The 40706-nt window shown below is 51.1% G+C and carries 58 protein-coding genes, 1 tRNA gene and 1 rRNA gene (1 of these 60 cut by a window edge); 17 read left to right on the top strand and 43 right to left on the bottom strand.

The window, feature by feature from the left end; genetic code table 11:
* Positions 1 to 736, bottom strand: a 16S ribosomal RNA gene (locus AC1HCZ_RS03655); the annotation flags it as partial.
* 430 nt (positions 737 to 1166) lie between these two features.
* Between AC1HCZ_RS03655 and AC1HCZ_RS03650 the strand changes: the two genes are divergently transcribed.
* The 3 genes from AC1HCZ_RS03650 (at position 1167) to AC1HCZ_RS03640 (ending at position 2929) form a co-directional block, all read left to right on the top strand.
* Entirely contained in the window at positions 1167 to 1922 is a 756-nt protein-coding gene (locus AC1HCZ_RS03650) for an FAD-dependent oxidoreductase (protein WP_479462187.1), read from the top strand.
* 38 nt (positions 1923 to 1960) lie between these two features.
* The gene (locus AC1HCZ_RS03645; RefSeq protein ID WP_479462186.1) at positions 1961 to 2227 is read left to right on the top strand and encodes a MoaD/ThiS family protein; all 267 of its coding nucleotides are present in this window, start codon (positions 1961 to 1963) and stop codon (positions 2225 to 2227) included.
* Between the two features lie 243 nt (positions 2228 to 2470).
* A complete protein-coding gene (locus AC1HCZ_RS03640) occupies positions 2471 to 2929 on the top strand; it encodes a hypothetical protein (protein WP_479462185.1) in 459 nt (152 codons plus the stop codon).
* A gap of 66 nt (positions 2930 to 2995) precedes the next feature.
* On the opposite strand, the gene AC1HCZ_RS03635 is transcribed toward AC1HCZ_RS03640, so the two are convergent.
* Genes AC1HCZ_RS03635 through AC1HCZ_RS03625 form a run of 3 tightly spaced genes read right to left on the bottom strand, consistent with a single transcriptional unit; the run spans position 2996 to position 5521 of the window.
* Complete coding sequence (locus AC1HCZ_RS03635; protein WP_479462184.1) at positions 2996 to 3988, bottom strand: methyltransferase; 993 nt, start codon at positions 3986 to 3988, stop codon at positions 2996 to 2998.
* The gene (locus AC1HCZ_RS03630) at positions 3966 to 4850 is read right to left on the bottom strand and encodes a tRNA guanosine transglycosylase family protein (protein ID WP_479462183.1); all 885 of its coding nucleotides are present in this window, start codon (positions 4848 to 4850) and stop codon (positions 3966 to 3968) included. Before AC1HCZ_RS03630 ends, AC1HCZ_RS03635 begins: the two co-directional genes overlap by 23 nt.
* Positions 4851 to 4879: 29 nt before the next feature.
* Positions 4880 to 5521, bottom strand: coding sequence for a hypothetical protein (locus AC1HCZ_RS03625; RefSeq protein ID WP_479462182.1), 642 nt, complete (start codon positions 5519 to 5521; stop codon positions 4880 to 4882).
* Positions 5522 to 5579: 58 nt separating this feature from the next.
* On the opposite strand from AC1HCZ_RS03625, the gene AC1HCZ_RS03620 reads away from it, so the two are divergent.
* A complete protein-coding gene (locus tag AC1HCZ_RS03620; RefSeq protein WP_479462181.1) occupies positions 5580 to 6812 on the top strand; it encodes a glycosyltransferase family 2 protein in 1233 nt (410 codons plus the stop codon).
* A gap of 19 nt (positions 6813 to 6831) precedes the next feature.
* Here the strand turns inward: AC1HCZ_RS03620 and AC1HCZ_RS03615 are convergent, their stop codons facing one another.
* From AC1HCZ_RS03615 to AC1HCZ_RS03605, 3 genes are read right to left on the bottom strand one after another with little or no spacing between them, the layout of a single operon-like run.
* Entirely contained in the window at positions 6832 to 7803 is a 972-nt protein-coding gene (locus AC1HCZ_RS03615; protein ID WP_479462180.1) for a DHH family phosphoesterase, read from the bottom strand.
* On the bottom strand, positions 7736 to 8026 hold the full coding sequence (locus AC1HCZ_RS03610; RefSeq protein WP_479462179.1) for a hypothetical protein: 291 nt from the start codon (positions 8024 to 8026) through the stop codon (positions 7736 to 7738). Before AC1HCZ_RS03610 ends, AC1HCZ_RS03615 begins: the two co-directional genes overlap by 68 nt.
* Positions 8001 to 8360, bottom strand: a complete 360-nt coding sequence (locus tag AC1HCZ_RS03605) for a prefoldin subunit beta (RefSeq protein WP_479462178.1) — start codon at positions 8358 to 8360, stop codon at positions 8001 to 8003. The genes AC1HCZ_RS03610 and AC1HCZ_RS03605 overlap by 26 nt, the downstream gene beginning before the upstream one ends.
* Before the next feature lie 162 nt (positions 8361 to 8522).
* Between AC1HCZ_RS03605 and AC1HCZ_RS03600 the strand changes: the two genes are divergently transcribed.
* Positions 8523 to 8759 (top strand): 4Fe-4S dicluster domain-containing protein, encoded by a 237-nt coding sequence (locus AC1HCZ_RS03600; protein ID WP_479462177.1) that lies wholly within the window; start codon positions 8523 to 8525, stop codon positions 8757 to 8759.
* Here the strand turns inward: AC1HCZ_RS03600 and AC1HCZ_RS03595 are convergent.
* Positions 8746 to 9315, bottom strand: a complete 570-nt coding sequence (locus AC1HCZ_RS03595; protein ID WP_479462176.1) for an imidazoleglycerol-phosphate dehydratase — start codon at positions 9313 to 9315, stop codon at positions 8746 to 8748. The two genes, AC1HCZ_RS03600 and AC1HCZ_RS03595, sit on opposite strands and share 14 nt — an antisense overlap.
* A 68-nt stretch (positions 9316 to 9383) precedes the next feature.
* Here AC1HCZ_RS03595 and fni point away from each other — a divergent pair, with 68 nt between their 5' ends.
* The 4 genes from fni (at position 9384) to AC1HCZ_RS03575 (ending at position 14637) form a co-directional block, all read left to right on the top strand.
* Positions 9384 to 10469, top strand: coding sequence for a type 2 isopentenyl-diphosphate Delta-isomerase (gene fni, locus AC1HCZ_RS03590; protein ID WP_479462193.1), 1086 nt, complete (start codon positions 9384 to 9386; stop codon positions 10467 to 10469).
* A gap of 62 nt (positions 10470 to 10531) precedes the next feature.
* On the top strand, positions 10532 to 11470 hold the full coding sequence (nrfD, locus tag AC1HCZ_RS03585; RefSeq protein WP_479462175.1) for an NrfD/PsrC family molybdoenzyme membrane anchor subunit: 939 nt from the start codon (positions 10532 to 10534) through the stop codon (positions 11468 to 11470).
* A 6-nt stretch (positions 11471 to 11476) separates the two neighbouring features.
* The gene (locus AC1HCZ_RS03580; protein WP_479462174.1) at positions 11477 to 13981 is read left to right on the top strand and encodes a molybdopterin-containing oxidoreductase family protein; all 2505 of its coding nucleotides are present in this window, start codon (positions 11477 to 11479) and stop codon (positions 13979 to 13981) included.
* A 5-nt stretch (positions 13982 to 13986) separates the two neighbouring features.
* A complete protein-coding gene (locus AC1HCZ_RS03575) occupies positions 13987 to 14637 on the top strand; it encodes a 4Fe-4S dicluster domain-containing protein (protein WP_479462173.1) in 651 nt (216 codons plus the stop codon).
* Here AC1HCZ_RS03575 and AC1HCZ_RS03570 read toward each other — a convergent pair.
* Positions 14621 to 15637 carry an MFS transporter gene (locus AC1HCZ_RS03570; protein ID WP_479462172.1) on the bottom strand — a complete coding sequence of 339 codons (1017 nt, stop codon included), beginning with the start codon at positions 15635 to 15637 and terminating at the stop codon, positions 14621 to 14623. The genes AC1HCZ_RS03575 and AC1HCZ_RS03570 overlap by 17 nt on opposite strands.
* Before the next feature lie 79 nt (positions 15638 to 15716).
* On the opposite strand from AC1HCZ_RS03570, the gene AC1HCZ_RS03565 reads away from it, so the two are divergent.
* Positions 15717 to 16757, top strand: coding sequence for a zinc metalloprotease HtpX (locus AC1HCZ_RS03565; protein ID WP_479462171.1), 1041 nt, complete (start codon positions 15717 to 15719; stop codon positions 16755 to 16757).
* A 20-nt stretch (positions 16758 to 16777) separates the two neighbouring features.
* Here AC1HCZ_RS03565 and AC1HCZ_RS03560 read toward each other — a convergent pair whose 3' ends face one another.
* The 9 genes from AC1HCZ_RS03560 to AC1HCZ_RS03520 all read right to left on the bottom strand — a co-directional run bounded on the left by AC1HCZ_RS03560 (position 16778) and on the right by AC1HCZ_RS03520 (position 21415).
* Positions 16778 to 16957 carry a hypothetical protein gene (locus AC1HCZ_RS03560; protein WP_479462170.1) on the bottom strand — a complete coding sequence of 60 codons (180 nt, stop codon included), beginning with the start codon at positions 16955 to 16957 and terminating at the stop codon, positions 16778 to 16780.
* Positions 16958 to 17057: 100 nt separating this feature from the next.
* Positions 17058 to 18158: a hypothetical protein gene (locus AC1HCZ_RS03555; protein WP_479462169.1), complete on the bottom strand. Its 1101-nt coding sequence runs from the start codon at positions 18156 to 18158 to the stop codon at positions 17058 to 17060.
* A 101-nt stretch (positions 18159 to 18259) separates the two neighbouring features.
* Positions 18260 to 19024 (bottom strand): ATP/GTP-binding protein, encoded by a 765-nt coding sequence (locus AC1HCZ_RS03550; protein ID WP_479462168.1) that lies wholly within the window; start codon positions 19022 to 19024, stop codon positions 18260 to 18262.
* A gap of 21 nt (positions 19025 to 19045) precedes the next feature.
* Positions 19046 to 19285, bottom strand: a complete 240-nt coding sequence (locus AC1HCZ_RS03545) for a KEOPS complex subunit Pcc1 (protein ID WP_479462167.1) — start codon at positions 19283 to 19285, stop codon at positions 19046 to 19048.
* Positions 19266 to 19808 carry a Brix domain-containing protein gene (locus AC1HCZ_RS03540; RefSeq protein ID WP_479462166.1) on the bottom strand — a complete coding sequence of 181 codons (543 nt, stop codon included), beginning with the start codon at positions 19806 to 19808 and terminating at the stop codon, positions 19266 to 19268. The genes AC1HCZ_RS03545 and AC1HCZ_RS03540 overlap by 20 nt, the downstream gene beginning before the upstream one ends.
* A gap of 6 nt (positions 19809 to 19814) precedes the next feature.
* On the bottom strand, positions 19815 to 20078 hold the full coding sequence (locus tag AC1HCZ_RS03535) for a 50S ribosomal protein L37ae (protein ID WP_479462165.1): 264 nt from the start codon (positions 20076 to 20078) through the stop codon (positions 19815 to 19817).
* Positions 20079 to 20193: 115 nt separating this feature from the next.
* Positions 20194 to 20271: transfer RNA gene (locus tag AC1HCZ_RS03530), tRNA-Glu, on the bottom strand.
* A 35-nt stretch (positions 20272 to 20306) separates the two neighbouring features.
* Positions 20307 to 20756, bottom strand: coding sequence for a hypothetical protein (locus AC1HCZ_RS03525; protein ID WP_479462164.1), 450 nt, complete (start codon positions 20754 to 20756; stop codon positions 20307 to 20309).
* Positions 20753 to 21415: a 16S rRNA methyltransferase gene (locus tag AC1HCZ_RS03520; RefSeq protein ID WP_479462163.1), complete on the bottom strand. Its 663-nt coding sequence runs from the start codon at positions 21413 to 21415 to the stop codon at positions 20753 to 20755. Before AC1HCZ_RS03520 ends, AC1HCZ_RS03525 begins: the two co-directional genes overlap by 4 nt.
* Before the next feature lie 72 nt (positions 21416 to 21487).
* Between AC1HCZ_RS03520 and AC1HCZ_RS03515 the strand changes: the two genes are divergently transcribed.
* Positions 21488 to 21811, top strand: a complete 324-nt coding sequence (locus AC1HCZ_RS03515; RefSeq protein ID WP_479462162.1) for a hypothetical protein — start codon at positions 21488 to 21490, stop codon at positions 21809 to 21811.
* Here AC1HCZ_RS03515 and AC1HCZ_RS03510 read toward each other — a convergent pair.
* Genes AC1HCZ_RS03510 through AC1HCZ_RS03490 form a run of 5 tightly spaced genes read right to left on the bottom strand, consistent with a single transcriptional unit; the run spans position 21778 to position 25265 of the window.
* Complete coding sequence (locus AC1HCZ_RS03510; protein ID WP_479462161.1) at positions 21778 to 22635, bottom strand: SPL family radical SAM protein; 858 nt, start codon at positions 22633 to 22635, stop codon at positions 21778 to 21780. The genes AC1HCZ_RS03515 and AC1HCZ_RS03510 overlap by 34 nt on opposite strands.
* Complete coding sequence (hxlB, locus tag AC1HCZ_RS03505; RefSeq protein WP_479462160.1) at positions 22632 to 23237, bottom strand: 6-phospho-3-hexuloisomerase; 606 nt, start codon at positions 23235 to 23237, stop codon at positions 22632 to 22634. The genes AC1HCZ_RS03510 and hxlB overlap by 4 nt, the downstream gene beginning before the upstream one ends.
* A 32-nt stretch (positions 23238 to 23269) precedes the next feature.
* Complete coding sequence (locus AC1HCZ_RS03500; protein WP_479462159.1) at positions 23270 to 23929, bottom strand: Dph6-related ATP pyrophosphatase; 660 nt, start codon at positions 23927 to 23929, stop codon at positions 23270 to 23272.
* A complete protein-coding gene (locus AC1HCZ_RS03495; protein ID WP_479462158.1) occupies positions 23926 to 24708 on the bottom strand; it encodes a hypothetical protein in 783 nt (260 codons plus the stop codon). The genes AC1HCZ_RS03500 and AC1HCZ_RS03495 overlap by 4 nt, the downstream gene beginning before the upstream one ends.
* Positions 24709 to 24743: 35 nt before the next feature.
* On the bottom strand, positions 24744 to 25265 hold the full coding sequence (locus AC1HCZ_RS03490) for a hypothetical protein (RefSeq protein ID WP_479462157.1): 522 nt from the start codon (positions 25263 to 25265) through the stop codon (positions 24744 to 24746).
* Positions 25266 to 25288: 23 nt separating this feature from the next.
* Here AC1HCZ_RS03490 and AC1HCZ_RS03485 point away from each other — a divergent pair, with 23 nt between their 5' ends.
* Positions 25289 to 25897, top strand: a complete 609-nt coding sequence (locus AC1HCZ_RS03485; RefSeq protein ID WP_479462156.1) for a hypothetical protein — start codon at positions 25289 to 25291, stop codon at positions 25895 to 25897.
* On the opposite strand, the gene AC1HCZ_RS03480 is transcribed toward AC1HCZ_RS03485, so the two are convergent.
* Positions 25848 to 26732 carry a hypothetical protein gene (locus AC1HCZ_RS03480; protein ID WP_479462155.1) on the bottom strand — a complete coding sequence of 295 codons (885 nt, stop codon included), beginning with the start codon at positions 26730 to 26732 and terminating at the stop codon, positions 25848 to 25850. The genes AC1HCZ_RS03485 and AC1HCZ_RS03480 overlap by 50 nt on opposite strands.
* A 42-nt stretch (positions 26733 to 26774) precedes the next feature.
* On the opposite strand from AC1HCZ_RS03480, the gene AC1HCZ_RS03475 reads away from it, so the two are divergent.
* On the top strand, positions 26775 to 27347 hold the full coding sequence (locus AC1HCZ_RS03475; RefSeq protein WP_479462154.1) for a KH domain-containing protein: 573 nt from the start codon (positions 26775 to 26777) through the stop codon (positions 27345 to 27347).
* Here AC1HCZ_RS03475 and AC1HCZ_RS03470 read toward each other — a convergent pair.
* The 4 genes from AC1HCZ_RS03470 to AC1HCZ_RS03455 are packed head-to-tail and all read right to left on the bottom strand — an operon-like array spanning position 27318 to position 29002.
* On the bottom strand, positions 27318 to 27887 hold the full coding sequence (locus AC1HCZ_RS03470; RefSeq protein ID WP_479462153.1) for a hypothetical protein: 570 nt from the start codon (positions 27885 to 27887) through the stop codon (positions 27318 to 27320). The genes AC1HCZ_RS03475 and AC1HCZ_RS03470 overlap by 30 nt on opposite strands.
* Complete coding sequence (locus AC1HCZ_RS03465) at positions 27854 to 28171, bottom strand: hypothetical protein (RefSeq protein ID WP_479462152.1); 318 nt, start codon at positions 28169 to 28171, stop codon at positions 27854 to 27856. Before AC1HCZ_RS03465 ends, AC1HCZ_RS03470 begins: the two co-directional genes overlap by 34 nt.
* Positions 28172 to 28212: 41 nt before the next feature.
* Positions 28213 to 28665 carry a 6-carboxytetrahydropterin synthase gene (locus AC1HCZ_RS03460; RefSeq protein ID WP_479462151.1) on the bottom strand — a complete coding sequence of 151 codons (453 nt, stop codon included), beginning with the start codon at positions 28663 to 28665 and terminating at the stop codon, positions 28213 to 28215.
* Positions 28666 to 28702: 37 nt separating this feature from the next.
* On the bottom strand, positions 28703 to 29002 hold the full coding sequence (locus tag AC1HCZ_RS03455; protein ID WP_479462150.1) for a 50S ribosomal protein L21e: 300 nt from the start codon (positions 29000 to 29002) through the stop codon (positions 28703 to 28705).
* A gap of 64 nt (positions 29003 to 29066) precedes the next feature.
* Here AC1HCZ_RS03455 and AC1HCZ_RS03450 point away from each other — a divergent pair, with 64 nt between their 5' ends.
* A complete protein-coding gene (locus tag AC1HCZ_RS03450) occupies positions 29067 to 30146 on the top strand; it encodes a hypothetical protein (protein WP_479462149.1) in 1080 nt (359 codons plus the stop codon).
* Here the strand turns inward: AC1HCZ_RS03450 and AC1HCZ_RS03445 are convergent.
* From AC1HCZ_RS03445 to AC1HCZ_RS03400, 10 genes are all read right to left on the bottom strand, one after another.
* Positions 30094 to 30510, bottom strand: a complete 417-nt coding sequence (locus tag AC1HCZ_RS03445) for a hypothetical protein (protein WP_479462148.1) — start codon at positions 30508 to 30510, stop codon at positions 30094 to 30096. The genes AC1HCZ_RS03450 and AC1HCZ_RS03445 overlap by 53 nt on opposite strands.
* A 12-nt stretch (positions 30511 to 30522) precedes the next feature.
* The gene (locus AC1HCZ_RS03440) at positions 30523 to 31530 is read right to left on the bottom strand and encodes an MraY family glycosyltransferase (RefSeq protein ID WP_479462147.1); all 1008 of its coding nucleotides are present in this window, start codon (positions 31528 to 31530) and stop codon (positions 30523 to 30525) included.
* A gap of 148 nt (positions 31531 to 31678) precedes the next feature.
* The gene (locus AC1HCZ_RS03435) at positions 31679 to 31852 is read right to left on the bottom strand and encodes a hypothetical protein (protein ID WP_479462146.1); all 174 of its coding nucleotides are present in this window, start codon (positions 31850 to 31852) and stop codon (positions 31679 to 31681) included.
* Between the two features lie 18 nt (positions 31853 to 31870).
* Complete coding sequence (hisF, locus tag AC1HCZ_RS03430; protein ID WP_479462145.1) at positions 31871 to 32638, bottom strand: imidazole glycerol phosphate synthase subunit HisF; 768 nt, start codon at positions 32636 to 32638, stop codon at positions 31871 to 31873.
* A 53-nt stretch (positions 32639 to 32691) separates the two neighbouring features.
* Positions 32692 to 33396, bottom strand: coding sequence for a hypothetical protein (locus AC1HCZ_RS03425; RefSeq protein WP_479462144.1), 705 nt, complete (start codon positions 33394 to 33396; stop codon positions 32692 to 32694).
* Between the two features lie 58 nt (positions 33397 to 33454).
* The gene (locus AC1HCZ_RS03420; protein ID WP_479462143.1) at positions 33455 to 33739 is read right to left on the bottom strand and encodes a hypothetical protein; all 285 of its coding nucleotides are present in this window, start codon (positions 33737 to 33739) and stop codon (positions 33455 to 33457) included.
* Positions 33736 to 34806, bottom strand: coding sequence for a TFIIB-type zinc ribbon-containing protein (locus tag AC1HCZ_RS03415; RefSeq protein ID WP_479462142.1), 1071 nt, complete (start codon positions 34804 to 34806; stop codon positions 33736 to 33738). The genes AC1HCZ_RS03420 and AC1HCZ_RS03415 overlap by 4 nt, the downstream gene beginning before the upstream one ends.
* 6 nt (positions 34807 to 34812) lie before the next feature.
* Positions 34813 to 35016: an H/ACA ribonucleoprotein complex subunit GAR1/NAF1 gene (locus AC1HCZ_RS03410; RefSeq protein WP_479462141.1), complete on the bottom strand. Its 204-nt coding sequence runs from the start codon at positions 35014 to 35016 to the stop codon at positions 34813 to 34815.
* A 64-nt stretch (positions 35017 to 35080) separates the two neighbouring features.
* On the bottom strand, positions 35081 to 35380 hold the full coding sequence (locus AC1HCZ_RS03405; protein ID WP_479462140.1) for a signal recognition particle subunit SRP19/SEC65 family protein: 300 nt from the start codon (positions 35378 to 35380) through the stop codon (positions 35081 to 35083).
* 8 nt (positions 35381 to 35388) lie between these two features.
* Positions 35389 to 35781 (bottom strand): 30S ribosomal protein S8e, encoded by a 393-nt coding sequence (locus AC1HCZ_RS03400; protein ID WP_479462139.1) that lies wholly within the window; start codon positions 35779 to 35781, stop codon positions 35389 to 35391.
* 74 nt (positions 35782 to 35855) lie between these two features.
* On the opposite strand from AC1HCZ_RS03400, the gene AC1HCZ_RS03395 reads away from it, so the two are divergent.
* From AC1HCZ_RS03395 to AC1HCZ_RS03385, 3 genes are read left to right on the top strand one after another with little or no spacing between them, the layout of a single operon-like run.
* Positions 35856 to 36425 (top strand): nucleoside monophosphate kinase, encoded by a 570-nt coding sequence (locus AC1HCZ_RS03395; RefSeq protein ID WP_479462192.1) that lies wholly within the window; start codon positions 35856 to 35858, stop codon positions 36423 to 36425.
* Positions 36426 to 36470: 45 nt separating this feature from the next.
* Positions 36471 to 37268, top strand: a complete 798-nt coding sequence (locus tag AC1HCZ_RS03390; RefSeq protein ID WP_479462138.1) for a translation initiation factor IF-2 subunit alpha — start codon at positions 36471 to 36473, stop codon at positions 37266 to 37268.
* Positions 37265 to 37459 (top strand): RNA-protein complex protein Nop10, encoded by a 195-nt coding sequence (locus AC1HCZ_RS03385; RefSeq protein ID WP_479462137.1) that lies wholly within the window; start codon positions 37265 to 37267, stop codon positions 37457 to 37459. Before AC1HCZ_RS03390 ends, AC1HCZ_RS03385 begins: the two co-directional genes overlap by 4 nt.
* Here AC1HCZ_RS03385 and AC1HCZ_RS03380 read toward each other — a convergent pair.
* The 5 genes from AC1HCZ_RS03380 to AC1HCZ_RS03360 all read right to left on the bottom strand — a co-directional run.
* Positions 37413 to 37898, bottom strand: a complete 486-nt coding sequence (locus tag AC1HCZ_RS03380; protein ID WP_479462136.1) for a CDP-2,3-bis-(O-geranylgeranyl)-sn-glycerol synthase — start codon at positions 37896 to 37898, stop codon at positions 37413 to 37415. The genes AC1HCZ_RS03385 and AC1HCZ_RS03380 overlap by 47 nt on opposite strands.
* Positions 37899 to 37915: 17 nt before the next feature.
* A complete protein-coding gene (locus tag AC1HCZ_RS03375; RefSeq protein ID WP_479462135.1) occupies positions 37916 to 38329 on the bottom strand; it encodes a hypothetical protein in 414 nt (137 codons plus the stop codon).
* Positions 38330 to 38384: 55 nt separating this feature from the next.
* Positions 38385 to 39794, bottom strand: coding sequence for a ribonuclease FAU-1 family protein (locus tag AC1HCZ_RS03370; protein WP_479462134.1), 1410 nt, complete (start codon positions 39792 to 39794; stop codon positions 38385 to 38387).
* An 11-nt stretch (positions 39795 to 39805) separates the two neighbouring features.
* Complete coding sequence (locus AC1HCZ_RS03365; RefSeq protein ID WP_479462133.1) at positions 39806 to 40078, bottom strand: UPF0147 family protein; 273 nt, start codon at positions 40076 to 40078, stop codon at positions 39806 to 39808.
* Between the two features lie 101 nt (positions 40079 to 40179).
* Positions 40180 to 40706, bottom strand: the 3' portion of a protein-coding gene (locus AC1HCZ_RS03360; protein WP_479462191.1) for a Reeler domain-containing protein. 28 nt of this gene lie beyond the right edge of the window; the window shows 527 of its 555 coding nt (coding positions 29-555); its start codon lies beyond the right edge, outside the window; it ends in the stop codon at positions 40180 to 40182.

Here is a 40706-nt window from a genome sequence, read left to right as displayed (position 1 = left end):
GCTCCCCCGGCTTTCGCCCCTCACCGTCGGGCGCGTTCCAGCCGAGCGCCTTCGCCACTGGCGGTCCTCCCGGGATTATCGGATTTCGCCCCTACCCCGGGAGTACCCTCGGCCTCTCCCGCCCCCTAGCCTGGCGCTACCCCCTCCAGTCCCCGGGTTGAGCCCGGGGCTTTAGGAGGGGGGCCACCAGGCCGGCTACGGGCGCTTTAGGCCCAATAATCGTCCCGACCACTCGCGGGGCTGGTATTACCGCGGCTGCTGACACCAGACTTGCCCCCCGCTTATTACCCCCGCCTGTTTACAGCGGGGAAAAGCCCCCGGAGAGGGGGCACTCGGGGTAACCCCGTCACGGTTGCCCGCATTGCGGAGTTCTCGCGCCTGGTGCGCCCCGTAGGGCCTGGGCCCTTGTCTCAGTGCCCATCTGGGGGCTCCCGCTCCCACGGCCCCTACCCGTCTTCGGCTTGGCGGGCCATTACCCCGCCAACTACCTGATGGGGCGCGGCCCCATCCTCGGGCGGACTCGGGGCGTTCCCCCCGAGCCCCTTTCGGGGCGGAACCCTTCCAGGCCTCCGCCCCTATGGGGGATTAGCACCAGTTTCCCGGTGTTATCCCCCTCCCGAGGGTAGGTTAGCCACGTGTTACTCAGCCGTCCGCCACGCCCGCAGCGGCGGGCGTTCGACTCCCATGGCTTAGCCTTACCCCGATAGCGGTCGGGTCCGGCAGGATCAACCGGAGTCGCGGCCGCAAGGGCCGGCGGGGGCGGGAGGCCGGGGACCCGGGTTTTGGCGGGCGGGTCGCCCGGCTCCGAGTGGGCCCCTGTCGGTCCGGGCCTCTGCCTGGACCCCACTCTTCCCGTGATCGCCCCGTAGCTCCCGGGTCTTCCCCGGGAGCCCGGGGTTTTTGAGCTTTCTCCCGGGCCGTCCCCGGTTCTCCCCGTCCCGGGGCGGCCCTCCGTGTTCCCCTAGCGCGGGGTAGGGGTAATAAAGTTTTCTGTGGAGACGTTGTCTGGGGATGAACGGGAGCCACCCAACCGAGAGGTGAGGAACACGCCCTTCGTGGAGACCCGGATGAAGAGCGAATCCCGGACTGATTTCCAATGAAGAACTCTTCCGCTTCCCTGACGGGCTTATTAACTTTACATAGAGAACGATGCGTGGGCACAAGGCTTGCTGAAGTACGGGAGCTGCGCTAGACTTTTGAGGGACGCTAAGTGCAAAGCTAAGATAGTCCTAGACGAAAGTTTCTGTAAAGAAGGGACCATATGCCTTCCTGTAGAGAGCTTCTCGATAGAGCCTTTCGGAAACTTAGTGGGCGCGACGACCGTCGCTATAGACTTGGTAGAGGAGGGCTTCAGAGTGTGCGTGTGCGACAAGGGCGGCTGTGGAAGGAGCGCCACTGTGGCGGCTAGCGCCTTGGCTTATTTTCATTCTGACCTCAACTACGGCCAATTGAAGAAACTCCTTCGGAATAAGTATGGCTTGATGCGCGAGTGTCCAGAGACCCGTCCTCAAATCGAGACCGTAAAGGTCTTGTGGGGGACGTTCCACTACTTCGGTGACAAGGCGTTTAAACTTCTCGCGAGGATGACTTTTTCGTACGATACGTTTCTAGTTCACGTAGGGAGGGTTAAGGGCCTATTCGTACCCGTTAGGGCGCTCAGCAGGAGGCTCCCGTATGGCCGAGAGGCTGCTTTGAAACTTAATTACGAAGCTTTGATGGAAATAGAGGCGCCCAAGACCAGAGACCTCGTAGAGGCCTACCTCGAGGTCGAAGAAAAGGATGGCAAAATAGTTAAGCTCGGGGAGCTCAATGAGGGTGACGTAGAGCCTTCCGCCTTGGCTTTTGCATCGTTCGAGGGCGCTATATCTAAGACCTTAGATCCCCGCGAGGCGCTAGTACTCCTCACCAAAGCGCTAACGTGATAACTTCGTACTCTTGTTAACGCGGGGCCAGACGTCCCATGAAGGTAAAAGTCCAGTTTTTCGCGTTCCTCCGCGAGGAAGTGGGCAAGAAAGAAGACTACTTCGAGTGCACTTGTTCTTCCCCTAAAGAATTGATTGAAGTACTGTTCAGAAGGTACCCAAAATTGAAGGATGAAAATGAACAATCCAAGAAATTTGGCTTGGAGCTGAAGGTTCTCGTGAACGGGAGGGAGTGGAAATACTTAAATTCTCTAGAAGGAGATGAAATCGAGGTAGCAATATTCCCACCAGCCGCAGGGGGTTAAGAAGGATACAGAAAAGAAATAAGGGTCACGAAGGAGTATCCGTTCGGAGAGCTGGGTGCGATGAGGCGGACCGAGCGGGTACATTACCTCGCCCGCTTCGTTTTTAAAAAAGGGCTTGTGGACCCTCGGCTCCCATCTTTACTCGGGGAGCGGGCGTACTACCGAGAGCTTAAAACTTGCGCCCTAGGAGGGGCGGCCGTCTCCGTAGGGGAGTTTCTAGATAGCCCCGAAGGTGCGAACGGTATGGTACAGTTCTCGAAAACTAAGGGGAAGGTCCGAGCCTCGGTTTACATAAAGATGAGCGATGGTTTCGCAAAGGAAAATATGAAATACATAGACGACATAATATTTGAACTGTTCCCCGGAACTAAGAGGGTCTACATAGTTAGGTCTCCAAACTACGAGGGCGTGGCGGTGGCCGAAAGGATTTGGAGGTGGCTGACGGCGGGCCACTCGACCAAGGGCGCCCTCTATTACTTGGAAATAACCGCACCCGGAAGGCTCGGCAAGAAGCTGCTCCAGAGGGCGCTGGAGAGCGGCGCGTTCAGCTACAACGGCTGTAGCGACCGGTTAGAAACTAATATAGTCAAGAAGAGGAAGGAGTTGGAGAAGTTCGCAAGAGAGACGAAAGTGTGGGAAGACAACTTATTCCTCTGCAAATTCCACGGGAAGTGTCAAGAGTTGGGGGAGGTGCTCGCCTAGGAAAAGGGGTATGACGACCCAACGCCTAGCTGAGAGGTGAGGAGCTTCCCTGCGGGCGAGGACCCCTCACGCCTTGAACACTAGGAGTTTCACCCACAAGTCGCCGTGATACACGTCCCTTTCCTCCACCAGCTCGAGGCCGCTCTCCTCGGCTATCTCTCGCGCCTCTCCTAGCGGCGTAACCATAACCAGCTTTCCGCGAAGCACCCTCGCCGCGGACTCTAGGAACCCCTTATACAACTCGATTACCTTCTTCGGGCTCCCCATCCGAACGCCGTAGGGAGGGTTGGTGACTATCAAGTCCGCCCAGTCCAAAACCTCGTGAATCTTAGTAGCGTCGTGGACTCCGAACGCTATGAATTTCCTTACCCTAGCTACTTCGGAATTTATTATGGCCTTCTTCACATATTTCGGATTCATGTCAAAACACATTATCTCTGGGACGGCGAAGTTCAAAGCGCCCTCGATGGGTATAGTTCCGGAGCCGCACATGGGGTCCACGAGCCTCTCAGAGCCCTTCGCCCCTCCCAAGAACAGCATAGCGTAGGCTATGGTGGGCTTGAGGGAGGCCATGTGTTCCTCGACTCTATAGTACCTCCTGTGCAAACTCTCCTCCCCCGATACCTCGACGCCCACCCGAACCCGACCGAAGTACCACTCAGCCCTCACCACCACGCCCGGATAGTCCAAGTTGACCTCCGGCCTCTTCCCGAACACCCTCTCTACCCTCTCTATGACGCGTTTGCCCACCTCAGCGGCTAACTCCGGGGAGCTCGGTCCTTCACCCACCCTTTCGGCCCTTACTGCGAATGGGGTCCACGGAGTGACGAAGGCTTCTATCCCTTCCAGCTCTAGCTCCTCCAGCCTCCCCTCGAACAACAGCACGTAGCCCTTGTGCACGCTCTTTGAGCGCTCAAGCCTCCAGACGAGCTCCCCCAAGTCTTGGAAGGTGGCTTCCACTCGACCCTTCGATGTACCCAAGACCTCGAGTCCCCAAGACCTCAGCTCGGCCGCCGCTACGTCCTCTAACCCGGGGTTAGTGGTGAAGACCGCCCGCACCCGCGCTCACCAAGTGGAGCACATAGGCATTGAAAATTGCCCTCTTCGTAAAGTCTTTTCTCAGTTCCTCCCAAGTGAAGCCCAAGGTGCGAGCTATACTGAGGGCCTCCGCAAGTTCCTCGTCCTCTATCTTTTTCCTTCCGAAGTTGACCTTTCTATCAGTTATGTGTCTCTCGCCCCTTCCGGGCAACATTATCTTGCCGTAAGCCGCCTTGTGCCTCCAAGTCTGGGTGTCCGCGCTCTGGTAGCCCAAGGAGCTGAGCTTGGGTATTAATAAGGCCGAGCCCAAGCCCAAAGCGTGAAGCCACCTGTCCTCCACCAACCTCATTACCTTCAAGAATTCCCATCCTTCCTTGCGCGAGGCGTTCTTAACTGTGAGTATCCTAGGTATCAAACCTCCCACCGCTACCCTCTCGCCCACCTCCGAGTACCCCTCAGCGTACCTCTCCAACAGCTCCGGAGGCACGGGGTGATAGACCGGGAGGAGCGAACATCCCACCCGCTCCGCCATGTACTTCGCTACGTCAACGTTACGCTCTACCTTCTTTCGGGCGTTTTTATCGTTAGGAGCTACGGGCGAGTCGAGTGCGATGCAGTAATCAGGTTTTATAGTATTGTACCACTTGACGACGTTGTCGGGATTCAAGACCACGCCCTTCCGGAGAGCTTGATAACCCCCCGAGTCTACCCATATCTCTATTTCGTCCGGTATCCCCATCACTTCCCTTAAAGTTTTCCCAGATTCTAACACGTTCATCACTTTCTTTGACTTGCTTAGCTGAAAGGCATTCAACATTATTGCCTTCACGTCGAACTTCTCCCACAGCTTTAACAACTGCGTGCTCGGATGGCCGTATACCAACAACATCTCGGAAATACTACTAGGAGGGATCACTTTAAACTTTCGACATACTCTTTCAAGAGGTTTTGGAACATCGCGAGGGTCCCGTTCATCTGCTCTAACTCTGCCTCGAGTCCGTTAATCTGATTAATTAACTCAACCCTAGCCTTGGCGAGGCCCTCGCACACGTAACAGCTCACCGCGCGGTTCACATCGGTGCCGTTGAAGGCCCGAAGCGCTTGTAGGACTTCCGATACGCTCTTCGCGCCGGCGAGCCTTGCAATCAAAACGGTTTCGTTCCCGGAGCATTTACAATTCGCTGGCATAGAACTTACCACCTTTTCTAACTCCCTCGTCCACGCGACTACACAATCGTAGTAGGAGTAAAGCTTTCCTAGCGTCTCGAGGGCTTCGAAGGGAGAGACTAGCATCGAGTGTATCTCGGAATCCAGCTTCCTCGAAAGGTTAGAAAACTCGTTCAGACACTTCTCCAGTTTGACCTCTGCGACTTCCAGTACTCCCTTAACGTAGCTCACGTTCGAGTGGGCCACGGCGGCTGCGCTCAACAGAGGCAACGGGCGGGCTGCGAGGTAGCTCAACGCGTTAGTTAGGTTAGCGAGCGACGTCACCGGAGAAGCCAGCGTTAATGACAACGACGTCAAGAGCAAGGCTATGATCTTCACGGACCTCAAACCCCCACCGCCGAAAGAGTATAATCAAAAATAAGGTCTTCTGAGAAGGATGGGGCCTTTGCTGGCGGACGCGCTGCTGGTCGTTGCGAGCGTCTACCACTTCCTCGGAGCCATCTATTACAGAGCTTCCTTGAAGCCTCCGAAGGAGAAAGTATTCGAGTTCCCGTCGTTGGCCATTCACGTGCCCGCATACAAGGAAGACCCTCAAATGCTCCGCAATTCGATAGAGAGAATCATTGAGAGGTTGAGGCCGGATCAAGTAATTGTTATCACCGACCCCGATAGTTATGATGAAGTGAGGAAGGAACTGCCCCTCGAGGTAGAAGTTATCACCGGGGCGGAAAAGGGAAAGGCACGTGCGCTAAACGAGGCCTTGAAGATCACACGGACTGCCTACATCATGGTCTTTGACGCAGACTCCTTCCCTGAAGACGGTTTTTCCCTCCTCAAGTCGCCCTACGCAGCCAGTCTCTGGAAAGGTTACTCTGCCGGAACCAGGTGGGGCGACGCGTTAGCTAACGTGACTACGCTGGCCTCGGTGGCCCTTATATATGGGAGGGCGAGACTGGGCTTTCCCGTCGTTCCCCCGGGTTCAGGCGTCTTAATAGAAAAAGAGCTTTTAGAGGAGCTCGGCGGGTGGGACGAGAACTCCCTAACCGAGGACATAGATCTAGCCCTAAGAGCTTTAGAAGTTAACGTCAGAGCTAACGTCATACCCTCGTTCGTCTTGGTGGAGGCCCCGAAGGATTACGCCTCCCTAAAAAGGCAACAGTCGAGGTGGGCGTACGGAGCCGTCCAAGCAATAATGGGGCACGCTAAAGCGGTGGCTAGACACCCGGAGACGTTCTTCTACCTAACTCGCCACGCCTCAACGTGGCTACCGCTGCTGGCCCTCTTGGCCTCCCCCGCCGGGCTCTCGCCGTCGTCTTTGCTCCTCTACTACTTTGCCGTCTCCACCGAGGCACTTTACGCCTTCAAGGCTGCAAAGAAATGGCGAATTAGCGTTAGCCTCGCCGACGCGGGCCGGACGACTGCCGCGGGCCTTTCTATGTCAATAACCTTGTTGAAGTCACAAATAAAAGCTTTGTTTAGGATGAAGGAACTTTGGAAAGTAACCCCCAAAGGGAGAAAGAAAGGTTTGGGAAAGGGTATAGCCAGCGAGGTAGTGTTACTGGGTGCACCACTAATAGCTTTGCTAAACCCGGTTTCTCTGCCTCTGACGCTTCAGTACTTCATAGCCTCCCTATATGTAATCTTAAGGGTCCTCAGCGAAGAGCGACGTCGTCACTGATCGGCCCCGGATTCTGACATCATCGGAGCGCCTTCACTATCCTCCTGCTCAAGCGACCAAATATCTTGTTTACGAGTGTTTCATAGTTGACCGAGGCCGGCAAGATAGTCCCCGCTGCCCCCGGATGGCCTCCGCCCTTTCCTCCGAACTCCTCGGCTAGTTCCGACAAGAACTCGGCCAAGTCTATGCCAAGCTTCGTTAGCCTAGGGGACGCGCGGGCGTAGACGCGCAACTCTTCCTTCCCTTCCCTCACAACGAAAGCCGCGTCCGCGCCCACGCACTGGGTTAAGGTTCTCAACACTGCTCCCTCGTTAGCCCCTACCCTAGTTATAACAATTATGTAGTCCTTTACCTTTCTATAGGTGAGCCTCTCGCAAGCCTTTATCTTAGCCATCCGGGTTCCTAAATCTTCATCCTTTTCAGAAGGGAGTATCTTAAGGGCGTTACCCAACTTCGCAAACTCGCTCAAATACTCCATCGCCGTGAACGTCTGGGGCCTCGAAAACTTGAACCCTTTACTGTCTATGTATATTCCCAACATCAATGCTTCAGCAGTCCTCTCGTCCAGTTCCGCTCCCACCTCCCGAGCGAGGAGGCTCACTATCTCGGAGGTGGAGCTGGCCCCCGGGTCCACTAGGCACGGCTTTAAGTCTCCTCTAGTGTGATGATCTACTCTGCAGTACTCCTTGGTTAAGTCGATACCAGGCAACTGGGCGCTCGAAGCGGTATCCACTATTATCATCCATTCCTCCTCCACGGGACCTCCGCGGAACTCCATACCGACGAGCTCCGCGACCCTTTTACCCAAAGAAGAGAGGCCCCCGGGGGCGTAAGGGGTCGCGCCCGCGCGCCAGAAGAAGGCCGCGGAAGCAACTGCATCCGGGTCAGCGTGTCTGTGGACGACGACCGCCGCCCTTTCGGCTTCAAGCCTCTTTAAGATCTCTCTGCCCTTCGCTAGTAAGTCTCCTCCCAAGCTCTTGCAGTCCCGCATCGAGAGCCTCCTCCACCACCTCCTCGTAGGAGTACTTCGACCTCAAGCCCTTGACTTCCAAGCTGGCATCCACCTTCTTTTCCTCATCTACGTATACGACTATCTCTAAGTCTAGGTCTTGGGCCCTCTCGCCTAACTTCTTCTTTACCTCCTCTTCGACGCGTTCCGAAGCCTTAAGGAGGGCTTCTACTACCCTTTCAACCTCCTCCTGCCAGCCCTCCACCGCTCAACACCTTCTGAAGCTGTTGACGAAGCTTTTCCAACTCGCTCTTGACTAACTCTTCTTGCTTTTTCAAACCGGTGAGCTTTACTTCTATTAGATCTATTTTGTCCTTTATCTCCTTAACCAAGTCATCCTTCTTTGCTTTGTAGAGGACGTGGCCTACGTTCTTGTAAAGTTCCGCGTCGGCCGGTAGCTTCTCGAGTTCCTCCAAAACTTTCTTAAGTTCCTTCAACTCGGTCTCCAGCAACACTCTCTGTTGAACCAAGCTCTGGTAGACCTCTTGCTGTTGTTGATACTGGGCCAAGAGTTTCTGTGCCTGAGCGTTCAGGCTCATCCCGACTCTCCCTCGCGCGCGCGCCGGGACGATATATTAAAATAAGGTACGGGTCGGCGAGGTCCCACATTCGTCATCCATCGAGCGCTCAAATCGGCCACCTCATCCCCTAACTGCCAATAACTATAAGCCCCGTAGCGTGTAACCAGGGGGTATTCAAGGTTGACTGCGTTCAGGGTTAGCGTCAAAAAAGAAACTTGCATAGGGTGCAGCGTTTGCGCCCAAATCTGCCCAACCGACGTTTTTGAAATAAAGATGATTAAGGAGGGCGAGTACTTTAGGCTCGTGAGTGAGGTTGTTAGAGAGGAAGCGTGTATCGGCTGTATGGCGTGTGTGGAGAACTGCCCCACCGACAGCATAAGGGTCGAGAAGGCCGAGGCGAAGGTTAAGACCGGTTAATCTCTATCACCCCTTTAGTGCTGAGGCCACCGACATATCCTAAAGCTTCAGAAACACATTTGGCGAACGCCTTAAACAACGCCTCTACCTTATGGTGGTCATTCTTACCTTTAAGGAGATCTAGGTGTAACGTAACTCGCGCCTCCCGGGCGAGCGTCTCGAAGAAGTGCTCCACGTTCTCTAATGCAAGACCACCTATTTCCTCCCGCTTAAACTCCACATTGCCGTAGAACCCCCCTCTTCCAGATATGTCAAGGACGCACCTCACCAATGCCTCATCCATGGGGACCAAAGACCATGTAAACCTCTTGAGCGTACCTTCTTTCATCCTTTTGACGAACTCCTCCCTCAAGAACCTTCCTAAGACAATAGCCACATCTTCGACCAGATGATGATCGTCGAAACCTTGGAGATCGAGGGCGCTTATACACGCGTTGAGCCCGGAGTGTTTTAGGAAGGTTTCGAGCATATGGCGGAAAAAGGGGACGCCCACGTCTACACTAACTCGATCACATCTTTCCACTTTAACTACTGTCTCGTTGGTTTTCCTCTCCACGGCCTGAACCCCCAGAGCCGAAACAAGTAGTAAAACGGAGCGTTTTGTGTAAGCGGCGGGCTGATGAAATGTTGGAAACGTCGAACAGAAAGCTTGACCATTTGCGTATAACTCTCCTCGAGGACGTCGAAGCCGGAGACACGTGGCTGGACTTCGTCAAAGTTCCTCACCGGGCAGTCCCAGAACTCAACTTGGACGAAGTAATTACTGAGATAAAGATATTTGGTAAAACGTTGAGCGCGCCGCTCATAGTGACCGGCATGACTGGTGGTAATGAACACGCCGCCAAGATAAACGCGACCATCGCTGAGGTAGTAGAAGAGTTAGGGCTGGGCATGGGAGTAGGAAGCCAGAGGGCGGCAGTAGAGAGGCCCGAGCTGGAGTGGACCTTCAGGGTAACCCGGGAAAGAGCCCCCAACGCTTTGTTGATAGCGAACTTGGGTGCGCCGCAACTACTCAAGGGTTACGGTCTAAACGAGATAAAGAAAGCTATAGACATGATTGATGCTGACGCCATAGCCATCCACTTGAACGCTGCCCAAGAAGCGTTCCAACCCGAAGGCGATGCAGACTACAAAGGGTTGTTAACCAAACTCTCCGAGCTTGTAGACAAGGTCGAGAAACCAATAATTATAAAGGAAACGGGGGCTGGGCTAGACTACGATAGCGTGAAGGCCCTTCGAGAGCTTGGAATAAAGGCCTTCGACGTCTCCGGTTCCGGGGGGACCAGTTGGATAAGAGTGGAGATGTACCGAGCTAGGGAGAAGGGCGACGAAGCGTTAGCAACGGTGGCCGATTGGATGTCCTCTTGGGGGATTCCGACAGCTGCCTCTATAATGGAGACTAGGGCTGCCGCGCCAGACGCCTTAGTGATAGCTTCTGGCGGCATAAGAAACGGTGTGCACGCAGTGAAGTCGTTAGCCCTCGGGGCGGACGTTGTGGGGGTGGCCCTCCCAGCGCTCAAGAGAGCATATGAGGGAAAGGAAGAGTTGAAAAAGTTTCTTAAATCGATGATGTTATCGATAAAAATAGGCCTATTCTTAACTGGAAGCCCAGCCCCTGAGTATATAAAAGGTAGGGCAATCGTACTGGGACCTTTAAAGGAGTGGGCATTAGAAAGGGGAATATACGACGACTGGTTAAAAGCACGCTAACTGACTGACCGGGAGGAAAAATTTAATTATCTACCAGTCAGAAAACTAAATGGGCCCAAGGATTGATTACCATCCTAGGCTTTTTGGTTCTGGCAAGCATCGGCGTCGCTACGTTTGTGAAATATTGGAACGAGTTGTTAACTAACGAGGAAAGTATGGTAGACCGATCGAAGATTGCTTGGAAATTCTTAGTCCCGGCGTATTCGTTCTTCGCAACGTTAACTGCAGGGGCAGCCATCGCCGCAGGGCTCGCGGGACTAGGTCTCGTGGCCACGGACCCTCAACCACTGGCTTTTCTAGCCTTGGTCACTTTGGTACCCACAGTTGCATTGGTAATAGCCGACCTAGGGGCGCCGGAAAGGGCGGTTAACATAATTATAAACTTTAACCCCACGTCTAGAATAGCTTGGAATGTAGTTTTCTACACCCTCATAGCACTATCGACGTTGTGGACATTATTCTCCCCCTCCCCGAGTACCGCACTCATAACATTGACCTCGGCGATATTACTAGAAACTAACCTTGGCATGGCCTTCGGCACCAGCAAAGTGCCCGGGTGGCAAGGCCCTGCTAAAGCCGCTGAGTTCGTAGCAGCTGCGTTCCTCGCAATGGGAATATGGTTAATGAGGCCGGATATTATATTGGTATCCGTGATATCTTTATTAATTCTCGACTTCTGGGAGTTGTACTTCGTGAAGTATTTCGAAAGGCTAGAAGTGTCGCTTAAACGTGTAGTCCCCTACTACGTCGTCTTGGCTCTAGCAGCCTTAACGTCAATCACAAGCCCCCCACTCGGGGCCGCGTTAGCCCTTGCGGGATTGTTCGTTAACAAGGTCCTATCGGCAGAATGGCCACAAAGGTTGCGGCTGAGGCTGGCGCCTTACTCTTATGTCTTCTCCCAAGAAGCTACCTTCGTTGAACGAGCAGAGGTTATGGTAACTATTGCTGCTTTTTTGATATGGACGGCCTTGATTCTACTGAAAATCTTAATTTATGGGTGATAGATCATGAAGTTCCTAGCAAAATTATCGTCAGGTCTGTTCAATGTACCGCTAGAAGGACTGGAAAAGGAGAGAGCTTCGGGAACCGTACTAGTGCCGAACATATGCCGCATGTGTACGGCATCGTGCAGTATACTAGTAGAAGTCAAGGGTGGAAAGGCAGTAAGGGTTTACGGTAATCCCTACGCTGTGTACCACAACAAAGGACACGTGTGCCCTAGAGGGAACTCTGGGCCACTGCAGCTCGCTAACCCCGACGCGTTGAGGACTCCCCTCAGAAGGCGCGGTTCTGAGAGGGGAAGGTGGGACTTCGAAGAGATAGACTACAACGAGGCTATTACCGAAATAGCCAGCATAATAAGAGAAAAAATTGAGGAAGGGGCACCGTGGAAGGTGATATTAGTAGTAGGTCAAGCCGCCGGTGCAGCATACAACGACCCCATAAATATGGCCATAGCCCCCACAATAGGTACTGACAACGTAATTAACGTTCCACTCTCCACGTGTGTTGGCTCAAAGCTACTCTCTTGGGGATTCTCTGGGGCTCCGGGTCACCACGCCTTTTTGCTCCCAGACTATGAAAGGACCAAGTACTTCCTCTCTTTTGGAAGGAACCTAGGCGGTTCAGTCGCCGTAGGTCAGACAAGTAAGGCAGGAGCTAAGTTAGGGAATTACAAGTTAGTAGTTATGGATCCAAGGCTGAGCGAGTGGGCAGCAAAAGCAGACGAATGGGTACCGGTGAAGCCAGGTACCGACCTAGCGGTCTTTTTGGCGATGCTTAATATAATATTAAACGAAGGATTATACGACGAGACTTACCTAAGGAAGTACACCAATGCAGCGATGCTAATTCACAAAGACACGTTAGAACCAGCAAAGACAAAGAATATTGTGGTCAAGAACGTGTTGAAAGAGTTTGAAGCGATAGATTTCTTAGTGTTCGACGAGGCCTCGAACTCCTTCAAGTTCTCTAGGGACGCGAAGCTACCTTCTCTGACTTACGAGGGTGAGCTGGAAGGTGAACTTGTCACCACAGTTTTCAACGCACTAAAGGAACACCTCAAGGACTACACTCCTGAGTGGGCAGAGAAGGTCAGCGGAGTTCCCAAGGAAACTATAGAAAGACTTGCTGCCGAGTTCGCCTTGACCAAACCAGCGTCCATAGAGACAGGGTGGAGTGCTAACAAGTTCTTCAATCACTTCCAGCTGTACAGAGCGGCCGCCGTTCTCTCAATAGTCACTGGCAACTTCTTGAGGCCCGGAGGGGTAGTGCTCAGTATGGGCGGGATAGGGAAGGTACTACAGAGGGCAGCGCCTCCAGTAGCCGGCCCCCCTGTGAAGGAGAAGCCTTCCAAGTTATACGCGTACGAGAGCGAAACTCCGATATCACTCAGCGACGGCACCGTAACTAGAGGCCCGCTCATACCGTGGGGAAGGGGGTACCACGGTCTGCTTAAGTTCGTTGAAGAAAACAAAGGAGTAGTAATTATCGTGTTGGGCAGTAATCCCGCAAGGACGTTCGTTGGTCAAACCTTCCAAAAGGTTGCGAAACACCCCAATGTAGAGAAAATAATAGACATAGGGCTAATAAAGGATGATACGGTACTCTATAGTGACTTGTTCGTACCAGAGTGCGGCTACTTGGAGAGGTACAATTTACTCAGCGGGATCCCCTTTAGCTTGGCTAAAGGGTTCATGGCTGGCTTTCCAGCAGTGAAAACGAGATGTAAAGACATGTTAACTATATGGGCTGACATATTCAAAGGGCTTGGCCTCCTCGATAAATACCTAAACAAGCTCGAAAGCGTACTCTGCCCTAACTGCAACATAAAGGAGATTTTCGAAAAAGGAAACTTCGAAGAAATAATAAGTAAACAGTGTGAAAAGCAAGGAATAAACTTCTCCGACATAAAGAACAAAGGAATAGTATATCTAACCGATGAGTCTTGGGGCCTAGAGATGAATAAGAATATCTTAGAAAACGGCTGGCTGAATACAGCCAGCGGTAAAGTGGAAATATTACCAATTAAGCTATTAAAACTAATAAAGTCAAGGAAAGGCGAACTGAAGCCAGAGTGGCATCCATTACCCACGTGGGTGCCACCAATATGGATGAGGAGAGCTCTGGCCTCCGATGAGTTCGTGCTCTTGACTGGAAAAGAGAAGAACATGAGTTACACATGGTTGCAATCCAACCCGTTGTTGTCGTGGATCGTCGACGATCCCAAGAAGATATGGATAAACAAGTCTAGAGGTAAGATGCTGGGGATAGACGACGGCGAAATAATTGAGGTCTGTGCGGGCGAGGAGTGTATTAAGGGTCCCGTGAGGTTAACAGAAGGCATAGTCCCAGAAGCCATCTACGTCCCGCCGAATTACGGTTTTGAAGTAAAACTAACGTTCGGACGGTATAAGGACTTAAAGTTTAACGTACTCCAAGAACCTCTTCTAATAGATCCAGTCACGGGAACCCATTTGCTATCTGATGTTATAGTAAAGGTGAAGAGGTGAGAACTATGAAACCCGCTATGATAATAGATCTCAAAAAATGTGTAGGTTGCGGAGCTTGTACTGCTGCATGCGTAATGGAGAACCAATACAAAGGGGGTAAGGTGCCCGAACCGGGCGCTATAGGTAAGCTTTTGTCTAAAGTAATCAAATTGCGCAACTACGAAGGAACTCCGCTAGAAGAGGCAATAAAGAGGGTTGAGAACGGAGAAAGTCCAGAAGAAGTCCTAGGAAAGTTATTTATGACGAGAACTAGCGTAATAAGACTGGAGTGGGGCGAATTCCCCAGAGTCAGGACGGAGTTCTGGCATAGAATATGTAGGCACTGTGAAGACGCCCCCTGTGCACACGTTTGCCCCACTGGGGCCACCCAAGTCACGCGGGATGGAATCGTTGTGGTAGACAAGAACAAGTGTATTCTGTGCGGTGCGTGCATAGTCGCTTGTCCCCACGCGGCCAGGAGCGTAGACGTATACAGTAGAGCTGTAGATAAGTGCACCCTCTGCAACCACCGCATAAGTAAGGGGTTGTTGCCGGCTTGCGTGGAGACTTGTCCTACCGGAGCGCGCACCTTCGGTGACTTGGACGACCCGGCCTTCGTGAGCAAAATACCGAAGGAAAAACTAGAAGAGGGCGAGCGCGTCATAATTTTGGAATGAGCGTCCCTTCCCTTTTTGGTAAGAAGAATAACGCCGCGCTCGAAAGCGCGAAGGAATAGACTGCCAGTTCTATCAAATTTAAGGATGGCATAATCAAACCTCCGACCAGATAACCCAAACCCAGAGCTGCGTAGGCCAGTCCGTAGAGCTTCCCCTCCCCTCCTGCCTCAGCTATTATCGCTCTGACTACAACTTCAGTGTAAGCTATCGCCAGTCCCGCTAAGGGCAAGAAACGCCAGTCCTTCAAGCTTATAGACGACAAGGCGAACAAGGGAGCTAAGTAGGCGATCTTCCTAAACAACTTACCCATGAATAAGCTCGCTATTGCGTCTATTAACATCACGAACGCGTACCCCAAGATGGGCTGAGGCGCGGAAGCGACTGAGAGCAAGGGTTGCACGAAAGAAGCTCCTATAAGGAAGCTAAAAGCCACCGCAGAGCTCGCCTTCCACACAACTTCTCTCTTCTTCTTAGGTACGGCCCGCAAGTTCCTCAGCTTCAACAATATAAATATCATTATTGTGTACGGAATGAAGAATGCTAGCATAGACTTCTTCAGCCCAAAATAAGAGGAGAGCGCGAAGAGCGTCAGAGGGCCGGCCACTGCCCCCACTTGATCCATTACCTCTATTATGGCGAACGCCTTCCCCGGGTCGTCGACGTTGCTCGCAACCAAAGCGTCGCGGGCTGGTGACCTTATCGCCTTTCCAACCCTTTCCACAACGACAGCCGCTAAGAAGCTGACCAGCGAGGGCCACAACGCAGCTATTGGGTAAGCCGCTACTAGGGAGTAGCCCAGGAACATGAACAAGTAATGTGCTCCGAGCTTGTCGGCCATCACACCGCTTAAGGCCCTTAATGCGTAGCCCAAACCTTCGGAGGTTCCCGAAATTACTCCGAGCTCCTCGAGGTTCCTAATCTCTGCTGGTATAGCGGAACGTCCGCCCTCGTAGACGAAGTCAGCAAGCATACTGACGAGGCCGAAGAGATATTCTATCACTTCACCTCACCGCCATGCAATGCGAGTAAACTTTAATTCCCCGAATGTCACGTTCCTCCGCACGGGGTATACCAAGGCAATGTTCTTGTGGGGGCCATCCTTCTTCATAGAACCTTTGTTAACTGCACTAGTGCTGGCAATAATGGTAGGGCTATCCCCAATGATCAACAAAGTCCCTAAGGGCGAAAGGGGATTGAAGCTGTTCATGGGAATAACTCTCTTAGCTTATGTCGCGCTGCTCTACTCCGGCTATAACCTAATTGCTAGTACAATCGGCTTCAATGCGACGCTGTGGGGCTTTGCGATTTTCGTTACCGCGGTCGCGCTGGTACAGTGGTTGATAGCGCCGTTTTTAATAAATGTAATGTATCACGTTAAGCCCGCAGAGGAGGTTAGCCCGAGGTTAGTGGAAATAGTAAGGGAGCTAGCGGCTAAAGCGGGGTTCAAGAAGCCACCAAAGGTCTTCGTAGCCGACGTGAACCTCCCCAACGCCTTTGCGTATGGTAATTTTCTTACAGGCAAGTATGTTGCTATCACGAGAGGGATGCTGAACGTAGCAACTGAGGAAGAACTTAAAGCAGTCATAGGCCACGAGCTGGGGCACCACCGCCACGGGGACGTCTGGCTCATATTGGCGCTCTCGCTGGCGCCCATGCTTATCTACTACCTCGGTAGGGTATTAGTAGACTGGGGGTTCTTCTCGGGCATCACGAATAGGGACGAGAGGAATAACGGCAGCGCGCTTATGTTAGTAGGAATGGCACTTCTGGCGATAGGTATCGTTCTCAACTTCGTCTTGCTTCAGTTCAACAGGTTGAGGGAATACTACGCGGACGTGCACGGCGCAAAGGTCGGTGGGAAGAGAAACATGCAGAGAGCTTTGGCCAGGATATACTTGGCGTTCGAAAACTTGAAGAACGACCCGGTCCTCAAAGAGGAAGTTGCCCGCTTCGTTGACTCGCCCGCAAAAATGCTGTTTATATACGCTTTCGCCGAGCCGTTTTACGACATAGACAGCATAGTGGAGAGGCTAAAGAGAGAGAAGACGAACCCTATAGTTGAGCTGTTCATGAGTCACCCGCCTATACCCAAAAGGTTGAAGTTCCTGGACACTATATAGCTCAAAATATAGCTCAAAACCTAAGCTCCCAGCGGCAACGTTATCCCTATTTTTAAAGGTATTGTTATATTATAGTTCCCCATACTTATATTGTGTAACGCCAAGTATATGTCTATTATCAATGCCAATATACTAAAGCTTAGCCATAATATCATAGCTATGGTAAGGACGTCTTGTAACGTGATGCCCTTCTTCCTCACTGTTTTCAACCATCCTCTAGGACGGCCGGATTATCATAAAACCCTTTCCTCGGTCCATGGGAGTTACCTCACCCAAAGCTCGGCGACCGCTCTACCGTCCTCATCGGGCCCCTCTCCCGAAGAACTCCGAGAGGGTCTTGTGACGACGCACTTTATGCTCTACTACCCGCGAAAAGTCGTCCCTCACCGGCTCGTATACAAACTTGAAGAATGAATTTGGATTGACGAGGACCGAGTAGGGGAAGCTCGAGACGTACTCCAGAGATCTGTCCCAAGCTATCTCGAAGGGGAGCCCAGAGCTTTCGAAGCGCCTCCACACTTGCTTGTAGAAGTCCTCTGGCCTTTGAGTCTTGTCTCCCATACAGAACCATTGACCGCATACTGGAGCCTTGTCCTTTAGGGGCCTTAGGGGCTGAAGTTTCTCTATCTTCTTCAAGACCTTCTCGTCGTAACCAGGGGGCTTTCTCATAGACCTCGGGTTGTAGTAGTACTTCAACCAGGCGTAGAATATAGCCCGGTTTAACCCAAAACTCAAGGCCTTCATTAAATTGCCCATAATCAAGTAATACCTAACGGCTTGGAGAAGGGCCATCACCGGGAACCGCCCGGGGTGTTCGAACTTCTGAGGGACTTCCCTCTCACATCTCCTAACGAACTCCTCCAGACTTCCTTCACAAAAGTCTATCGCTTCCTCGTTTGGCCTACGTAAAGGGAAGAAGGGACCGGAAGGCGAGCGCGTGTAGGGCGCGGGAGGAAACCTCTCGATCGTTATGACCTCGTAGAAGGTCTCCAGTCCCGCCTCCTCCGCCACCTTGCGGGCCAAGTAGGAAGGGGTGGTCATCTTGAGACCTTCAAAGCACTTTCTACTAATTAAAACATAAACTTCCGATGCGTTGCTTAGGAACCACGGGGAAGTCCCGTGCTTGCGGAGTGTCTTATATACTATCTCCCATGAATCTGGCCTAACCTTTAACACCAAGTCTGAAGCGTATTTCTCCTTACCCTTGTACAAGTCTGCGCTCGCATAGACCGTCCTCGCCCACGGAAACTTCTTGAGCCACGCCTCTAGCTCCCCGTCGAATATTATGGGCTCGCCGTTCCAGTAGCGGGTGAACTCGCCCTCTCCCTCGAAACCCAACCACCTCATCTTTAGGTAATCTATTAATTCGTCGGTAACTTTTACAAAAGGCGTGACCCCCACCCGAACCTCTATCTAGTGCGCGTGTCAGAGATTAATCGGAGGGCGGATGAGCGACCACGCAGGAGCTGAGGGATGACGAAGGGCCAAAGGCTGGTGACGCCTCAAGTTAGGTCTCCGCAGCTGCAATAAACTTCGTGGACGATATCGTACAGCTCCTTCAACCCTTCTTTGGTCTTCGCCGACACAAGTATGGCCCTCTCCGGAGGGGAGTACATCTCAACTACCTTTATCAAATCTATTATCATATCGCCGGCCACCCCGCCCACTTTGTTCGCGATCGAGCGGGCGAACTCCTCCGGGTTCTCTATAAGGAGGCTAATGATTTCTACGTCTTTGTTGCTTAGAAGGTCGACCTTGTTTATCACCGTAACTACTTGGAGCTCTGACTTTGCTTGGAGCATTAAGCTCAACATATAGCTTATCAACAAGTCCTCCGGATGGGAGGCCAGCGAGCCGTCAACTATGTATATAATTAATACGGGCCTCAACCTCTCCAACCGCTTTAAAAATTGTGTACCCTCCGGCCTGAACAAGAACATCTCCAATTGTCCTGGTGTATCTATCAAGACGTAGTCGGAGAACCCCCTAAATACCTTATGCTTAATTATTTCCTTGGAGTAGTGACCTAGCAACTCAGCCGCTTTCAAAAAGGCGCCGTTGGGTCCCAGTCCGTACTTCTGCATTATCTCTTTAATTGTAAATAGCTGGCGCACGTCGAAGTCCGGTACGTACGGGAGGACCTCTGCGCCAGGGTCTAAATTGGCTATCGAGATCTTCAATCCAACTTCCTCCCTTATCCAGTCACTGAAGGAAGCGACCAGACTGCTCTTGCCCGACCCGGCGGTTCCGGCGAACACCACGAACATGGCTCTCCTCCGGACCAGTCCTTAAGGAAGAGTTAAGAGCTGGGAGAGGCTCTCACACGCCGCGTGGATCCAGTAGAGGAACGAGTTTAGCGTGGCCCTGAGCGCCCTCAAATCTTCAGCCTCTATTACTACTTTGTTACCGAGCGCGTAGACCTTAACCCTCTTCTCGGAGGGTGGGTCTAGGACCTCCCTCTTCAAAGCCCTCAAGACGGCTCTGGAACAAGGCCCTTTGAGCTCTACCTCAGCTCTCCCCTTCCACAACTCCCCTCACCCTTAGAGAGGGGCCTACCGGGGCACGCGAGCCCGGCGTCCTGAAGAGGACCTCGAAGCCCGTCTCGTAGGGTTCGATGTCCACTATTAAGTCGTAGTCGCCCGCGTCCTCTTCCTTCTCTATCAGCGGTAATCCCAATAGATCCGAAAGCTTCTTGGCCACCTCGAATATTTCCGGAATAAGAGAATAAGCTCTAATGCCGACCCTTCTCACGTTGTAAACCCTCTTGCCCCTCTCTGAGGAGAGAGTCACCCCCTTGAGCCTTATCGTTCCTCTGGGTATCAGCTCTGCATCTACGACCTCATAGACCTCTAAGGAGGACGGGTTTCCGTGATGTTCCTTGACTATTATTACTCTATTGGCTTCCTCCTCGGCCGCTATTGCTCCCAACAGCTCCATCGAAAGCTTTCCCCTACTAAGCTTGAACGAACCCGGAAGGACGGATACCAAGTCCTTGACGAAGGTCCTGGTCCTAGGAGAGGGTGAATATGCAGTTGTTATTAAGATTTTCAAAAACGCTTACCTCCTCTCCGGCTTAGCCCCCCAAGCCTTGTTTAGGCCAGAGACCGGCACATATGCCGCCCCGGCGAACACTCTGCCACACTTCTCGCACTTCCAGAGCCCGACCGCGAGCCTCTTCACATAGCCCTTTATTCCGCAGTACGGACAAGTGTGGGGAGCATAACGGGCCTCCATCACTTGTTTCCACTGTTTTCTCAGAGTAGAACCATACCTCGCGCCGAAACGGCCGGCTATGCCTACAACTTTGGTCCTCTTGCCCATAGCTTTCCCCCCGCCCCCGCTCTGAGGGAGATTTAAAGCATCTCGACGCTCTTGTGGGCCCCAGGCCTTAGTCGGGGTTCTGACCGGACCTCCGGGGAGAGGTGGGGGGAGCGCGTGGTGCCGCCGCCGGGATTTGAACCCGGGTCACGGGCTTGAAAGGCCCGCATACTTGGCCGGGCTATACTACGGCGGCCCCGGGCATACGGAACTTGACCTACTTATAAGCTTTCAAGCTTTCTTTTTAAAGATGATGTAGTAGCCGAGTATTATTAAAGGAACGGGATCGAGGGCCAAAGCCTTGGCCACGAAGGGCTCAGGACCTATCACTTCTGGCCTGGTTGCGAACAAGCTTATGCTCTTATCTTCCACCCAGAGAAGGCCCAACCAAGCTAGGGACAGCTTCAAGGTCCTCGGTACTATTAAGCCCCCTACCAAGCTGATTATTCTCATAGCGTCCAACACGACAGCGACCAATACGCTGACTCTCGTTGCAGACTTGTATAACCTTCCGTAGTTTTTATCGTAGATAACTATTAATATAAAGGCTACTACCGTAGCGAAGGCTGCAGCCGGGTTTAAGAAGTTTGTCGAGCCCCCGAACGTCGAGAAGTCTAAGTAACCAACTACCATTGATATTACAAACAATAATATAAATATCATCGCTTCGATGGGGTTCATCGATATACCCCCGCCAACTCCTCGAAGGAGGCTATAATCCGATCCGCCACCAACCAGTGGTCGAGGACTGTGGGGAAAATGTAATACCTCTTCCTGGCCAGCTTATAAGCGTCTAAACCGAAGTCTCCTCGAGGGAAGCCCCCGACGACTACTGGGAGGCCCTCGGCCTCCCCAGCCACCTTTTTCGGGCTTACCAACGACGCCTTGGGATCCATTAAAATTATCCCATCGCTCCCTATAATCCTCTTCACTAAATATTTGAGATTCATATTCTTTATTTCCAACATAGGCTCTTCGCTGTCCGGAGGAACTCGCCCCTCTTCGAAGAGTTGTTCCATTATACCTAGGAACCTCTCGTAACTCCTAATGGGCTTCATCTTCGGATTTACAAATATTACCAAGTCGTCTCTGGTATGTACGTAAACCCTCAACATCCTCCGCACGTTCAGGGGCGAAGACAAAGCTGCCGCCAAGAACATGAAAACTATGTCCGGTCTCCCTCTGTTCTCTTTATCTTTTAATTTAGCCATTGCGTGGTAATGATAGCTCTTGTCCAAGATGACTTTGGTAGGAGGCTTGTTCCTCCTTTCGGCGTACTTCCTAACTTCCGGGTGCCCAGCTATTTCTCTAGGCACTAGCTCGAGGGCAGAATAGGCCATTATCAGATGTAGAACTCTCTTAATGCCTTACCCCGAGGGCCCTACGGTCCCGGGGGTTAAGGTGAACTCGACATGAACGGCGACCACTGCCCCTTCGCCAAGAGGATCAACAAGTTGTTGTACTTGTGCTTAGTGGACGGGAAGACGTACCCGGACATCTTAGGCCTCCACACCAAAAGGTGGAGGGAATGCTCTTTGTTTAGGGAAGGGCTTGCCCGGCTGGACGCCGTCCAAAAGTGCTTGGTGAGGGCCGGAAAGCTCGGCGTGGAGGTAGTAGAACGCGTACTCGAGATGCTAGAAGAAGGCGTGTTCATACCGAGTGACTGTCCCAAAAAGAAGTCTTGCTCCTCGTGCCCCTGCAACTACGAGGGCGAGTGTTTGTTGGGTATCAAGTGAGAGCCGTCACAGGATTGCGCCTCGAAGGGAAACCCCTCCCTACAGAAGGCGTAGCTCATGCCTAACCTCTTAGCCTCCTCCACCACGGGCCTCAACAACTCTCGCCTTAAGGCCTCTGGCAAGTATGAGTACCCCCCGACCTTAACTCCCCTCTTATAGAGCTCTTTCAAATGTGGGAAAATTTTTGTCATCCTCCTCAAATTGTCCGGCTTTGCTTTGTAGGTCGATGTGGTTACGTGTTTTATGCCTACACTTCTCAATAACTTCAACATATCCTTTATTTCGTCTTCAGAGTCGTTAACTCCGGGGATTATAGGGTCTATTCTAACCCCTACCGGAACCTTGCCCGAGACCTTCTTGATTGCTTCAACCCTTTCCGAAGGTGATGGTGCGCCGGGCTCCATAATTCTGGCCAACCTCTCGTCTAAGGTAGTAATCGTAACCATTATTGCACCTATTCCATCGATTAAGTCGACGTCCCTCTCGAAGAGCACGCCCTTTGTGGTTATGAGGACTTTGTATCCATACTTTCTGAGCAGTTCTAGCGCTCCTCTGGTCAACCCCAGCTTCTCCTCTATAGGAGGGTAGGGGTCACTGGAAGTGGACATGTTCACTATCTTTGAGTTATTCGCCTTTCTTAAGTCCCGCTCTAACCTTTCTAAGAAGTTCTTTTTGGGATAGAACTTCTTCCCAATGTACGAGGTCGCATAACAATAGAGACAAGAGAACGGACACCCGGTGTAAGGCTGGAGGCTGTATTTCCTAGGACACGTGCACAATGGTCCGTTCCACGGGTCGAACTCCCTAAGTACTTCGAACCTCACAGCTCTACGTTGGCGTGCTGCATTCTTAAGTCTTCTTCACTCTTACCCAACCTGTTCATGAGTTCTACTACCAAGCTGTCCAAGAAGGCTTGGACGGTTATCTCGAAGAGCGTTCCGAGGGGCGCGAGGGGCTCGTGTTGGCCAAGGATTTGACGGGAGAAGTAGTCTTGGGACTTCGACAGCTTCGTCCTGCCCGGTATTTCCACGACGATGTCTGCCAGCTTTCCAAGCGGAGAATTGGGGTAACTAGTGAGCACTACGACCGTAGCTCCTACTTGTTTGGCCGCCTCAGCAGCGGCCAGTACGAGCTTCGTGCTCCCGGAGCCTGAGATAGCTATCGCCACGTCGCCCTCTCTTACACTAGGAACTATGGTATCTCCCAATACGTAAGCGTTATAACCTAGGTGCATTAACCTCATAGCGAAAGCCCTGGCAACCAAGCCGCTCCGGCCGGCTCCCATAACTAGTACCTTACTCTCCGCAGTGTTATAGACTTTGACTAGTAAGTTGGCGAACTCTTCTACTTGGTGCTCCTTCAACATCTTGCTGGCGAAGTATATAAACGTGGCCATTTCCCTCATAGTATCGAGTAAGTACTTCACTCGCTCCCTCGCAGAGCTCCGAGAGAGTGTTTTTATAGATCTCTCAATTCGGCTCTCCTAATTACATATATCCAGTCATAGGGACCTCTCCTAACCACCTCGCCCTCCACGTATATTCTCTTTTTATATAAAGGGGCTTTTAGCACGAGGGTCTCTGCCTCGCCGCCCTCGAAGGCCGGATTGAAACCATACTTCCTCGCGCGCCTTATTATCTCCTCCACATCCTCGGCTGTTAAGACCTTCCCTAAGAACTCCGGTCCCAGTCCTTCTGCTGCCACCCTGACTAAGATAAACTCGAAACCTTGCCTTACCAACATCCTCATGTATTCTTCTTGATTAATTCTCCAGATGGGGTTAACGGGAACTAGACCGACTTCCTTGGCGAAGTAACCCAACCTCTGTCTCTGGTAGTCTGAGAGCAATGCTCCTGAGACCAAGTACTTGGCGCCCCGTTCCTTGGCAGCGACCATCAAGTCCCTTATCGCGTCGTCGTCGCCTTCAGCAAATATCCACTCGACGCCCACCGCTTTCGCTTGAAGCCCCACCGCCTCTACCGCAATGAACTGGAGGAGCTCCGAGTCCTCTGGGGGCTTAAGTGTGAGGAGGCAACAAACCTCGAAGCCGTGAAGAGCTGCCCAGTGCAAGACGTAGTTGCTGTCTTTGCCCCCAGAGGCCAGAGCAGCGACTTTCAAAGAACGACTACCCCCCAACCCTTCAACAGTCTCTTAACAGCTCTGTATACCGAATAGACCATTATTTCACTTATCTTGCTTACGACTTTATAACGCGCTTTCACCTCTATCTCTGCGACCTCCGAAGAAATCCTAAGTTTGTACTCTGACCCCGACACCATATTGTCTGCAATAATCTTAGTACTTGGATCTACTTTACTTGCCAGGACGGCTGCCATTAATGTGTTAATGTCCTCTTTAACTTTAATTAGTTCTCTAAGTGCAGATCCTTCGTAAACAGTAACTGGCAAGTTTAGGCCCTCCGGCTCCAAGCCGGCTTCCCGCAGTATGTTGCTCAACTGATCGGGACTCCTCCTAATCCATATGGACACGTCCTTAAGCGAGTCTAGGGAGAGAGCCTCCAAGGCGTCCATAGCGGGCAAGGCCCCGAAGGGCACCACTGCGTACTTCTTGCATTCCCCGCTCAGCGCCTCTACTTCCTCTATTACTCTTCTTTCAGAGAAGATCGCGGCGCTAACCACTACCACGTGAGAACAGTTTCTCAGCGAGTTCCTTACTACGTCGAGCGCTTTTTCGGCTCCTACGTCCTCGACCACTACCTCCGCCCCTAGTTTGAAAACCTCTTCCTCACCAACTATGATTACCTTTTCGTTGACGGATTGGCCGACGTCCTTATAGTCCATACAACAGAGGTATAGCTTCCTGACGTCGTCGTCTTTCTTCAGTAGTTCTACCAGATACGTGTTTAGCCGCTTTGAGCCTACGAGCGCCACTGACACCTCTATGCCCTAGGCTCTCACAGCTCCCCACGGAGTTATGAGCTTCTCGAAATCAAGGCCTTCAAGACGCCTACCAAGAAGGCGAGTCCGGCTACTAGCAACCACGCACCGTTTTGTATTGTTGGGTCACCATACTCTTTCGGCAAAGCGGGCTTCGCAGGAGGGGGGTTTACTAAGACTAAAGCTTTAGTTCCAGTAATAACCATTTTCTCCAACGTGTGGGGCGTATAGGGCAAGTAGCTGATGGTCCAGCTTAAGGTTCCGTTGTTGCCCGCGCCGTCCGAATAGGCTATGGTCAAAGTAAACGGAGGAGGGGGGAGGGTTACTTGAAGGTTTACAGAGGTCTTAGACGGCTCCGCTTTCAACAACGTGGTAGTGGTTCTTCCCTTCACAGCTATTACCTCCACCCGCGAGACGTTGCATGGGTCGGAGAGGCCCTTCACTACGAGTATATCGTGGTCCACAACAACCTCGTGCGGAGAGGGCGGGCTTCGGTCGTTGCACGGAGCGGCGAACAGCAGTCCTAAGCTGAATAATAAAGCTATTACGTTCCTCATAACCGCTCTGCCGGAAAGGCGAGATGAAGTCTACAATTATTACCTTACTCTCTCTGGCGTTGACGTTCGCTGCAGTGGGACTAAACGCCCAAGTGAGGGCTCTTGTGCCCTCAGAGGGCGCGTGGGTCGCTGTAACTGACAAGGGTTTGGTGGTCCTCCCTCACCCTCTCAACGCCACAGTCCTCGAAAAGAACGTAAAAGTAATTTGTAAGACTCCCTACCTAAAGGTGTATGTCCCTACAGACGCCCCCGCCGGCTGCGTAGTAGAGACCTTACCCCTTTTACAACCGCCGAAGCCGAAGGTAGTTTGGAACGCCACTGTGCTCTCAAACTTCACGTGCGAGGGGAGATACTTATTCTCCCAGCTGTTGGACTCACTATCAAAAGGCGACGGAGTAGTCGTGATCTACCCTCTGGAGAACACTATATGCAAGAGGGTAAAGACGGAAGTGAGGAAAGAAAACGAGACCTTGGTCGTATCAATCCACGTAGAGAAAATAAAATCATGGCTGGACATATGTCCGCCCTCCAAGTTGACTGACGTCGTGGTCGCTTGGGGTAAAGCGAAGGCTGTGAAAGTCGTTATAGACGGCAAGGTCGTGCTGGAAGGACGTAACCCCAGACCTCCTTAACGCCCACCCTAACTACTTTTGTGCCGTCAGGTTTCACGTACAAAGCTCCCTTAACCTTAACCCTTTCACACTCTACGAGTACCTTCAAGAATGCGCTTTCATAGCTCTCAACCACGATCTCCCCAGCACGCCTTCTATGAGGGTAGTAGAATGTCCGCTCGTCCAAGGGGTCTAGGTAGAGTTCGTCTACAAAAGAGCCTATAAACGTGGCTGCGCTGGAACCGTACTTCTCGAAGCTTCTCTTAACGTACGAAAAGGATACGGGCGTCCCCTCGAAGTTAGCCCGCAATGCCTTAGAGTACATGCTTTTCACCACCGAAGGTGGTAGACCCAACCTCTTGGCTACGCTAATTACCCAATAGGTCTCCGCACCCAACTTCTCGCTACCGGACAGCTCAATCCACGCCGTTATCGGATCACTGTAAATTAGTAAGTCTATGTCCGACAGCGCGTGGTGCTTTCTTAGTAATAGAGATCCACCCAAGCCGATCTTTCCGATAAGGACGTCGCTCAGCTTCAAAACCTTGTACTCTAACTCATCCTTCGGGGCTGATAAAACCTCTTCGAAACGCTCCAAGGGGTCCGGCGCTTCAACGACCTCGTCCTCGCACACTAAGGGTACCTCGGTGCCAAAGTTGGGGTCGTAAACTACACGCCCTTGAAGGACTGCCGTCGGCGAGTACTCCTCGACCAAGCGACGGAAGCCCTTCCAGAGGCCGTCCCCCGCCCGGTACTTGTGGTAGGCTACGTAACACCCCGGAGGATGCTCGTAGCCCACGACCACGGCTATCGAGTCCTTCAGCAAGAGTAGTCTCTTGTCTTCTAATGGCCACATATGAATAAATCACCGGGAGGGCGTAGCAGTGGGGCAACAAGTTTGAACGCGTCCCCGATGAGGTTTTACTTAGGCCTTCCGCCAGAGACCTTGAAAAGACTAACCAAGAAAAAGGAAGTTCTAGAAGAAATTATGAAGATAACAAAGACTAAAGTAAAGATAGAGGGCGGAAGGGTTATAATAGAGCCCACAGATGAGAGCACTTCGTTAGACCTCTTGAACGCTAAGAACTTGCTTCAGGCGATAGCTCTCGGATTCGACGTAGACACGGCCACCCTACTCTTAAGAGACGAATACGTGATGGAGATTATAGACCTTCGCGACATATTGATAAATCGTAAAGACGACAAGGAGTTGAGGAGAATCTTGGGCAGAATAATTGGGAAGCACGGAAAAGCTAAGAGGAACATAGAAGAAATAGCCAAGGTTAAGCTAAGCATCTCTGACGGCATTGTAGCAATAATAGGCGAGTACGAAAACGTTGAGGCCGCAAAGAAAGCCATAGAAGAAATAATAGAGGGGAAGATGCACTCGACGGTCTACCGGAACTTGGAAAGCTCTATGAGGTACTTAAAGAGGCGCAACCTAATGAGATATTGGGAAGATCTCCCTTAGCCTCGGTATCAGTTTCAGCGCCGAGTAGGCCTCGCTGGGGTGTTTGAGCGAGACTTCCAAGGCTATTCTCCAAAGCGCCCCATCGAAGAGGTCGACCGGGGGGTCCATCCCTCGAAGCTTAGCGTACACGGCTACCTCGTACGGCAGCAATATGTACGCAGGGTTCTTGGAGATGTAGGGGTCGGCTAAAGTTAGAGCTTCTTCGTCGTTTTCGTAAAACGCTTTCAACATGAAGTATAGTACTTTATCAATAGAGAAGGCCTTTATTTCGCCACCCTTCGTGAGTTTTGCTGTTATTCCGCGCCTCCTAAGCGTTTCAGCCAACATGTGAGCCTCTATCACGCCCAACGTGGTATCGATAGTGTACCCTGCTATAGCTGAGCGCAGTTTTATCTTTTTAAATGAATTCCACAACCTGCGTTCAACCAGTCTGAGGAAGTGCTTCTTACACAACGGCGTTCCGGACGAAGGGTGTTTTATTACGGCCGGACGCCCGCAATAACACTTTAGTCCTCTAGTCCGAGCTCGTCCATACTCCATATTAACCTCAACCTCTCCTTCACGGCCTCCAAATTGCTCGGATCATCTATGAGGTCCCCTAACAACCCAAACACGTACGGATTTAACATCTCTGGACCTTCTACGATCTTTTCTCTCAGTTCCTCTATGTACCTCCTTATTTCATCTCTGTCCCCTCCGACCGAGGCGTAGTAAGCTGCCATTGCCGCAACGGAAGCTAAGAATCTGTTTGCTGAATCCACGTCTTCCTTCTCTATAAACTTCGAGTAAATTTTTACTACATCGTCTACGGGCGGTAAGAACAAGCTCCTTCCCTTGGGAGCCCTTCGATTAGCAATATATAGGTTTATGAGGTAAAGGCGCACTCGTCGTACGTTGCAACCTCTCCTGGCGACTCCTCTACTTCAACCTTACAACAGTCAGCATCGACCTCGTCCTTAACCCTGCTGCAAACGTAGTGAGCCATTATTTCTCCCGAAACTATAGGGTAAGGTAGAACGGCCACACGGACCTTTATCCCCAACGCTTCCTCCAAGACCTCTTTGAGGCCGTTTGGGCCCAGCCACAGCTTGGCGTCTGGTTCAGGCACGATCAAGCTGAACCGTAACGGATCTATTATCTCGTTTACTACATTTCGTAACTTGACGGCGTCCATTACCCAAGCGCTTACCCCTTCCTTACAAACGACTACCCTAACTCTCCAATTGTGGCCGTGTAGAGTGCCGGCCGGGCTGAGGCGGGGGTTCGTGTAGTGGGCCGCAGGAAACTTTTCCTCTACGCTGATACACGTAAGGGTCAACTCGTACCTACCGCGGAAGAGAAGGGACGCCGCCCTTTTACTGTTTGAAAGGCCTTAAGTGTTCTGGGCGAACTATTATCGTTTTGTACACGTCACCATCCCTTACCTTCACCAAGTACGCCTTCCCCCTCTTGCCCACCACTTCGCCAACCTTTCCACAGAACCTCCTGTGGGGCAGTCCCGACCATATTGCCGGGTTGGGATCAATTATTACTTTGTCGCCCGGTTTGTAATCTATTAATACTAGGCTGAGCGGCGGTACTGCTCCCTTCTCCCTCACCCTCTTCTTGTATATGTGCCTGGTCCGGTGCCTCCAACCCCTTGGCGCCTTTACCAAGCCCTCAACACCCCCACAGGATTAATGAGGAAGATTAAAACCCTTTGAGGGACGAGCCTTGAATTTGATGCGCGCAAGCTACCGGGGCGTCGACAAGGAGTGTCCTCGTGAGGGCGGTTTGGTTACGATAGAGGTCCTCACGGGCGGCTCCGAGAAACACGTGGTAGAGGTATACGAAGAATGTAAACCGAAAGCGCTTGCCTTGATCGCAGGGCCGTCGAAAAACGCTTTGGCTGCGGCGCTGGAAGCGGCGGCCGCACTACCCAAGGCTGGAGTTTTTTTCGTGAAGTCTGCTGAAGAGAGGGAGAAAGTACTTAATGTTCTCAACAGGATGGATAAGTTCTTCGGTGCCAGAGTTGCCCTCATAGGCAGGAGGGCCCCGTGGCTGGTGGCACCAGGATATACGGAAGAGGACTTGATGAGTATTTTCGACATTAAGGTAGAACGCGTCGAAAAGTCATTAATAGCAGAAAAGCTCGAGAGGTTGAAGTACGACGAAGTAAAGGATTTAGTTGAGTCAGTCAAGGTAGGCGCGACGAAGGTTGAAGTAAAACGCGAGGACTTGGTTGAGGCGGCCAAGCTCCACGCGGCCCTCAGCGAAGTCCTAAAAGGTTACAGAGCTGCTGCGATAAGTTGTTTCGAGTTAATAAAGGACTTCGCCGTAACTCCGTGCTTAAGCGTAGCACTGCTGAACGCTGCTAACGTACCCACGGCGTGCGAAGGAGACGTTAACTCATTGATTTCGCAGATCTTGACCTACTCGGCCCGAGGGAGAGTGGGCGGCATATTCAACTTAGACTACGTTGAGGCGAAATTAGTTGCGTTTGCGCACTGCACCGCGCCCTTGACGCTGTTGGACCGGTACGACCTCACCTATCACTACGAGACAGGCCTTCCGATAGCCATCAGAGGTTATGTTGATAAAGGTAAGGAGATAACGTCGATCCGGTTGAGTAAGCTCGGATACGAGCTATTAGAGGGCTTCACTGTCGAGGGCCAAGATCTGGACGCGTGCAGGACCCAGATATGGGCTGAAGTGGAGGAAGAGCCCAGCCCCATAGGGAACCATCGGGTCGTTGTGGACGGAAGGGTCAAGCGTGTCTTGCTCCAGCTCCTTCGCTCCCTCGGACTCCATAAAGCCTAGCTATCTCCCTTAAGTTATGTTCGAACTCTCTCGCTTCCTTCTCGGCTTCCTTTAAGTCGCTTAAGTATTCTTCACGATTCCCCCCTACGAACTCGCACTCTTTAAGCATTCTTTCCTTCGTGATGGGATTTAATGTATTAACTACATAAAAGCGTGGGTCAAGGCCGTACCTAGTGTAGATATAATCGTGCAAGTCGGTTGCGCGGAGAGACGGCATATCGTCAAACTTGATTACTATGTTGAATGTCTTCAATATTTGGTCATAGCATATCATTACGTATCTTATAGGAAAGTATTCGAACGCCCTTTTTAACGCATTAATCAACATCTTCTTCCTTATCTCATTTAATTTTCTCTCGTCCAAGCATCGACCCACTCAAAGGTAGAAGTACAACACTATAATAGCTAACGCCGCCTCGATTGCCAGTATTAACTCAACTACTTCCTTCTCCTTTGCACAACCCTTCAATACATTTAGTGCCTTCATAGCGAGGTGTGTGACACTATAGGGCCTATCGTACGGGACTTCCAAACACTCGCCCACCGGTATCCCCCAGCTCTCTTTTTCAACTCCGTTCTTCTTTCCATACAAATATAATGCTAGCTCCACGAAGTACGGCAAGAAGAGTATCAACGCAGGGCCCTCCATATTTCCTACTATAGCGGTCACGGCTATAGCGGAGCCAACAGAGTACGTCAGAACGTCGCCGGGAAATACCCTCGCTGGGTACCAATTCAACTTCAAAAACCCTAACGCAGCGCCCACGGCGGATATCGACACAACTAGAGCCGCCAAACTGCCGTGCGTATAGGCCAGCACGCTTAAAGTCGAAAATATTATTATAGCCATCCCGGCCTCTAATCCGTTTAGTCCGGCTACCATGTTGAACGCGTTAGTAGCGCCCACTACGCCCACGGGAACGATGAAGAGGGGGTACAACAACCCTAAATCCTTGCAGCCTATTAGGGGCAAGCACATAGTGCTGACGCCGGCCTTTATTGCCATTAGAGGTATAGCTATGGGAAACGTAGAGAGTACCTTGGTTCTGTGGCTCAACCCTTTCTTCCATCCTAAGACGTCATCAATAAAGCCTACAAAAGCTGCCATTAGGACGGTATTAAGTGCTGCCAGCACGTAGAGGCACCACAGGCTTCCGTCCGCTAGGAACGACCCTAAGGCAACAGATGCGAGAACGCCCATTGAGAAGCCCATGACGAAACCTATTCCCCCGGCCTCGGGCACGTAAACCGTGTAGGGCTTATTGACGTCCCGACCCACCAGTTCCCTCTTTTTGGCCGCATCTATCCACTTCAAACTGACGATATATGATGTTATAAGTGCTACTACGAAGGACGTGCTGGCGAAGAGCGTTGACGTCGGCATCAAAGGGTCGCGTCCCGTGGGGTCCAGGGGGCAGGCTAATCATATCGTTTTCACTTTCCCTACCGCTGGCGTTAGGAATGGGTACCTACTTTGGGCTTGTCTACAACCCGTTGTTAATTGTTGCAACGCTTATCTCGTGGAGCCTCTATTACACTGTCGTGGGGGTCGTCGCCTCGTTTGTGATCGACGAAGCCGGACCCGCCATAGGCTCTCTCTTCCTCTTGTTGATCCTCGCCTTTGTTGACTTTATCCACAAAATGTTTATGTCTCTTCCTATTAGCGCGTCGTACTCGTTCGAATACTTCTTAGTAGCTAAGACCATTATTGAGGTCGGTGCTGGTTACCAACAACAAGGCCTTACGGGTACACCCCGTTGAATTAGGTACTTTTTGACTTCTCCGACGGTAAACTTGCCGTAGTGGAACACGCTCGCCGCTAAAGCGGCATCAGCCTTACCCTTGGTCAAGACGGAATAGAAGTGATCCAACTCGCCGGCCCCTCCGGAAGCTATTACCGGTATACTCACCGCCTCGCTCACCGACCTAGTCAGCTCTATGTCGTAACCTCTCTGAGTTCCGTCGTAGTCTATCGAAGTTAGCAGTATCTCGCCCGCTCCCAGCTCCTCTACCTTCTTTGCCCACATGACGGCGTCCAATCCGGTAGGCACTCTGCCAGCACTGACGTAGACTTCCCATCCGTTCTCCTTCCTCATCGCGTCTATTGCCACTACCACCGCTTGGGAGCCAAACTCCTCTGCGGCCGCAGTTATTAACGAGGGGTCCTTTACGGCAGCCGTATTTATACTGACCTTATCGGCGCCCGCCTTGAGCAATTTCTCTATATGTTCTAAACTCCTAACCCCGCCACCGACCGTCAGGGGAACGCTCAAGCTTTCTGCAGTCCTCCTAACTACGTCAACCATAGTCTCCCTCCCTTCGGGGGTAGCAGATATGTCCAAGAATACTATCTCATCGGCGCCTTGTTCTTGATAATAAGTTGCTAATTCCACAGGATCTCCGGCGTCCTTCAAGTTTCTAAAACTGACGCCTTTCACTACCCTGCCGTTCTTTACGTCCAGACAGGGGATTATTCGCTTGGCCAACGGCAAAGCGTGCGACCCTCTAGGGTTTAGGGGGCATGGGCAAGTACTAAAAACTGGTTTCACTCACCTACCTTTCTAAAAATCAGCGCTAACACGGCCAGCAATACCATCAAACCTGCCGTCAGAGAGGCCGGGACGTAGACGGCAGCTATGTTTTCGACTGTAGACGTGATGATGTCAGTTATTTGTTTGGTTATGAAAGTGGTTGTAGTCACTGTAATTGCCCTGAACGCAGTGAATGTAGTAGTTAATACGGTGCTCTCTGTTGAAGTCACAGTCTCTGTAAAGCTAACGGTAAATATCTCGATTATAGTACTAGTTATGGTCCTAAATTCAGTTAACGTTTTAGTAATCGTTGAGAAGATCGTGGTGGGTAGAGTTACTGTGGAGACCAGCGTCTTAGTTAAGTAGAATGTAACGGGATGGTAGATGTCGCGGTAGAGCGTGGTCGTGACAGTACTGTATATTGTCTTTATTATAGCAGTTATGGTAGTATACACTGTGGTATACGTAGTTTTGGTTAGAGTGGTGTATACTACCTTCTGCCCTTGAGGAGCCATCGTAACTGTCATGTAAACTGTAGTGTATGTAGTTTTGGTTACCGGCAGTATTAAGGTTGAAGGGTTGTTCGGAATTAACGTGGCTGTCACGGTGGTCGTGGTGTACGTAGTACTAGTGACGGTAGTATAAGTAGTATAAGCGTTAGCTTGAGCTAATAACACGGGCAGTATAGACAGTACGGTCAGAAACTCCTTTTTGTTCATAGGTCCTCTCCGGTGTGAGGTCAGACGTCCTCCTTTTATTTTACTCGTAATGAGAACTTCACCTATTCACCAAATAGTTTAATGCTATCAGTACAGCCAACAACGCCCAGCCCAGTACTAATATGACCTTGAAGAACCTCTTGAATCCTTCAAGGAGTTCTATCAAGGCGTATAGTACTGTCAAAGTTACCATGAATATTATGAAATCACCATATTTGGAAGCTAAGGAAGGATTCTTGGAGAAGACATAAAGCTGAAGGTAGTGTGCTACGACCTCACGAAGCCTTGAGAAGACCATCCCCAGTAAATTTATTAACGCGTTAATCGCCTCTTTTTCGTTCAATACTTAATCCCGCAGTCTTTCTTGGTTTTCCTAGATTTATTTCTCACGGGTCTAGCCGGCACTTCCACTATTATCAGGACGTTGTCTAGTATCTCAGTATAGGCGTTCCTAATAGCATTAGAACCCCTCCCCAACGCCTTCGCTATCTCCTCTTGGGTAAGCATGGACTTCTGGTCTATCGCTAGAAGTCGCAAGGCCAGATATATGATTCCGCCCGCATATGAGCTAATATATTTGCTACCTAAGCTGTCTTTTTTGGCCTTCACGAGAGCACCAGAGATCTTGTATATAGTTTCTAACACTAAGGTCTTTCTTGCAAGCTGTAGGTTGGAATGTAATTCGAGATAGCTCAATAAAGTCTCTGCCACCTTCGCTACTCTCTCTTTTGTAGTAGTCTTACATACTAAGAACTTCTCTCCGGCTACTCTCGCCCTCCCGTGAACTATTGCGTCGTGTACTAGTACGTAGAGCTCCTTAACTATTTTCTGTTCTTCAGGATCTAAGTTTAATCTATTTAAGATTACCTCCGGAGGTATATAGGAGCCGCACTCCTTTATCACCGCTAATATTGTTGCTAACCCTACCTTTCTCCTATACTCTATGTCCCTCTTTCTGTACTCTTTAGGGAGCAAATCGTATATTCTGTCGGAAACGACGTGCGCGTTCATTATTATTTGCTTACCCAAGGGGGTTCCGAACGTCCTCGCTATGAGCGAGGAGTATTCTTCAATCCCCTTCTTGACATCAGCTATGAAGCTCTCTTTGTCGTCTCCTATCTTCAGTCGGCTGTTGAGCCTCGCCATCCTTTTGAACTTGGGCTTGCGTGCTTCTCTAATATCTATTGTGCTCCCCAATCCTTTATCGTGAAGGTTAACGGTCAAAACGCCTCGACTTACTATGGGTTTGTTGTCACTCCCATAACCCTCGAAGGAGTCGAAGCTGACCTCCCTCGACTCCTGCACTACTGCACCACAGTTGGCGCAGACTAGGTCGCCCATCTCATTATAAACTATGTAAGTACTGCCGCAGACAGGGCACCTGAGGGGACTTCCGACGCTCGTACTCACTCGCGCTCACCTCCTCTTTCCATTATCCTTTTTAACATTTACGACAGGTTTGGCTACCACGAAGGGCTCTTCTACCGGTCCGATAATGTCTAGAACTTTCATAATTTTGTCATCTACCTCTATCTTGTCTCCGATTCTTGGAATTTCTTCGTCCTTCACCTTAAAGACATATATTCCAGTCCGGGTGACCTTGTAAGTTCTGAGCTCCAATACCCAGTCCCCGTGTTATGTAGGTATTACCAAATCCGCTTATTATTCGGTTGGAACCAGTCGTCTACTTCTGATACCTTCTCCTCCGTAGCCCCTCGGCCAGAAGCTTCATCACCTCGCGCTTGCTCCCCTTTTTCTCTATTAGGACGGGGCCCTCCTTGTTCCACCACTCTCTAGGGTACCTCCCTTCTAGGGGTCTGGCTTCCAAACCCAAAGCCTTAGCGACCTCCAGTAGCTCGCGCTGCGAGGGCTTCGCCACGGCGAGTTCTCGAGGGACCCGTCGCCCCTCCTTCCTGCTCAAGGACGAGTCGAAGTACTGAGGCCACAAAATTACGTACTTTCCTTCGTACCTCTTCAGCGCCATTTTATATCTCACTCCCTCTCGACCAAGACTGCGTTGACTACTCCATCTTGACCTGGTCGAGAGGTAACTACTGCTACTCCCAGTTCAGTCTCTATCTTTGTCCCCTTTACTATGATGCCGTGTCTCGCTAACTCCTTATTGGCCGGAGTCTCGAGCACTCTCAGTATCTTTACCTTTTTTGTCACATTCTCGCTGGGGTCTACGACGTTGGCGTAAGCGACGTACCTGAGCCTTACCTTAATGTTGCCTCCCCGGACCCTTTCTATCTTCCTCTTCTCTTTGTCTGCCAAAGTGGTGTTCGTCGGATAACGACCCATCCAATATTTCCTTTTGACTTTCCTATGTCTCCTCTTCTTCCCTCCAGTTATCTTCTTCAAATCCGGACCGTGGTAAACTCCCAAAGTCGTTTCCCCGCCCGCTTCCAACGAGCGCTTTATTTTTTCACTCTCATTGCACGTGCCAAGGGGGGCCGGACATAGTACGCTTACTCATTGTTACAACAGGCCTTCCGGGGTCGGGGAAGGGAACCTTTGCAGAAGTCGCAAAATCGTTGGGCATACCGGTAATAATCATGGGCGATGTAGTGAGAGAAGAGACTAAAAAGAGAGAGCTGGAGTTGACCTCAGATAACTTGGCCAGAGTGGCCTCAGAGTTGCGCTCCAAGTACGGCAAAGACGTGTTGGCCAGATTGGTGATAGACAGAATAGAGCAAGAGTACAAGGAGCATTGTGTGGTGCTGGTCGACGGCTGCAGGAGCCCCGAAGAGTTAGAAGCCTTCAAAAGCTACGCGAAAGTAATAGTCATAGCGATCGATGCGCCCTTCGAACTCAGAGTCAAGAGGCTTTCCGCTAGGGCACGTGCCGACGATTTTGGGGACGCGGCCGAGATACTTAAGAAAAGGGACGAGAAAGAGGTTAAACTCGGCCTTAAGAAACTCATGGAAGATGCCGACTTTGTCATTCCAAATACTAAGGACATCGAAAGCTTCGTCAAAAGGGCCAGATTTATCCTAAGGGGAATTCTTGAGGAAGCTTGTAACACGTAATTTCCATTTAACCCCGTAAGCACGAAGGAGGGGCGAGGCGGTAAAATGGCTAAGAAGAGGCTACCCAGGGTCGGCGAACTCGTCGTCGCTACCGTCAGAGAAGTGTTTGACTACGGAGCTTACGTCACGTTAGACGAATACAACGACATGGAAGCCTACCTACCTTGGAGTGAGGTAGCTTCTAGGTGGGTCCGAAACATAAGACAAGTGTTGAAAGAGAACCAGAAGATCGTGTGTAAGGTTATCAGAGTCAACAAGAAGAGAGGCACCGTAGACCTTTCGCTGAAGAAAGTAACCGATTCTGAGAGAAAGAGAAAGATGTACATGTATAAGAGGTTTAAGAAAGGCGAAAACTTACTGAAGCTCGTAGCTGAGTCGCTCGGCGAAGACTACGAGAAGCTGTACAATATGTTAGAGCCTCACATTCAAAAGCACTTCGGAGACTTGCTCGGAGTTTTCGAAGAAGCTGCCTTAGGAGGGGAAGAGGTGCTAACAAAGCTAGGCATTCCAGAAGAAGTGGCCAAAGCTATATTAGAAATCGCTAAGACACATATAAAGATCAAACCTGCAAAGGTAGTGGGCATGGCTGTGTTACAATCGTTCGCGTCCGACGGCGTTGACCGGATTAGGAGAACTCTCATGAGTGCTTACGACTTCATCAAAGGCGATGAGATAAACGTGAGGGTCTATACTATAGGAGCGCCCAGATACATGGTAGAGGTGACCGCCTTGGACTACAAGACTGCAGGGAAGACCCTCGAGGCCATAGGAGAGAAGATCATAGAAGAAGCCAAGACGGAAGGGCTAGAAGTGGCCAAATTCGAACAGGTGGGAGGGAAATGAAGTTCTTAATAAGAAGGTGTATGAAGTGTGGTAGATACACCTTCAAGGAGGTGTGTCCGATATGCGGCGAGGGGACGGTAGTACCGCACCCGCCGAGGTTCAGTCCGGAAGACAAGTACGTAAAGTACAGAGTTCTCGCAAAACTTACCAAGGGACGTCCTTCAACCGGAGATAATAGGCTATCAAGTTAGTTAATTTGTGTAATATAATTATTATTATTGCACCCAACACTATGTACCTCCACCTAGGTTCCCACCCAACCGCCACCATGAACGCCGTAGCTCCGACGTAGAAGTCGAGCTGGTCAACCAAAGGAAGAGGGGCGCCCCTCTTCAAACCCATTCTCCTCTTAAAGAAGGAAGAGACCACGTCTCCCGTAAGGGCTCCGAGAGCGCCCATCAAACCGTACACGAACAAGGTAGGCGATTCGAGAAGCGCAGACTCTACGCACGCTATTGTCGAACCGAATACTAACCCTACTAACACTCCTTCCCACGTCTTTCCGTCACCCAGTATGCGCCTCCCGTCCCAAAACGCCTTCCAGAAGTCCAAAGGCGTACCCCTCCCCACGAAGACCGGAGAGGCGTTAGCAACCATGGCGGGAGCGTAGTAGATGGCCAAGTACAGCAAAACCCGTGACAGCGCGTTTAGATAATCCACATCTCCTCACCCCCTTCGTAGTTCACATGCATGACCACCTTTCCATGTTTGAAGGCGACTTCAATTATGACGCTGGCCCACGGCTCCACGTAGTTGAAGAACGGTGGCCTTTCAGTGAGGCCGCTGGTCCTCAGTAATATAAAGGCCCTATTTCCTGACGCTCTAGTATATTCCTTCAAGTACCAAGAAACGAAAGCTATCATCTTTCTAACGTTTCTAATCCCAGTTAGCTCTTCTGGTTCTATTACTGCTACGCTCATATTTTTCCTCATAGCCTCGTTAAGCTTTATTATGAGCTCTCTCGCGTTATCGACCTCCGACACTAGACCGTTCTCAACGAAGTACCCCAGGTACGAAAGGTGTGAGGGTAATAGGAACGCCGTCTCTTCGTCGCAACCCAAAATGGAGGGCAGCAGATAGAGCTTTTTAAACGGCTTTCCGTAAGCTAGGACTAATTTAGAGTTGAATAGAGAGCAGCTCTCGCGCCTTCGCGACAACTTCTTTTATCCGCTCGGGTTGCGAGAGGAGCTTTTCAACTTCAGCTACGGCCAGCTCGCGGAGAGGGACAGGTAGCATTTCCAATTTGTCCTCGTCTATCACTTCCCACACCTCGTTTTTGCGTATGATGTCTATTTCTAAGTCCACATACCTCAAGTTACCCTCGCCTACCTCAATGCCAGTATTTACATTTACGTACACTCCCTTCTCGTTGCCGTATTGGTCGTAATAAACATGAATTAAGTGTCTTGAGAAAGGTTTTACCAAAGTCATTATAATGTCTCCAGGCTCCTTCATTACGTCTAACCCATCATACTTTCCATAGTCCTTACTTCTCCTCTCCAAGACCAAATAGTCGTCCACGTCTCCTTTAACCTTGGCCTTGCCCAATACGTACGTGTTGCCGTCTACCTTCTTATGGATTATGCTAAAGTACTTCATATCCTTTGCCATGTCAAGTATATAGTCCATAACGCTCCGGGTTTTTACCTCACTAACCGCAGCTATCTTGTCGCCTAGCTCCACCGCCGCCGCCATACGGTCGCCTCCAGACTTCAAGGTATGATGATAAGGCATAGTTGGAACGACCTTCGATCGGATTTCATCCAATACCAACTTGTCTTCTAAGGTTAGTTCGACCACATCTAACCTCTCGCCCGGGTAGACTTCGGTTCCGTGATCAGCGTCCCTTGCTCTTACCATAATCTTCGTGGCTTCGTCGTATAACCTCTCGAGCTCCTCGAGAAGGACTTGAGGGTCTGCGTTCTTAGCCGAACTCCTCCAATGGACTCTGACTCCTCTCCTTACGACCTCCGATGCCAAGTTCGTTAAAAGCATCTTGGTGTCTAGATTAGTTATGTGCTTAGAGAAAGTTACTCCACTGCCCCTACCGACAACCACTTCTGCGTAGAACCCTATTACCCGAAAACCCTCCTCCATGATAACGTGGTCGTTAGGAAATACTCTGGACCTCACAACCTCAGCAATTATCTTCTTCCCGTCGTAACACTCTTTGGCTATAACCTTTATCTCATTGCCGTCCAGAGTAGTTTTACAGTTCTCGTCTACTCTAATAACATAGGCGCTATGCAAGTTAGGGTGAGCCATATAGTGGATCGAGTACGGTAAAGCCCTTCTGAGGACTTGGATAACTCGATCCGCCTCCTCAGGAAAGCCTATCGTAACGAGCTGGTCTGGGTCTCTGTCAGATTGCTTAACGGTTACGTGTGGGGGCTCTGGGGAACCCTCGTAACCCATTCTTTCCTTAAGCTTCTTAGAAAGATCACACAACTCGAGACCTCCATCTAACAAAACCTTTGCTATTGCAGTCGCATAAATACCTCTTACCCTTACCCTGGGTTTTTCCATTATCGACCCCTTTAATCCTTCACTGTCTCGAGGAGAGTTACAACGTTCCATATGGTTATTCTAGTATGTATAGGCATGTTGGGGTCTTGTACTATCTCGTCTAAGGCGCTTATAGCGTTGGCCGCCCTCACGCCCGGACTCAACTGCTCGTTCTCTAAGTGCCTGACGGCCTCTATGCAAGCCCTCCTTATGTTTCGGGGGACAGCCGGGTCATTTATCACTCTCACGAGCATGGTTTTCGCTTGCCGAATCTTAGCCTCGTTATCGTAGCTCGCCGCGCTCACGATCACCACCCCCTTCGCTCAGGCCGAGCGAAGGGAGAAATTTAAGCTTGGGGAAAGAAGGAGGCAGGTGGTAGTAGGAGATCAATGATAGAAAAACTGCCTTAACCGTTCAAGGTAACAGTTATAGTCTTTGTTATGGTTATTGTTACCCAGACGGTCTTGGTTATCGTTATCACGTTACCTTGGGTAGTAGTTACGGTGGGGTTTACCCCGGGGACGACGGGCTGGAGCACGAAGGTCTTCATTCCGAAGTAATCACCGAAGGGAGCTCCGTCGCCGTTGGCCGCGATTACGGCTACTCTGAAAGTTACGGGTTTCCTCTCCTTAGGCGCTACCCATTCAACAGTCCAACTCCTCTTCAAGCTGCCCTCCTTAGTGTGAGTTACGTAAGTTTCGGTGGGCGTGGGGTGAGCTATGAAGGTGTCTCTTGGATCAACGATCTTAAACTCGCCCGCACTCGCTTGGAGGGCAAAGCCGCCACAAGCGGCCATGGCAGGTGTACACTTATTGGCGTCAGTTATCTCGATAGTTATGCGGTAGCTCTTACCGGGTTCGTAATACTGAGGGAGACCCTTGATTATTATATGCTGGGGGCTGAGGGGTTTCGCGTCTTGGTGACACATCGTAC

The sequence above is a fragment of the Ignicoccus sp. genome, assembly GCF_056435145.1.
The sequence above is the reverse complement of the archived record's forward strand: the minus strand, read 5'-3'. Positions and strand labels throughout refer to the sequence as shown.

Coding starts and splice junctions, on each gene's coding strand:
- AC1HCZ_RS03605 (WP_479462178.1), bottom strand. CDS start 8,360: ATGAGCCTGAACGCTCAGGCACAGAAACTCTTGGCCCAGTATCAACAA.
- AC1HCZ_RS03490 (WP_479462157.1), bottom strand. CDS start 25,265: ATGAGGAACGTAATAGCTTTATTATTCAGCTTAGGACTGCTGTTCGCC.
- AC1HCZ_RS03485 (WP_479462156.1), top strand. CDS start 25,289: ATGAAGTCTACAATTATTACCTTACTCTCTCTGGCGTTGACGTTCGCT.
- fni (WP_479462193.1), top strand. CDS start 9,384: ATGTTGGAAACGTCGAACAGAAAGCTTGACCATTTGCGTATAACTCTC.
- AC1HCZ_RS03550 (WP_479462168.1), bottom strand. CDS start 19,024: ATGTTCGTGGTGTTCGCCGGAACCGCCGGGTCGGGCAAGAGCAGTCTG.
- AC1HCZ_RS03370 (WP_479462134.1), bottom strand. CDS start 39,794: ATGGAAAAACCCAGGGTAAGGGTAAGAGGTATTTATGCGACTGCAATA.
- AC1HCZ_RS03470 (WP_479462153.1), bottom strand. CDS start 27,887: ATGGAGTATGGACGAGCTCGGACTAGAGGACTAAAGTGTTATTGCGGG.
- AC1HCZ_RS03405 (WP_479462140.1), bottom strand. CDS start 35,380: ATGGCGCTGAAGAGGTACGAAGGAAAGTACGTAATTTTGTGGCCTCAG.
- AC1HCZ_RS03480 (WP_479462155.1), bottom strand. CDS start 26,732: ATGTGGCCATTAGAAGACAAGAGACTACTCTTGCTGAAGGACTCGATA.
- AC1HCZ_RS03435 (WP_479462146.1), bottom strand. CDS start 31,852: ATGGTCTTAGCTACTAAGAAGTATTCGAACGAGTACGACGCGCTAATA.
- AC1HCZ_RS03385 (WP_479462137.1), top strand. CDS start 37,265: ATGAAGTTCTTAATAAGAAGGTGTATGAAGTGTGGTAGATACACCTTC.
- AC1HCZ_RS03645 (WP_479462186.1), top strand. CDS start 1,961: ATGAAGGTAAAAGTCCAGTTTTTCGCGTTCCTCCGCGAGGAAGTGGGC.
- AC1HCZ_RS03525 (WP_479462164.1), bottom strand. CDS start 20,756: ATGAACCCCATCGAAGCGATGATATTTATATTATTGTTTGTAATATCA.
- AC1HCZ_RS03580 (WP_479462174.1), top strand. CDS start 11,477: ATGAAGTTCCTAGCAAAATTATCGTCAGGTCTGTTCAATGTACCGCTA.
- AC1HCZ_RS03615 (WP_479462180.1), bottom strand. CDS start 7,803: ATGCGGGACTGCAAGAGCTTGGGAGGAGACTTACTAGCGAAGGGCAGA.
- AC1HCZ_RS03440 (WP_479462147.1), bottom strand. CDS start 31,530: ATGCCGACGTCAACGCTCTTCGCCAGCACGTCCTTCGTAGTAGCACTT.
- AC1HCZ_RS03640 (WP_479462185.1), top strand. CDS start 2,471: ATGGTACAGTTCTCGAAAACTAAGGGGAAGGTCCGAGCCTCGGTTTAC.
- AC1HCZ_RS03535 (WP_479462165.1), bottom strand. CDS start 20,078: ATGGGCAAGAGGACCAAAGTTGTAGGCATAGCCGGCCGTTTCGGCGCG.
- AC1HCZ_RS03565 (WP_479462171.1), top strand. CDS start 15,717: ATGTTCTTGTGGGGGCCATCCTTCTTCATAGAACCTTTGTTAACTGCA.
- AC1HCZ_RS03390 (WP_479462138.1), top strand. CDS start 36,471: ATGGCTAAGAAGAGGCTACCCAGGGTCGGCGAACTCGTCGTCGCTACC.
- AC1HCZ_RS03520 (WP_479462163.1), bottom strand. CDS start 21,415: ATGGCCTATTCTGCCCTCGAGCTAGTGCCTAGAGAAATAGCTGGGCAC.
- AC1HCZ_RS03575 (WP_479462173.1), top strand. CDS start 13,987: ATGAAACCCGCTATGATAATAGATCTCAAAAAATGTGTAGGTTGCGGA.
- AC1HCZ_RS03515 (WP_479462162.1), top strand. CDS start 21,488: ATGAACGGCGACCACTGCCCCTTCGCCAAGAGGATCAACAAGTTGTTG.
- AC1HCZ_RS03425 (WP_479462144.1), bottom strand. CDS start 33,396: ATGAACAAAAAGGAGTTTCTGACCGTACTGTCTATACTGCCCGTGTTA.